The sequence below is a fragment of the Phaeodactylibacter xiamenensis genome (assembly GCF_000759025.1).
In the GTDB taxonomy this organism is placed as follows: domain Bacteria; phylum Bacteroidota; class Bacteroidia; order Chitinophagales; family Saprospiraceae; genus Phaeodactylibacter; species Phaeodactylibacter xiamenensis.
Genome location: NZ_JPOS01000079.1, coordinates 230,686 through 288,356, shown reverse-complemented (window position 1 = coordinate 288,356; position 57,671 = coordinate 230,686). Strand labels below are relative to the sequence as shown.

58 protein-coding genes (1 of these 58 running past the window's edge) are annotated in these 57,671 nt (G+C 46.8%); 43 read left to right on the top strand and 15 right to left on the bottom strand.

What is annotated here, in order from left to right:
- From IX84_RS21155 to IX84_RS21130, 7 genes are all read left to right on the top strand, one after another.
- Positions 1 to 31, top strand: the 3' end of a protein-coding gene (locus IX84_RS21155; protein WP_044225391.1) for a helix-turn-helix transcriptional regulator. Its footprint begins 1,211 nt before the window's first position; 31 of the gene's 1,242 nt are visible here — the last part of the coding sequence; the start codon falls outside the window, past its left edge; the stop codon is at positions 29 to 31.
- A 263-nt stretch (positions 32 to 294) separates the two neighbouring features.
- The gene (locus IX84_RS33070; protein ID WP_152605173.1) at positions 295 to 729 is read left to right on the top strand and encodes a hypothetical protein; all 435 of its coding nucleotides are present in this window, start codon (positions 295 to 297) and stop codon (positions 727 to 729) included.
- Positions 730 to 1,170: 441 nt separating this feature from the next.
- Positions 1,171 to 1,605, top strand: a complete 435-nt coding sequence (locus IX84_RS21150; RefSeq protein ID WP_044225388.1) for a hypothetical protein — start codon at positions 1,171 to 1,173, stop codon at positions 1,603 to 1,605.
- Between the two features lie 18 nt (positions 1,606 to 1,623).
- Positions 1,624 to 4,260, top strand: a complete 2,637-nt coding sequence (locus IX84_RS31300; RefSeq protein WP_081968873.1) for a S8 family serine peptidase — start codon at positions 1,624 to 1,626, stop codon at positions 4,258 to 4,260.
- 247 nt (positions 4,261 to 4,507) lie between these two features.
- Entirely contained in the window at positions 4,508 to 5,365 is an 858-nt protein-coding gene (locus IX84_RS21140; RefSeq protein WP_044225385.1) for a toxin-antitoxin system YwqK family antitoxin, read from the top strand.
- A gap of 492 nt (positions 5,366 to 5,857) precedes the next feature.
- Positions 5,858 to 8,230: a CHAT domain-containing protein gene (locus IX84_RS21135; RefSeq protein ID WP_160213866.1), complete on the top strand. Its 2,373-nt coding sequence runs from the start codon at positions 5,858 to 5,860 to the stop codon at positions 8,228 to 8,230.
- Between the two features lie 30 nt (positions 8,231 to 8,260).
- Positions 8,261 to 11,434, top strand: coding sequence for a CHAT domain-containing protein (locus IX84_RS21130; RefSeq protein ID WP_044225379.1), 3,174 nt, complete (start codon positions 8,261 to 8,263; stop codon positions 11,432 to 11,434).
- A gap of 1 nt (position 11,435) precedes the next feature.
- Here IX84_RS21130 and IX84_RS21125 read toward each other — a convergent pair whose 3' ends face one another.
- Together IX84_RS21125 and IX84_RS21120 are read right to left on the bottom strand one after the other, a co-directional pair.
- Entirely contained in the window at positions 11,436 to 12,404 is a 969-nt protein-coding gene (locus tag IX84_RS21125; RefSeq protein ID WP_044225376.1) for a hypothetical protein, read from the bottom strand.
- 33 nt (positions 12,405 to 12,437) lie between these two features.
- Positions 12,438 to 13,028: an RNA polymerase sigma factor gene (locus tag IX84_RS21120; RefSeq protein WP_044225372.1), complete on the bottom strand. Its 591-nt coding sequence runs from the start codon at positions 13,026 to 13,028 to the stop codon at positions 12,438 to 12,440.
- Positions 13,029 to 14,189: 1,161 nt separating this feature from the next.
- Here IX84_RS21120 and IX84_RS21115 point away from each other — a divergent pair.
- From IX84_RS21115 to IX84_RS34685, 4 genes are all read left to right on the top strand, one after another.
- Complete coding sequence (locus IX84_RS21115; protein ID WP_044225369.1) at positions 14,190 to 15,347, top strand: TIGR03364 family FAD-dependent oxidoreductase; 1,158 nt, start codon at positions 14,190 to 14,192, stop codon at positions 15,345 to 15,347.
- A 306-nt stretch (positions 15,348 to 15,653) separates the two neighbouring features.
- Positions 15,654 to 16,247 (top strand): HD domain-containing protein, encoded by a 594-nt coding sequence (locus IX84_RS21110; RefSeq protein ID WP_052516257.1) that lies wholly within the window; start codon positions 15,654 to 15,656, stop codon positions 16,245 to 16,247.
- 17 nt (positions 16,248 to 16,264) lie between these two features.
- Positions 16,265 to 16,444, top strand: coding sequence for a hypothetical protein (locus tag IX84_RS34020; protein WP_044225366.1), 180 nt, complete (start codon positions 16,265 to 16,267; stop codon positions 16,442 to 16,444).
- A 28-nt stretch (positions 16,445 to 16,472) separates the two neighbouring features.
- A complete protein-coding gene (locus IX84_RS34685) occupies positions 16,473 to 16,709 on the top strand; it encodes an HAD family hydrolase (protein WP_044225362.1) in 237 nt (78 codons plus the stop codon).
- Here IX84_RS34685 and IX84_RS31295 read toward each other — a convergent pair.
- The 3 genes from IX84_RS31295 to IX84_RS31285 are packed head-to-tail and all read right to left on the bottom strand — an operon-like array spanning position 16,700 to position 21,982.
- A complete protein-coding gene (locus IX84_RS31295; RefSeq protein WP_052516256.1) occupies positions 16,700 to 18,367 on the bottom strand; it encodes a PA14 domain-containing protein in 1,668 nt (555 codons plus the stop codon). The two genes, IX84_RS34685 and IX84_RS31295, sit on opposite strands and share 10 nt — an antisense overlap.
- A gap of 3 nt (positions 18,368 to 18,370) precedes the next feature.
- Positions 18,371 to 20,137: a metallophosphoesterase family protein gene (locus tag IX84_RS31290; protein WP_052516255.1), complete on the bottom strand. Its 1,767-nt coding sequence runs from the start codon at positions 20,135 to 20,137 to the stop codon at positions 18,371 to 18,373.
- Between the two features lie 3 nt (positions 20,138 to 20,140).
- Positions 20,141 to 21,982: a PA14 domain-containing protein gene (locus tag IX84_RS31285; RefSeq protein WP_160213865.1), complete on the bottom strand. Its 1,842-nt coding sequence runs from the start codon at positions 21,980 to 21,982 to the stop codon at positions 20,141 to 20,143.
- Between the two features lie 510 nt (positions 21,983 to 22,492).
- Here IX84_RS31285 and IX84_RS21080 point away from each other — a divergent pair.
- Positions 22,493 to 25,663: a VCBS repeat-containing protein gene (locus tag IX84_RS21080; RefSeq protein ID WP_052516253.1), complete on the top strand. Its 3,171-nt coding sequence runs from the start codon at positions 22,493 to 22,495 to the stop codon at positions 25,661 to 25,663.
- Between the two features lie 60 nt (positions 25,664 to 25,723).
- Here the strand turns inward: IX84_RS21080 and IX84_RS21075 are convergent, their stop codons facing one another.
- The 6 genes from IX84_RS21075 to IX84_RS21050 all read right to left on the bottom strand — a co-directional run bounded on the left by IX84_RS21075 (position 25,724) and on the right by IX84_RS21050 (position 34,674).
- Positions 25,724 to 26,857 carry a hypothetical protein gene (locus IX84_RS21075; RefSeq protein ID WP_044225359.1) on the bottom strand — a complete coding sequence of 378 codons (1,134 nt, stop codon included), beginning with the start codon at positions 26,855 to 26,857 and terminating at the stop codon, positions 25,724 to 25,726.
- Between the two features lie 2 nt (positions 26,858 to 26,859).
- Positions 26,860 to 27,309: a hypothetical protein gene (locus IX84_RS21070; protein WP_044225356.1), complete on the bottom strand. Its 450-nt coding sequence runs from the start codon at positions 27,307 to 27,309 to the stop codon at positions 26,860 to 26,862.
- A 130-nt stretch (positions 27,310 to 27,439) separates the two neighbouring features.
- Positions 27,440 to 28,876 (bottom strand): RagB/SusD family nutrient uptake outer membrane protein, encoded by a 1,437-nt coding sequence (locus IX84_RS21065; RefSeq protein ID WP_044225353.1) that lies wholly within the window; start codon positions 28,874 to 28,876, stop codon positions 27,440 to 27,442.
- 30 nt (positions 28,877 to 28,906) lie between these two features.
- Positions 28,907 to 32,002: a SusC/RagA family TonB-linked outer membrane protein gene (locus tag IX84_RS21060; protein WP_044225349.1), complete on the bottom strand. Its 3,096-nt coding sequence runs from the start codon at positions 32,000 to 32,002 to the stop codon at positions 28,907 to 28,909.
- A 236-nt stretch (positions 32,003 to 32,238) separates the two neighbouring features.
- Positions 32,239 to 33,549, bottom strand: coding sequence for a DUF5690 family protein (locus IX84_RS21055; protein WP_044225347.1), 1,311 nt, complete (start codon positions 33,547 to 33,549; stop codon positions 32,239 to 32,241).
- Positions 33,550 to 33,624: 75 nt separating this feature from the next.
- Positions 33,625 to 34,674: a zinc-binding dehydrogenase gene (locus tag IX84_RS21050; protein ID WP_044225345.1), complete on the bottom strand. Its 1,050-nt coding sequence runs from the start codon at positions 34,672 to 34,674 to the stop codon at positions 33,625 to 33,627.
- A gap of 240 nt (positions 34,675 to 34,914) precedes the next feature.
- Here IX84_RS21050 and IX84_RS21040 point away from each other — a divergent pair, with 240 nt between their 5' ends.
- Both IX84_RS21040 and IX84_RS21035 read left to right on the top strand, forming a co-directional pair.
- A complete protein-coding gene (locus IX84_RS21040) occupies positions 34,915 to 35,595 on the top strand; it encodes a helix-turn-helix domain-containing protein (RefSeq protein ID WP_081968871.1) in 681 nt (226 codons plus the stop codon).
- Between the two features lie 252 nt (positions 35,596 to 35,847).
- Positions 35,848 to 37,188 (top strand): transposase, encoded by a 1,341-nt coding sequence (locus tag IX84_RS21035; protein ID WP_044225341.1) that lies wholly within the window; start codon positions 35,848 to 35,850, stop codon positions 37,186 to 37,188.
- 36 nt (positions 37,189 to 37,224) lie between these two features.
- On the opposite strand, the gene IX84_RS21030 is transcribed toward IX84_RS21035, so the two are convergent.
- Together IX84_RS21030 and IX84_RS21025 are read right to left on the bottom strand one after the other, a co-directional pair.
- On the bottom strand, positions 37,225 to 37,686 hold the full coding sequence (locus IX84_RS21030) for a hypothetical protein (RefSeq protein ID WP_044225339.1): 462 nt from the start codon (positions 37,684 to 37,686) through the stop codon (positions 37,225 to 37,227).
- Between the two features lie 32 nt (positions 37,687 to 37,718).
- On the bottom strand, positions 37,719 to 38,192 hold the full coding sequence (locus tag IX84_RS21025) for a hypothetical protein (RefSeq protein WP_044225337.1): 474 nt from the start codon (positions 38,190 to 38,192) through the stop codon (positions 37,719 to 37,721).
- Positions 38,193 to 38,269: 77 nt separating this feature from the next.
- On the opposite strand from IX84_RS21025, the gene IX84_RS21020 reads away from it, so the two are divergent.
- From IX84_RS21020 to IX84_RS20900, 27 genes are all read left to right on the top strand, one after another.
- The gene (locus tag IX84_RS21020; protein WP_044225335.1) at positions 38,270 to 38,866 is read left to right on the top strand and encodes a hypothetical protein; all 597 of its coding nucleotides are present in this window, start codon (positions 38,270 to 38,272) and stop codon (positions 38,864 to 38,866) included.
- Complete coding sequence (locus IX84_RS21015) at positions 38,856 to 39,602, top strand: hypothetical protein (RefSeq protein ID WP_044225333.1); 747 nt, start codon at positions 38,856 to 38,858, stop codon at positions 39,600 to 39,602. The genes IX84_RS21020 and IX84_RS21015 overlap by 11 nt, the downstream gene beginning before the upstream one ends.
- Before the next feature lie 3 nt (positions 39,603 to 39,605).
- Positions 39,606 to 40,313: a hypothetical protein gene (locus IX84_RS21010; protein ID WP_152605172.1), complete on the top strand. Its 708-nt coding sequence runs from the start codon at positions 39,606 to 39,608 to the stop codon at positions 40,311 to 40,313.
- The gene (locus IX84_RS21005; RefSeq protein WP_044225329.1) at positions 40,313 to 40,624 is read left to right on the top strand and encodes a hypothetical protein; all 312 of its coding nucleotides are present in this window, start codon (positions 40,313 to 40,315) and stop codon (positions 40,622 to 40,624) included. Before IX84_RS21010 ends, IX84_RS21005 begins: the two co-directional genes overlap by 1 nt.
- Positions 40,625 to 40,840: 216 nt before the next feature.
- On the top strand, positions 40,841 to 41,560 hold the full coding sequence (locus tag IX84_RS21000; protein WP_044225327.1) for a hypothetical protein: 720 nt from the start codon (positions 40,841 to 40,843) through the stop codon (positions 41,558 to 41,560).
- 62 nt (positions 41,561 to 41,622) lie between these two features.
- Positions 41,623 to 42,045: a hypothetical protein gene (locus IX84_RS20995; RefSeq protein ID WP_044225325.1), complete on the top strand. Its 423-nt coding sequence runs from the start codon at positions 41,623 to 41,625 to the stop codon at positions 42,043 to 42,045.
- Positions 42,046 to 42,047: 2 nt separating this feature from the next.
- On the top strand, positions 42,048 to 42,266 hold the full coding sequence (locus IX84_RS20990) for a hypothetical protein (protein ID WP_044225323.1): 219 nt from the start codon (positions 42,048 to 42,050) through the stop codon (positions 42,264 to 42,266).
- A 12-nt stretch (positions 42,267 to 42,278) separates the two neighbouring features.
- Complete coding sequence (locus IX84_RS20985) at positions 42,279 to 42,686, top strand: hypothetical protein (RefSeq protein WP_044225322.1); 408 nt, start codon at positions 42,279 to 42,281, stop codon at positions 42,684 to 42,686.
- The gene (locus IX84_RS20980; protein ID WP_044225320.1) at positions 42,683 to 43,186 is read left to right on the top strand and encodes a hypothetical protein; all 504 of its coding nucleotides are present in this window, start codon (positions 42,683 to 42,685) and stop codon (positions 43,184 to 43,186) included. Before IX84_RS20985 ends, IX84_RS20980 begins: the two co-directional genes overlap by 4 nt.
- 109 nt (positions 43,187 to 43,295) lie before the next feature.
- A complete protein-coding gene (locus tag IX84_RS33575) occupies positions 43,296 to 43,442 on the top strand; it encodes a hypothetical protein (protein WP_160213863.1) in 147 nt (48 codons plus the stop codon).
- A gap of 10 nt (positions 43,443 to 43,452) precedes the next feature.
- Entirely contained in the window at positions 43,453 to 43,608 is a 156-nt protein-coding gene (locus IX84_RS33570; RefSeq protein WP_160213861.1) for a cell wall metabolism sensor histidine kinase WalK, read from the top strand.
- Positions 43,609 to 43,684: 76 nt separating this feature from the next.
- On the top strand, positions 43,685 to 44,023 hold the full coding sequence (locus tag IX84_RS20975) for a hypothetical protein (RefSeq protein WP_044225318.1): 339 nt from the start codon (positions 43,685 to 43,687) through the stop codon (positions 44,021 to 44,023).
- A 5-nt stretch (positions 44,024 to 44,028) separates the two neighbouring features.
- Positions 44,029 to 44,433 carry a hypothetical protein gene (locus tag IX84_RS20970; protein ID WP_152605171.1) on the top strand — a complete coding sequence of 135 codons (405 nt, stop codon included), beginning with the start codon at positions 44,029 to 44,031 and terminating at the stop codon, positions 44,431 to 44,433.
- A gap of 8 nt (positions 44,434 to 44,441) precedes the next feature.
- Complete coding sequence (locus tag IX84_RS20965; RefSeq protein WP_044225314.1) at positions 44,442 to 44,831, top strand: hypothetical protein; 390 nt, start codon at positions 44,442 to 44,444, stop codon at positions 44,829 to 44,831.
- Between the two features lie 28 nt (positions 44,832 to 44,859).
- Complete coding sequence (locus tag IX84_RS20960) at positions 44,860 to 46,332, top strand: hypothetical protein (RefSeq protein ID WP_044225312.1); 1,473 nt, start codon at positions 44,860 to 44,862, stop codon at positions 46,330 to 46,332.
- 10 nt (positions 46,333 to 46,342) lie between these two features.
- The gene (locus IX84_RS20955; RefSeq protein WP_044225310.1) at positions 46,343 to 46,942 is read left to right on the top strand and encodes a hypothetical protein; all 600 of its coding nucleotides are present in this window, start codon (positions 46,343 to 46,345) and stop codon (positions 46,940 to 46,942) included.
- Positions 46,943 to 46,960: 18 nt separating this feature from the next.
- Positions 46,961 to 48,145 carry a hypothetical protein gene (locus IX84_RS20950; protein WP_044225308.1) on the top strand — a complete coding sequence of 395 codons (1,185 nt, stop codon included), beginning with the start codon at positions 46,961 to 46,963 and terminating at the stop codon, positions 48,143 to 48,145.
- Between the two features lie 17 nt (positions 48,146 to 48,162).
- Complete coding sequence (locus IX84_RS20945) at positions 48,163 to 50,022, top strand: sulfatase-like hydrolase/transferase (RefSeq protein WP_044225306.1); 1,860 nt, start codon at positions 48,163 to 48,165, stop codon at positions 50,020 to 50,022.
- Between the two features lie 3 nt (positions 50,023 to 50,025).
- On the top strand, positions 50,026 to 50,610 hold the full coding sequence (locus tag IX84_RS20940; protein WP_044225304.1) for a hypothetical protein: 585 nt from the start codon (positions 50,026 to 50,028) through the stop codon (positions 50,608 to 50,610).
- A gap of 24 nt (positions 50,611 to 50,634) precedes the next feature.
- Positions 50,635 to 51,042: a hypothetical protein gene (locus IX84_RS20935; RefSeq protein WP_044225302.1), complete on the top strand. Its 408-nt coding sequence runs from the start codon at positions 50,635 to 50,637 to the stop codon at positions 51,040 to 51,042.
- 9 nt (positions 51,043 to 51,051) lie between these two features.
- Positions 51,052 to 52,701 (top strand): S8 family peptidase, encoded by a 1,650-nt coding sequence (locus tag IX84_RS31280; protein ID WP_052516251.1) that lies wholly within the window; start codon positions 51,052 to 51,054, stop codon positions 52,699 to 52,701.
- 121 nt (positions 52,702 to 52,822) lie between these two features.
- Positions 52,823 to 53,335, top strand: coding sequence for a hypothetical protein (locus IX84_RS20925; protein WP_044225300.1), 513 nt, complete (start codon positions 52,823 to 52,825; stop codon positions 53,333 to 53,335).
- A 15-nt stretch (positions 53,336 to 53,350) separates the two neighbouring features.
- The gene (locus tag IX84_RS20920) at positions 53,351 to 53,689 is read left to right on the top strand and encodes a hypothetical protein (protein ID WP_044225298.1); all 339 of its coding nucleotides are present in this window, start codon (positions 53,351 to 53,353) and stop codon (positions 53,687 to 53,689) included.
- 5 nt (positions 53,690 to 53,694) lie between these two features.
- Positions 53,695 to 53,925: a hypothetical protein gene (locus IX84_RS20915; RefSeq protein WP_044225296.1), complete on the top strand. Its 231-nt coding sequence runs from the start codon at positions 53,695 to 53,697 to the stop codon at positions 53,923 to 53,925.
- 5 nt (positions 53,926 to 53,930) lie between these two features.
- A complete protein-coding gene (locus tag IX84_RS20910) occupies positions 53,931 to 54,299 on the top strand; it encodes a hypothetical protein (RefSeq protein WP_044225294.1) in 369 nt (122 codons plus the stop codon).
- On the top strand, positions 54,300 to 54,515 hold the full coding sequence (locus IX84_RS20905; protein ID WP_044225292.1) for a hypothetical protein: 216 nt from the start codon (positions 54,300 to 54,302) through the stop codon (positions 54,513 to 54,515).
- Complete coding sequence (locus tag IX84_RS20900) at positions 54,512 to 54,916, top strand: hypothetical protein (RefSeq protein WP_152605170.1); 405 nt, start codon at positions 54,512 to 54,514, stop codon at positions 54,914 to 54,916. Before IX84_RS20905 ends, IX84_RS20900 begins: the two co-directional genes overlap by 4 nt.
- Before the next feature lie 195 nt (positions 54,917 to 55,111).
- Here IX84_RS20900 and IX84_RS20895 read toward each other — a convergent pair whose 3' ends face one another.
- Complete coding sequence (locus IX84_RS20895) at positions 55,112 to 55,810, bottom strand: IS630 family transposase (RefSeq protein ID WP_044224604.1); 699 nt, start codon at positions 55,808 to 55,810, stop codon at positions 55,112 to 55,114.
- Entirely contained in the window at positions 55,807 to 56,250 is a 444-nt protein-coding gene (locus IX84_RS20890) for a helix-turn-helix domain-containing protein (RefSeq protein WP_044224607.1), read from the bottom strand. Before IX84_RS20890 ends, IX84_RS20895 begins: the two co-directional genes overlap by 4 nt.
- Before the next feature lie 285 nt (positions 56,251 to 56,535).
- Between IX84_RS20890 and IX84_RS20885 the strand changes: the two genes are divergently transcribed.
- A complete protein-coding gene (locus IX84_RS20885; protein ID WP_044225289.1) occupies positions 56,536 to 56,853 on the top strand; it encodes a hypothetical protein in 318 nt (105 codons plus the stop codon).
- A complete protein-coding gene (locus IX84_RS20880) occupies positions 56,846 to 57,589 on the top strand; it encodes a D-Ala-D-Ala carboxypeptidase family metallohydrolase (RefSeq protein ID WP_044225287.1) in 744 nt (247 codons plus the stop codon). The genes IX84_RS20885 and IX84_RS20880 overlap by 8 nt, the downstream gene beginning before the upstream one ends.
- The last annotated feature ends 82 nt before the right edge of the window (positions 57,590 to 57,671 follow it).

Here is a 57,671-nt window from a genome sequence, read left to right as displayed (position 1 = left end):
CTGGAAAAGGGCAGGTAACTGGCCAGGGTAATTAGCCAGGGTGGCCACTTCATATCATCGCATCATTCATTGATTTTTCATCAATAATTAGCCATTCAGAGTTCAGCCTATTTGCTTCTACTTTGAATAGTCAAACGACCCTACACGATTAAGTAGGGATAAAAAAATAAGTTCTCTATTTGAGATTTTAAATATGCCTAAGCCTGGAAGCCTTTAGGGGCTGAAGGTGAGGCATATTTAAAAATTCGCGAACCTGTTTTTTTAGTATTCCTAATTTACTTAAACCATTTAAAAATGAAGACGATTATCATTTTGCTGATTACCGCGATCCTGCCATTTCTGGAAGCTGGAAGTTCTGCTAAAGGAAATGGGTTGACTGATGCTGAATCTTGCATTCCTAGCCTACTCCTCGCTCCTACCGAGACTCTGCCTCCTTATGTTTCTGCCTCTTGGAGGTTTTGCGGTGGTATTTCAGGGTGCCGCCATTGCTGCCTGACTTTGAAAAGCCCCCAAACTGGAGCCCACGAGTGGGAAATGCACCCGGTATTACCCAATGGCCAATATATTTATGGAGGCACCCCCTACATGAAAAAAACAACATCAGGCAATGTATGGATAGTAGGTATGATCGGAGACCCGGATTGCTTTATTATTAGATATAGACAAGCTGGAGGGCAATGGCAAAACAGCCAGAAAATCTGCCCATCCAGCCAATGCTGCTACCCTTAACAAACTCAAAGGCCAAAGCTAATGGGAAATAGTGTTCGGACTGCTATTTCCCATGGCCAACTCAATTCAACAGAGACCATTTTGACTTTACAATTAAAACAGAAAACTACTCAGATTGTGGATGACGGCTAAAAAATGAATCAAGCAGCCTCTAACAATGCGCTAGCTATCATTTGGGCAAACAACCAAAAAAGTAGCACCCTTATGAGAACGCCTGGTTTCTGGTGAATGAGATGAGAACGGGGATATATTCAATGGGTGGACATACGAACGTGTTTAAAAATAATACCCGCCTCAATGAGCCGGGCAAGCTTTAGCTAATAGGAGCGCCTCTAAAGTTTATGCTCAGCAATACTACTGGCTGTAGCTACTAAAGCTCCCTTGCGCTACACAATTTAAATTCAGAATTAGAATAAATCACACTTTACAAAATCACATCAGATGAAAATGATTCGAAAAACGCAAATCTATGCGGCCATGACCATCCTGTCAGTCCTCTTATTAAGCTGTAAAAAAGAGGAACCGTCCTTAACTCATTTGATTACAGGAGACTGGGAAATGGAGAAAATGACCATCAATGGGCAAGCTGTCAATGTCGTTATTGAAATAGAACTTGAAGAGGACGGCGATTTCCAAACAGCCCTTTCTGCCAACGGAGGCATTTTTAACTATTCTGGTGAATGGGAGGTAGATGAAGCTAGTGGAGAACTGGAATTAAAGTACGACGTAGGCACCCAGGGAATGGTTGGTTCTCTACTGGGTGCTCCTTTCCCAGTAGATGAAGAAAAGTATGAGATAGAGCTTCAAGGAGATGAAATGAATTTACAAGGAGTAGTAGTCGGAATTGCTGTTGAATTGGAATTACGAAAAGAATAAAAAAACCTGATACCAGCCATGAGACACACAGTATTATTTTTTATACTTTTTTTTATTCCCCTGAGTAGCGCAATCGCTCAAGAAAGCAGTTTTTCATTCTACACTCCTGTAGGAAAGCTTAACTTTCCATTGTCTACCGACAAAGTAATGATACAATTTGTAGAGGGTGTTTCCTACAACGATAAAGCAGCACTACTGAAGCGCACTTCAGTGCTACAACCACTTGACTCCAGTATGCTGCTGAGTAGCCCGGGACTAGCCGTTGGAATATTAATACCCAATATGGACGCGGATAAGGTCATTAAAGCGACCAAGCAATTATGTAAATCAGAGCAAGTGGCCTTTGCAGTTCCTTTCTTGAGATATCGACAAAGTACGGAAATTGCCCTTAGTGGAGAGATCAACATTCGGTTGCGAACCCAAAAAGGCATAAACCACCTAAGAAAATACTGCGGCCGCTTACAACTTGGTGATTTAAGCCAGAACGAGTATGACCCTATGGTTTATCATCTGGAGTTTAGATGGAAACATTCTCCCCTGGAAGCCATTGAAGCAGCTAATTCGCTCCACCAATCAGGCTTGGTTCAGTTTGCCGAACCAGCATATTATTTAAGTTTAAAGCCATTTACTACCAATGACCCATTACTCAACTACCAATGGGGGTTACATAATACGGGTTCTGCTACCCAATATTATGGCATTCCCGGAGCAGACATAAGCGCCTTTGAAGCGTGGAATATCACGACTGGCTCTCCCAACATAAAAATAGCTATCATTGATGAAGGAGTTGACTTATATCACCCAGACCTTATCCCCAACCTGGTAGGCGGGTTTGATGCTACTGGCCTTGGCAGCAACGGACATGCTAACTCTACAGATGCTCATGGCACGGCCTGCGCAGGCATAGCTGCTGCTGCGGGCAACAATGGCATAGGAATTGCAGGCATAGCTTATAGTTCTAAAATTGTACCAATCAGAATAGCTTATCAAGATGGGCAAGGTGAATGGGTTACCTATACGACCTGGCAGGCCAATGCCCTGAACTGGGCATGGCAGAATGGTGATGCAGATATACTCAGCAATTCATGGGGAGGAAGTGCTCCCAATTTCTTCATCGAATCTGCCATCGACAATGCTCTCAATTATGGTAGAGGAGGGCTGGGATGCCCGGTATTATTTTCTGCCGGCAATGAGAACTCCACCGTTACTTTCCCTGCCTCTTACAATGGAGCTATTGCAGTTGGAGCTACCAGTTACTGTGATGAAAGAAAAAGCCCGTTTTCCTGTGATGGCGAAGACTGGGGGTCCTGCTACGGACTAGGCCTTGATGTATCCGCTCCTGGTGTAAAAATAATGACTACTGATATTTCAAGTTGGGGTGGGTATGATTGGGGAGACTATACGGGAATTTTCAATGGCACATCATCCGCATGCCCAGCTGCAGCAGGTACGATGGCACTTATATTATCGGTCAATCCTTCCCTGACCGCAAATCAAGCCCGGCAAATTCTGGAAAGCACCTGTGACAAAACCGGAGGTTACCTATACCAGGAAAACACACCTTGGCAACCAAACGGGAGTTGGTCATCAGAATTGGGTTACGGCAGGATCAATGCTTACCAGGCTGTACTTGCAGCTTTAAATGGAGGAGGTAGTGGCTGTGAGCCTCCCTCCAATATACAGGTAACCAATTCCGCTTATTCTCATTGCCAACTAAACTGGAGCGCAGCACCATCCGCCACAGCTTACCAAACTCGGATCAGAGCTACAGGAAACTCAGAGTGGGTGGAGAGCCCCAGCTATAATATTGCTGAGATCACCTGGGCTAACCTGACCCCTTGCGCTCAGTACGAGGTCCAGGTTCGGTCTGTATGTAATAATGGCCAAAGCAATTACTCTGAATCTGCCATTGTCAATACGAAAGGATGCAACGACCCTTACTGTTATTCTTATGGACTGGCATGGAATGACTGGATTGAAAAGGTTAATTTAAATAATATTGATATGGTTTCCGGCCAGGACTATGGCTATGCAAACTTCACTCATCTAAATGCACAAATACAAAAAGGTAGTAATACCAGCATACAACTGAAAGCAGGCACCAATGGCTCCTTCAGAAATGTGTACTGGCGTATCTGGATTGATTTCAACCAGGATTATGACTTTGATGATGCCGGAGAAATGGTAGGACAACTGGAAGGAAGTAACTCCTCTACTGTAAATAGCGTGATTTTTATTCCATATCATGCTTTATCAGGAAGCACTCGTATGCGGGTAAGTATGAGCACTGATGGATTTCCCGCCGCCTGCGAAACTGGTGGGAACAGGGAGGTAGAAGATTATCAAGTCATTATTTATGGAAACTCAACCAATGTAGATGAAGCAAAGACTGATGGTAAAATGGATTTGACTATTTACCCCAACCCAGCCTCTGATCATACTACGGTTTCATTTAACCTCAGCAAGAAGGATAACATAAACATAACCATTTTTGATATGCAAGGCAGATTGTTGGAACAAGTACAGCATGAGGTGTTAGGTGCCGCCGGGACACAGACCGTAAAGCTAGACTTAGCTTCTTATCCCAAGGGAGTTTATATGCTTAAAATTGGCATAGGCCAACAGATTATGTCCAAGAAAATGGTAATTCACTAAAGAAAACGGCAACAGGTATTCTGCAATGCAGTACCTCTGAAAAGTAATCGGAAAAACGGTGTTCAACATAATAAGCACTTTGATGGATGCTTGTCTTGCTGTCAAATGCTTATTCCTCAATGCGGATGCTGGATTTGATGGCAAGAGCTTAAGAACGGTTTGTGAACAATTGGATATATTTCCAAATATTGATTTCAATAAGCGAAGGAAAAAGTTTAAATCACCTCAACTCTAAAAACGTTTACTTATGAAGGTTTTATCTAAAATTTCAACACTTATCCTAATTTGTTTAATGTCACAATCAGCAATAGGCCAAGACGTCAGTTATTTAGATAAAGACGGGAAGCCTTGCAGAGAGCAACATGCTGTCTTTCAACGAAATGCGGAGATGATTGATTTCACTCCGACACCAGGAATATATGATGGACTTTCAAATTATGAAATCACGGATTATTATTATCCTTCGAAAACGTTGGCATTCAAAGGTCACGGTCTAAAAAATCTCAACAGTTTCGTTTACGGATTAGGTTATACACTGAACGGTGAGGCAACTTATTATCATCGAAACGGAAAAATTAAGACCCATGGATATTACAAAATCGGAAAAAAACAGGGAATTTTTCGATACTTTGACCAACAAGGCAAACTCATTAAGTCGGAGGAATATAATAACGGAATTTTGATTGGTAACGTAACTGGTAATAGTCTAAACAACCATATTTATATGCCCCTGGTCGGCAAATGGAAAAACAATGTAGTGGATAATTCATTTCAACCAAGTTCTGTTACGGTCATTAAGCGTGAAGCAACTTTTGAAACGACAGGAATGCTCCGAATCTTATATAGTGAAAAAATTAATTTTCAGCGAGAGTACCAATGGATGAACTCAATGACAAGAGAGCATTCCAACACTCAATTCTTTACTTGGAAATACCATCCTCAAAGCAATTCATCTGGTATTCTCGAACAGTATGAAGGGAGCAGAATGGTCTGCAAAAGCGTGGCTAAATGGTACGGTTCGAACAAAGTCGAATTCACAGTAATACAAACTGATTGGCCTGGTGTTCAGGGGAAATCTTTTACTTACACGAAAGTTTCGGGTTAATAAGACGGCGCTGCTTCACATGTAAGGGGGCCTAATTATAGAGTCCCTATATTCTTTGAACTGAGAGCCCCTTACATCCTTACTATTGAAGCACCGCTTATTTTTCAAATGCCTTAATCGTTTTTTAAACGAACTGCCATGTACTTCAGCCTTAAGCCTTTTATTTCACTTTTATTATTGACTTGTATTGCTACTTATAGCACGGGGCAAAGCATCTCTTACAAGATAGCTCAGGCCTATCAACAAAAAGCGGATCAATTCTTAGAACAAGAACAATTTGGCCTTGCCTTACGGCACTACCATAAATCAATCAAGCTACTGCAAAATGAAAGAGATAGCCTTTCGAACTTGCTTCTGTCAGAATCTTACCAAAAAGCAGGAGAAGCTCATGGAAAGAAAATGAACTATGACAGTACCGAGTGGTATTTTTCCAAGTGCCTAAGTACTCTTCAAAGCTTATACGGTTCAAATAGTAGGCAATCTGTCAAATTTATGAACCATTATGCCGGATTTTACGCCGGCAGCGGAGATTGGAAGGCCTCTCTCCAAATGCGGTTAAATGCCCTCGAAATTGCCGAAAGCACAGAAGGAATACAGGACCTCATTGTCATTCTTTGCAACAACATCGCTATTCTATACTTAGGAATTAAAGAGAATACTTTCGCAAGAACATATATCGAAAAAGGCATTGCCAGCCTTCAATCGTGCGGACTGCCCCCTCACAAAAGAGCGATTTTCCTGGCTAATTATTCCAACATTTTATCCAACGACGGGGAGACAGAACTTGCATTTGAAGTCATAAATAAAGCCGAAGAACTGACAAGCAATAACACTTACGCTATTGTTTCACTTCTACAAATAAAAGCCGAAATGTTCCGCCGTATAGGTGATCATGAGTCTTCTTTACGCTCTGAGCAAAAAAGATTAAAGCATTTGTTAGCCGATCCGATTGGGCCAAATGACCTGGCTATTGCCCGGCTCATGTTGGCCAAAGACTTGAGAACATTAGGAAAGGCGGATAAAGCCTTGCTGCAATTGGACACTATAATCGATGAGTTTAGTGGCCAGCAAGTGGAAGATATCCTTTCTGATGTGTACTTTGAAAAGGGAATGTGCAACTTACAAATATCCAAGCCTGATAAAGCCATCGATTTTCTGCAGCAGTCTTTAATATTAAACTCCTACCAAAATAACTCTGTCAAAACCCTCAACAGATATGCCCGGGGCTTTAACTGTTTTTTCTACTTAGCAGAAGCATACAGACAAAAAGAAGCCCCGCTACTTGCTTTTGATGCCTATAACAAAGCCGATTCTTGCTTAATAGAGCAACGCAAACAAATACTCGTACAGTCCTCTAAGGAAAAACTTGGCCCTGATGCACTTGCTCTTGCAGAAAGACTTTTATCACTAAAAGGAATGCCCCATACCATTGAATATACAGAGGCCTGCTTCCGCGTAATCGAACACTCCAAATCGCTTATCCTGTATGAATCTTTTTTGTCATCCAAAGCCACCCAAATCGCAGAATTACCGGCCGAACTTAGAAACCATGAACAGGAAGTACTTAGGGCAATCAACAGTGCACAAATCAACTTATCGAATGCTGTGGAAAAAGGAGTGCCGAGAGCTTCTGCCAAATACCAACGCCTGCGTGCCCGGCTGAATGATGCTTATTTAGATTTCCGGCGATTAACGGCTGAGTATAAAAGAAACCATCCTAATTACTTTAGGCTGAAGTATGATTTTTCCCCAGTTTCCGACTCTTATGTACAAAAAAAGCTAATCAACGATAACCAAGCCTTATTGGAATACCTCGTCGGCGACAGCAGCATATTCATCTTCCTGATCCCAAAAGAAGGAGCGCCAATACTAAAAGAGGTCAAAAAAGACTTTCCGCTGGAAGACTGGGTAGCAAAATTCCGGGAAGGGGTGAGCAACACCAACAAGGTGGAAACCTACCTCAAATATGCCCAACTGCTCTACGACAACCTTATACAGCCCGTAGCCGAACAATTACCGGAACGCGTCATCATCGTACCCGATGGTGTACTTGGCTACCTACCCTTTTCAGCTTTGCTCAGCGGGCAGCCTGGCAGCCTGGGCAACTTGAGTACCTATCCATTTCTGCTCAAAGAACACCAGTTCAGCTACAGCTACTCTGCCACCTTACTGAAAGAGATGCAAGACAAAGAACACCGCCATGAAGCGGAAGGCCAGTTGCTGGCTTTTGCTCCTTTTTTTGAAGAGGAAACCACCACGGTAAATGAGCAACGAAGCGATGTGTGGAAAGGGCTGCCCGCCTCCGGCCCCGAAGTGCAACAAGCCGCCTCTTCTTTTCCGGATAATCACCTGATCATGTTGGGGAAAGAAGCTACAAAAGCAGCTTTCTTAAAATCAGCCGCCAAATACCGCTTCCTTCACATTGCGACTCATGGGCAGGCTGATGGCCGGGTAGGTGATTACTCCTTCCTCGTTTTTGCCAGCCCCACAGATACCTCAACAGCAGCCCGCCTCTTTGTGCGTGAACTATATAATCTGGAACTCAATGCTGATATGGTCGTCCTTTCCGCCTGCCAGGTCGGCGCAGGCCAGTTGCAGCGGGGCGAGGGCATCATCAGCCTGGCGCGCGCCTTTGCTTATGCCGGAGCCAAGAGCCTTGTTTTTCCAATATGGAGTGTCAACGACGGTAAGACGGCGGAATTGATGGGCTATTTTTATAAATACCTGGCGGAAGGAGCACCTAAGGATGAGGCACTGCGCTCGGCTCAGCTCAAATATCTGGACCAACAGCCCAGTAACTTCGCTAAACACCCTGCTTTTTGGGCGGCATTTTCGGCGGTGGGAGATATGGCCCCGATCAAATAAACCTTCTTATAACCTAAGAAATACGTCATTATGCAATATATCAAGTATTTAAGTGTCACAGCTGTAATGCTATTGATTGGGGGGCAGTTCTTGTCTGCTCAGGAACGGGAGTGGGAGGTTGGAGATACTTCCTATGCCCAAAAACTATTGGACGCGGGGAAGAGGCTGACCCAAGAAGGAAAGCTAATCGAAGCATTAAGCACGCTTCAAATGGCTGAAGATATTTATATTCAAACAACTGGCGAAACAACCAAAGAAATTGCCACCATTTACGACCAGATGGGACAAGTGCTCGCTTACATGAACAAGTTTAATGAGTCTATTACCTATTTTGAAAAAGCACTAGATATAAGGCGGGAAATTTTTGGAGAAGGTGATATGCAAGTAGTCATTTCGTTAAACAACCTTGCCCTTACCTTAAAAATTATAGGAGAATATGAAAGAGCTGGAGAATACTACGAAAAGTCATTGAAATTAATTTTGGAAAACTACGGAGAAGACCACAAAAACGCGCCTATTGCTTATAGTAATTTAGCAGCGAACTATAATAAAAGAGGGGAATATAAAAAATCAATTGAATGTGACAGCCAGGCCTTAAGTTTAAGGATTAAATTGTATGGAGAGAATTCACCTGAGGTAGCCGCGTCATACAATAATTTAGGAATCAACTTTCAAGATATAGGAGATTTTGACAAATCAATTGAACTACACAAAAAAGCGCTTTCAATCCGATTAAAAACCTTAAAATTTCTACACAAACATACTGCCTTTTCGTATTCAAACCTCGGTACTGCCTACATGGACAAAGGAGACTATCAAAGGCAGTTAGAATATCAACAGAAGGCTTTTGAAATTTATAAGAACTTATATGGTGATGAAAGTTTAGAAATCATTTCAGTTTATAATAACATAGGACTTGGTTACTATTATTTGGGAGATTACGAACGCGCCATATCATACTTATCCAAAGCACTTTTCCTGGTGAAAAAGTACTATGGAGAAAAACACATTGATATAGCTACCACATTAAACAACATTGGCTCTTGTTATTCATCATTAAAGGATTATCAAAAGGCCACCGAATACCAAATGGATGCTCTGGAAATACGATTAGAGGTATTCGGGGACAAGCACCCTACCGTGGCAGACTCTTATAATAACCTTGGCACCATTGCCTATGACAGGAAAGATTTTAAAGAGTCAGTCAAATTTCACCAAAAGGCACTTGAGTTAAGGAAATCACTACTTGGAAAAGAGCACCCTAACGTAGCTTCTTCCAATTTTAATTTAGGATTAGTGTACGAAGAAAAAGGAGAACTAAACATAGCCCAAACCTACTATCAAAGCGCGCTAAATGAAAACATAATAGTCTTTGGTGGAAGGCATCCAGAAGTTGCGAAAGTTTATCGAGCCCTTGCCTCAATTGCGATTCAGAGGCAATCCTTTACAGAAGCAGAGAATTTACTAAAAAAATCCTTTGGGGCCTTGAGTTTTCAAAGTGGGCATTCGCTATCATCAATTTCCTCGATTCCTGGCTTATTATTGACTCAAAACACTCAGATCAATCTGTTCAATAAAAAATATGACGTCTTAAAACATAGTAGTTATCTACATGCGTCCCGTCGGGCCTATCAGGAAGCCTTTGAGACTATACAGTATCAATCCGAACTAAGCTCATCAAAAGCTATCCTCCGAGAGAACATACAATCTACATTTGAAGGAGCTATGATTGCAAATCACTCGCTTTATTCTCTGACAGATTCAGCAATCTATTTAAAAGATGCATTTTTTATTGCAGAAAATGCTAAGGCACAATTACTGTATGCATCTATCAAAGAATCAAATGCTCTTAAATTCTCCGGCATCCCCGATTCTCTGCTCCAACAAGAATATGACCTCCGGGTAGATATAACTTACTTTGACAAAAAACGCCGGGAGTTACTTCAAAAAGGCTATGAGGCCATTGATACTACTGTGCTTTCCCTTAGCAATCAAATCTTCGACCTGGAGCAAGAGCTGGAAGCCCTCAAAAAACAGTTCGAAGAGGCCTACCCCGCCTACCACCGCCTAAAATATGACCGCTCCACCATCTCTATCTCCGAGGTACAGCAAGAGTTACTCAAACCCGATCAGGCACTGCTCGAATACTTTGTAGGCGACAGCAGCATTTTCATTTTCCTGATCCCAAAAGAAGGAGCGCCAATACTAAAAGAGGTCAAAAAAGACTTTCCGTTGGAAGACTGGGTGGCAAAATTCCGGGAAGGGGTGAGCAACACCAACAAGGTGAAAACCTACCTCAAATATGCCCAACTGCTCTACGATACCCTTATACAGCCCGTAGCCGAACAATTACCGGAACGCGTAATTATTGTACCCGATGGCGTACTCGGCTATCTGCCCTTTTCTGCATTACTCAGCGGGCAGCCGGGCAATATAGGCAACCCTAAAACCTATCCGTTTTTGCTCAAAGAGCATCAGTTCAGCTACAGTTATTCTGCCACCTTACTGAAAGAGATGCGAGACAAAGAGCACCGGCATCAAGCGGAAGGCCAGTTGCTGGCTTTTGCTCCGTTCTTTGAAAGTGAAATAGCCGGCAGAACAGAACAAAGAAGTGATGCCTGGAAAAAACTACCCTTTACAGGCCCTGAAGTAAAAAGAGTAGCCTCCTTTTTCCCAAAAAAGCACCTAATCTTTTCCGGCAAAAAGGCGACCAAGGAAGCTTTCCTTCAAGACGCCGCTCACTATCGCTTCCTCCACATTGCTACTCATGGACAAGCCGATGACCGGGTAGGCGATTATTCCTTCCTCGTTTTTGCCAGCCCCACAGATACCTCAACAGCAGCCCGCCTCTTTGTGCGTGAACTATATAATCTGGAACTCAATGCTGATATGGTCGTCCTTTCCGCCTGCCAGGTCGGCGCAGGCCAGTTGCAGCGGGGCGAGGGCATCATCAGCCTGGCGCGCGCCTTTGCTTATGCCGGAGCCAAGAGCCTTGTTTTTCCAATATGGAGTGTCAACGACGGTAAGACGGCGGAATTGATGGGCTATTTTTATAAATACCTGGCGGAAGGAGCACCTAAGGATGAGGCACTGCGCTCGGCTCAGCTCAAATATCTGGACCAACAGCCCAGTAACTTCGCTAAACACCCTGCTTTTTGGGCGGCATTTTCGGCGGTGGGGGATATGCGAGCTATTAACCAATAAACTAATCTTGGCAAAGCCTGTTTGCTTTTACTTTTGCGGCCAGTTCCTCAACCCTATCCATATAGCTATGTCCCTCTTCCTCCAGAATCTCTTTTAACAGCTCCATATAAGCATCGCAATTATTCGGAAGTTGGGCAACGTAAGACAATAGGGCTAAATATTGAGCATCGTGTTTTCTAAAAACGTCATCTACCGCTAAATAGGATTGTGCCGCTTCCTCATAGGTCCCGGTTTTGAAAAGCACTATACCTTTTAGAAAATGCATAGAATCAGGCACAATAGACGACAAGGTTTCAAAATCTCCTTTATTGTATAATTCTTGTATGCTGGTTTCAATAGAATCTGCTTCCTCAGAACTAGCTCGATAAACGTTAAAGACCGATGCCATAAATTGATTATGCTGGCCCTTAACTTCCAATTGCAGTGTATTGTCTTTTTCTTCTATTTCAGCAATTGGCACATTTCTCTCTTTGGCTTGCACTTTAGCATCAGGTGGCAGAGTTTTCTCAGGCTGAGCCTCATTTATCTCCACCGTATCTGCTAATACCTCCAGGGGGAACTGCCTTTTCTTTGTTACGGTGTCCTTGCTAGGCTGTGCCTCTTCTGCCTTTTCATTCGTTAGGGTCGCGGCAGATGACATTTCACAAACAATTACTCCCAATATTGCCAAAAGAAGGAAGACTACCCCTGTCCATATCCATGGACGGTATTTAGTGCTGGTATCAGAAACAGGATCCGCCTTGGATGGCAGAGGGGTTATCGTCCCATCTGCCCGCCAAATTTCAAATTTCTGCCGGAGGGCCTGCTTGCGTAAATACCTATAAACCTCCACCTGTTTTTTCACCTGCTCGAATTGTATTTGTAGCATTTCATCCTTTTCAAGCGCTGCCTCAAATACAGCACGTTTCCCCGGTGGCATTACCCCCATCAGGTAAGCTTCTATGTCTTCTATTGAATATTTCTGATCCATCACATTTTAATTAAAAAACCATTCACAGCATTTTCAAAACAACTCCCGTAACTTCCTTTTGCATTCTTTGACTGCATCTTTAGCTGTAGACTCTGTCCATCTCATCTCCATCGCAATTTCTGCACTGGAAAAACTCAACATCCAAAGTCCTAATACTTTTTGGCAGCGTTTGCCCAGCTTTGCAAGTATCTTATGAATCCATTCTCTTTCTTCTTTAGATTCCAATAGCTCTTCCGGGTCAATACCCTGATCTGTCAACAAAGGGTTATCGGGGTTGCTTAGCTGTTCCTGCTCTAATAGGTTGTCTCGCCGGTTATTTTTCCTTGCATCTCTCATGATAAGGAAATTCGCTATACTTAGAATATATGTCCTCACTTTACTTTTTGACGGGTCATACACTCCAGACCAGACTTTCTCACAAAAGGTGATAATTGACTCCTGCAGGATATCATCGCTATTAATATCAGAACTGTTCCCTACCCATTTCATAATGGTATGTCTGATTATATCGTCTTGATACAGCTGCTGTAACGCCTTATCCTGTAACTTACGGTTTTTACCTCTTAATGCGGCGACGATCTCTTCATCAGACATGTCGTCAGAAGGACTGGGGTGCTTCTTCATAGATTATTGTCAGTAGGAGGTTAAAAGAGGGTGGTTGTCTTAAAATATTAATCATTTAAAGCAATAGTCCGTGGCGAATCATGCGGCAACTTTGCCGATAGCCCTGAAGTGCTTGGGGATGGAATTAATTTTTGAAAGCTGTGCGCCAATGCCAAACATCGAGTGTATCCGTACAGCTCCAAAAGAAAATAACTAGAGAAAGAAAAGTTGAAATTTTCATAACTGTTTATTTAGTGTGCACTCCCAGTCTTTTGAGAAGTCACATTACTCTTCACTGCCAACCATGCTCTTACTTACTCAAAGGATAAGCCCTTCAGCACGTAAGCGTAACCTGACAAGGATAACGTCATCTGTTCTTCAAGAAATAGGCTAAGCGGTAGGATTAATCTTCAACAATGAAGATAGAGAAATAACTCAAACCCTAAAATCTTTAATACCAAATTAAGTATAGTTTTTTAGCCCTTGATCACCGCTCCCGCAAACGCAAGCGTTATAACGCTCTACTCCACACAGACGAAAGCGCCTACTCCTGAATCAGGAGTGCTTCAGCAGAGTTGGGCCGCACCTCAAAATACTACCTGGCTTCCTGCAGTGCAATCCGCTCTTTTAGTTGCAGAAGGCTAGTGGTCTGTCAAGTGTTAATTTATGGGTTGAGTGGGAGCGAATTTTGAGGCTAATCAAGGCGGATGTTCCCGCGCATAGCAGCGCTACGTAAGGGGTTATCCAACGAAGAGTGCCTCAAAAGTCGCCGCAGGCAACCCCTAGTTTTAGCCTTGACAGACCACTAGTCTGACCTTGAGTGCGTACTTGCATTATTCACGAAATGAGGAACGTTCTTTGATTTCATTTCCATCAAAATTATTCAGATGCGAAAAACTGGACTTACCCTAAACACAGACAAATGTCATAGCAGTAGTAATCTTTCTCCTTGATGGATAACACTCAATTGAAATAATCCATAACTTCAACCTTCAGAAAAGCCAAGCCCTCAACCGTACAACTACAAAGGCAGTCTTTATCGGGTAGAACCAACATGCATTCTATATTTGATCCACCTTACTTGATATTATTTTTAGAGTAGCTTAAATTTTTACCTGTTCAGTTATGGCTTTTAATCATCAACGGACTATTAATTCCGAGCTCCAAGTAAAATGAAACATTATGGCGAATCCTCTTAAATTTGATGTTCTAGTCATCGGATCCGGTATTCTGGGAACATTTCATGCCTATCATGCTCTCCGAGCTGGATATTCCGTCGGGCTGATAGAAAAAAATAAAAAGCCTCAGGGGGCGACCACACGAAACTTTGGTCAGGTTGTTCCATCCGGCCTAGATACTAAATGGCAAAAAATTGGACGCAGGAGCCTTGAAATTTACAAAGAGCTGCAGCAGGAAACAGATATATCTTTACAATCAAATGGATCGGTTTACATTGCTTCTGATAATGATGAAGTAAGACTTATTGAAGAATTAGCTTTACAAAATCAAAAAGTTGGGTACCCGTCTAAATTACTGACTAAGACGGAATGCCTTCAGAAATGGCCTGTTCTTCAGCCTTCATACTGTCAGGCCGGACTTTTTTTTCCTCAGGAAATTTCCCTAGACCCAAGAATTGCTGTGCATAAAATCATTAATTATATGATAGAACAGATGGGGCTAAAATATTTTCCATCTTGCCAGATAACCCAGTCTTTGGTGCTAAATAGGGGGGTAGAATTCCGTAGCAGTGATCAGCGAACCTTTGTTGGAGAAAAAGGAATCATTTGCAATGGGAGCGAATTCCAGACCTTGTATCCTGAATTATTCGGACAAAGCGATCTGGAGGTAAGCAAGCTCCATATGCTTAGAACAACGCCTAATCCAAAGTTACGAATAAAAGGGAATATATTAACCGGAAGAACGATCCGCAGGTATGAAAGCTTCAGGGAATGTAATTCCTATAAGGATGTCAGGGAAAGCGAACCTAAGGATACTTTTGCTAAGAAATATGGAATACATATTCTACTTACCCAAGCACCGGATGGTACTATTGTGCTGGGAGATTCTCATGAATATGCGGATGCAAAGAATAAAGATGCCCTCGGCTACGAAATCGATCAATCCATTAACGTCTTCATGCTCCGGGAAGCCAAAAAAATCTTTCGCATTCCAAACCTGGAAATTCAAAATACCTGGTTTGGCCTTTACAGCCAATGCAAGACTAAAGATATTTTTCAACACAATATTGGAGGCTGCCTTCACATAGTTACAGGTATTGGTGGTAAAGGTATGACAGCCGGACCCGGATTTGCGGAGAAAAACCTTAAGCTGATTTTATAAAAAACACAACAGAACGGAAGAAACGCAGACAAACCTGGACTTTCCCAAACAAACCCCCAAAAGGGACGGATATTTTTGTAATCATTATGAGCGTACAGCATTTGATGCATCGGCTGTGCAAACAAAAAGGGTAAGAGCATAAAAACAATCTTAAGTGCATGTGGAAAATTTTTTCTTTAAAGTTAAATATTTCATTCCTTTTCATTAAACCTTTGTAATTACTTAATCTATATTTTTTCACAAAAAGAAAACGGCTTATATTTACGGCATAATACAGACTCAACAAGAAACCTCAATTCCACCATTATGTATGAACAAAACCTCAAGAATCGGCTTTCCGCTGCCTTGCACAAAAACACTAAAGCTCACTTGCTTTTTGATTATATGAAAACTCATGGTGATGAGCAATATGAAGAGGAAGTCACCCAATTGGAGCATGCATTACAGGCTGCCTACCTCGCCAAGAAAGCTGGCAAAAGCCCTGAACTAATCACCGCTGCTTTATTTCACGACATTGGACACATTCTTGCGGACGATCCGGAAGAAGCCAATAACCCTACCCTGAAAAACGACTTACACGAGGACATTGCCGCCGATTACTTCCGAGGTCTATTCCCAGCCGCCGTACTCGACCCTATCCGACTACATGTGGAAGCAAAACGGTACCTTTGTACCGTAAAAGCAGGCTACTACGAAAAATTATCTGTGGCTTCACAAAAAAGCTACCATTTGCAAGGTGGCAAAATGACCGATAAAGAAATTGCTGTCTTTGAAGGGCACGAGCATTACAAAGATGCGGTTCTGCTCCGAGCTTGGGACGACTTGGCGAAAGATCTGACTAAAGAGGTTCCAGCCATCGAAACGTACGAGGAAGAAGTAGTAGCCGCTTTGATTAAATAACCAACCAATGCTACCCAATGATTAAATTGATCGTATTTGACATGGCAGGCACTACCATTGACGAGAATAACGTAGTGTACAAAACTCTGCAGGCTACCCTGCAAGCAGCAGGATATACTTTCTCCCTGGAAGAAGTATTGGCAGTAGGGGCTGGCAAAGAAAAAAGAGACGCTATAGACAGTTTAATGAAACTATGAGGTTGCTAATGCACGCCCGGCACCAGATATGATAAAGCTGGCACAGAAGAAACTCGGAATAAAAGATGCCTCGCAAGTCATCAAAGTCGGGGATTCCCAAATCGATATAGAGGAGGGGAAAAACGCGGGATGCAAACTGGCAATAGGAATCACCACGGGAGCGCATACCTCTGCCCAACTTTACGCCTCCCAACCTGACCATGTGATTGAGAACCTAGAGGAATTGATACCTATCTTAGGTTTTAAAAAAGCAGTCTACTCATGAAAGAAATCTCCTTCCCCGAGCACCTTCACCTTTCCCCCTTGCTCCTTCCACTTTAAAGTGAGCCGCTCTCCGCTGTAGTCTTCAAAATATTCGATTTTCACAGGGTGATAGCCTTTTTCTAATACGGCTAACCCAGAACGCTGCCTCGTATTATGGGATCCATCATTGTCTACTACCAGTTGGTCGCCAATGTATAGTCGGGATCCATCATCAGAAATGGTATAGAAAGTATAAACTCCGGAGGAAGGGACATTAATCAAACCTTCGAAAACCAAGCCAAAATGGTCTTCCTGTCTTGAGAGCTTCTCGAGATCGAGGCTGGTTGCCACCCCGCTCTCAACAACCTCGGTTTTCATCAAGTCATCCAGGCAGTCAAATTTACCTTCGTAATATTTATAGCGAAGCCCCTCATTTATCCGGTCTAAATTTAAAGCAGCTTTTGGGCTCAGGCGTTCATATTTTTGCTCAAATACCTTGCTTCGGGGCTGACCTTCAGAAGTAAAAAACTGAGCCTTAACCGTAGTGGTCCTATCCATTACAATTGGCTGTTGATATATCGGGGCACTTAAACTTGGCTCTTCACCATTGGTGGTATAGCGTAAACTAAGATTTGGGTAAGGGTTTCCTAATTTAGCTTCCCCCTGACCTACAAAGGCAAACGCCCCATCAAAATCGGGCGTTAGCTGTAATTCTCGCAGGTTGACCCGATAGGAGATCTCCCTGTCGTCTGTCATCGCGTTAAAAACCTGAAAGTGTATATGAGGCACCTCACTTTTGCTTTCCGAAAAATAGAGGTCAAGCAAGGCGTAACTGTGCTTAGATGTAATTGCATTTGCAACTCGTAAAGGGTTCCATTCGGGGTCTTCTATCTGATTGATCCCTGCAAATTGAAGCTCTACTGCATCAAAATCCAAGGCGCCAGACAAACGGTTAACTTCGCCATAGTGTTGATCACCAGTGTAGAAAACAACATTTTCAGCCTTGGAGGTTCGAATAAGATTGAACAAACGCTCCCGGGCGGAAGGGAATTTGGCCCAAGTTTCAGAACCTGCCCGCTCGTCGAGCAAAATTTGAAAACCTGAAGAGATCAGTCGCAAGTCTGCTGGTTGCTTCAATTCATTTTCCAACCATGCCCACTGAGGCTCGCCCAAGACATCACCATCAGTCTGCGGTTCATCCCGGTTATAGCGTACATCCAGCATGATAAGCTGCAATACCTTTTCTCCTACAGGAATATACTCTGCATAATATATGCCGTCTCTTTCAGCCGGGATTTTCTCCTCCAGCCCCCAGAACTCCCGAAAAAGGGCTTTGGTTTGTTCTTTTAAAGCATACTCTTTGCCTGCGTTATTTAATCCAAAGTCATGGTCATCCCATGTGGCGGCTAGAGGATATCTTTCGTACAGCTGCTGAAATGCTGGTTTGGCAGCTAAGGCAGCATAGCATCTTTCAACAAAAGTTATATCGGTCTCCGTATCTGCATAAATATTGTCTCCTATCCACAGGCATAGGTCTGGTTCTGCCTCCAGGTACTTTGACAAAGCTGGAGCAGGTTCAAACTGTTTATGGCAACCAAGAAGGGCAATTCGGTAGTCAGGTTGGGCATAAATACCAGGTACTGTAACCCACATGATGACAAAGCAAAAGAAGAGTCTCATAAATTAATGTTTAGTTTTTTGCAGAAAAAAAGTTCCGCTTCCGGGAAAAGGATTTTGCCATAACGCTTTCGTCCCTTTGTATTGGTCTTCTAAATGGTCATGGTCATAAACGGTCCATTGCAATTGAAACTGGTCTAGCGGAGCAGCATTCAACTGCTCGAGGTGAGAAATAGGCAAGCTTAATTCTGCTGCAAAGCCATTTTTGCTTCTAGTTGCTTTTAGTTCTCCCTCTCTTGGCCAATTATCATTTACATCAATGAGCAGGGAATCCATTGGACTAAAACCTAGACGGATACTAAGCTGATTTGGCAATTTTATTTCTAACAAAGCCCCTTCCTGTTCCCAGCTATGACGGTATGGTGTATAAAAGACATTATCATCCTGTACTTTCAGTGCTAAAAACAAGTTATTTTCATTAGCTGCCACCCTTACAGACAAGCCGCAGTCTTCGATACCCTGCCATGCTGATCGGTAGTATTCCAGCTTTGCGGGTGCTTGATAAACGGCTCTCCCCCACTCTTCCCAGCGCCCATCTATAACCAGATCTGAAGGAGGTTTTTCGCAATAATTAGCATTAGCTATTGTTATGGACTCCACAAAACTTTGCCTGAAGGCCCCTTCTAAAGTCTCTACTGACCAATCCAGCTCAATGGGTTCCAGCTTGCTTCCCCAAAGGATTTGATCTGTAGACAAATGCAAAGCTTTTTCCAAAAATCCATAAGCTTCAATTATAGTATCTATTCTTACCCAGTCTGGTTCTAGTTGTGAATGGCCGAATAGGCGTCCTTTTATCCTCAAGGGTTGACCACAGTAGTTTCGGAATCGCAAATTGGTAACCCATTCCTGACTTGCCTGAGTTTCAACTATTGCATCATAGTTAATGGTACTGCTCTTTAGCACACAATCGACTAGTGGAGCTGTTTCGTCGGTCACTAAACTATCATGTAGGATACCTTCAAGTGTTAAATTGGCAACCTGCGGGCCCTCTTTCCGCATAGTTACCCAAGCGAAGTGATCCAATTGTCCAAATTCCGCTCCTTTAAGCTCGCTTCCCCCTCCTGTGGTACCCAGGATATAGTAGTCTCTTCCTTTGCGCTGCTGCTTGAGATACCTGTGAGTGTGTCCTGCAAAGACCGTGTAGGATCGGTCCTTAAGCGCAGTCTCGATCCTCGAAAAACCAGGTTCTCCTTCCTGCCATAATGGTTTATGGAAAAACAATAAGGTCCAATCTACATCAGAGTGCTGACTCAATACACTCTCAAAATAATCTGCTTGTTCTGCACTAATACGTGAAGGCGCACCGTCTTCAGTGTTTAGTACCAAAAACAGGATGTTTCGGTAAATGAAATGATAGTAAGTCCTGCCATAGCGCTCTTCCCACAGCCTGGTCATTAATGCATTTGACAAATCATGATTCCCCGGAACATAAAAAAAAGGCATTGCTAATTTCCCCACCCATTTGTCAAACTGATTCCACCAACGTTGAATCTGTGCAGTATCCTTTGTATACCCCTCAATCAAGTCCCCTACACTAATTACAAAGTCAGGAGAAACGGCATTTGCTTTATCCACTGCGACGGGAAAAACACCACTTCGATACCCACCTGTTAAATCACCAATTACGGCAAACTGAAATGAATCATCGGGTTGTGCAAATTCCTGATCTGTCCAGGGGTTCAACGCAGATAGTGTATCAGGCTCAAAGGCAACTCGCTGAGCTAAAGCCCAAGAGGAAAAACCCAGCAAAATGGTCAGTATTAGATGGCGCATAGGCTATTTTTCGTGGAATAGCGTAGCAAATGGTACCCGACGGCGATCCAATCCTGCTCCTTCGAATCCAATTTCAAGAGTTTCTCCCAGGAAATCCTCGAAGTATGCCACCCGTATTGGGTGAAGCCCCTTTTGCAAGGCAATATTCCCCCGGCGCACCTGTGCGCTGTGGGAACCATTATTATCCACAACCAGCTTGTCGTGAACAAACAACTGACTTCCGTCGTCAGAGCGGGTATAAAAGGTGTAAATGCCATCCTGAGGCACCTCAATGTAACCTTCAAAGGAGAGCGCAAAATGGTCCATCCTGCGTTCTAGCGAGTCAGGGTGGCTGTATAGCGCAATTCCGGTACGCTTGGGCTGCAAGGTGTTGAAATCTGGTAATTTTGCAGTGAAGTCCCCCTCGTAGTAGGCATACCGTAAGCCAGCTGCTAACGCCCGCTTTTTAATTTTTACAGCAGGCTCAGGAACCACCTTCCGATATTCGCGCGCGGCTACCCCGCTCCTGGCTACCCCCTCTGCATCGAAGTAGCAGGCTTTGATTGTTGTGGTCTCCTGCATTCTAATTGGGGCAGAGTAAAGAGGCGAGTCTGCGTCAGGCTTGCTTCCGTCTAAAGTGTACCGGATTTGTAATTTTTCAAATGGGCTGGAAAGCTCCACCTCGTGCGTCTCCAGGAAGACATCCATAGGTGTAAAGCTGAGTTGCGCCGGCTCGTTTTCCGGACGAATATCCAAAATCCCTGAAAGCTCAAAAGCTGGGGTAAAAGGTTCATCACTTTCGAAGCCCAGAGTCCAGTCCAGTTCCAACGGATCTATATCCTTTAGCGATACTGCTCCTTCAATTCTTACAGGGATAGCAATCTGCACTGTGGAATCCGGCGGTATTTGTAAACTTAAACCATCTTGTTCGGGTGAAAGGTGGTGGTTATGATAAAAGCGCCCTTCAAAACGCAGTGTTTTGTTCTGAACCGCTCCTGAACTACTGTCTTCTCCCCCATAAAACAACCCACTCGATTCTTTGGTAGCCTCCCCATCCAATGTATTAGCGATGCGGAGGTAGACAATACCCTCTGCAGGTGATTTTCGCAACATCATTTGTTCAATTTGAGTCGCATTGTGAAGGGCTAAAGCAATAGGCGCAGTCTGCTCGTTCAGTACATCTTCATCAATGATCCCGCTTAACTGCAAATGCACCAACTCCGGACCCTGCGGAGTCATCGTCACCCATGTCACATGATCAAACTCGCCAACTCTTGGACTACGCAATTTGCTGCCCCCTCCAGTGGTAGAAAGCACGTAGTAATTGCGCCCATGCCGCTGACTCTTGAAATAGCGGTGAGTGTGCCCGGCAAAAACAGTGTATGGCCGGTCTTTGAGCGCTGCTTCTATTTCATCAAAACCATTAAACTCCCTGTAATTCCAAATGGGGTGATGCATAAAGATCAAAGTCCAACGTACATCCTCTTCCTCAGCAATGACATGCTTGAAGTAGTCGAGTTGGTCCCGGCTAAACATAACCCCATCTCCATCATTAGAGTCAAAAGCGAGAAACAATACGTCCTTATATCGGAAATGATAATAGGAAGCGCCATAACGGCTCAGCCAGCGATCCCGCATGACATCATTTGAAATATCGTGATTACCAGGCAGCGCAAAGAACCGCATATTTAACCTTGACAGAATACTGTCGAATTCCGACCATTGACTATTCAGGATGGTTGTATCTTTGGTGTAGCCCTCTACAAGATCGCCTACACTCATTACAAACTCAGGGTGCAATAAATTCAGCTTTTGCATCGCATCACCAAAAACACCGGCTCGGTGACCTCCGGTTCGATCACTCACCACTGCAAACTGAAATTGCTCCGGGGCATTATCGAATGGTCTACCTGTCCAAGGTAAGGAATCGGTAGATAGTTTATATTGAAAATCCTCTTGCGCTGCCATGAAGTTGCAGCAAAACAAGAATAAAGGGATGAAAAAGCGTTTCATGGCTATTTTTTCATAAAAGTAAAATTTTTACTTTTTACTTTCCAAGGTTGATAGTAAAGAACGAAAAACCTTAAACTTGATTTTACAAGACCGTTCAACAGCTGAAGCAAAAAGATCTACAAAAATCTGTCTTACAAACTTTTATAAAAAGAAATCCCTTCCAGTCTATTTTTCTGTCTAATTAACACCCACTTAACACCTTGGATTTATCTTTGATGAAAATTCGCATTTTTTCAATTCTGAAACATGCCAATATCAAGAATTTTCACTCTAGCTGCCTGGCTATGGCTTTTGTTCTCCAGTTGCTCATCAGAAGATCCTCCCCGTTTATTTCGGGCGCGCACTCCCGGACAAACCGGGATAATGTTTGAAAATAACCTAACAGAATCGGAAGAACTCAACATCATTACCTTTGAGTACTTCTACAACGGGGCGGGCGTGGGCGCAGGCGACATCGACAATGACGGGCTACCTGATCTTTTATTTACTGCTAATATGAGCCAGGCGAAGCTTTACCTCAACCTTGGCAATTTACAATTCGAGGACATTACCGAAGACGCAGGAATAAATACCCAGGGCCGTTGGACAACGGGCATCGCTATGGCAGACATTAACTCGGATGGCTGGATAGACCTTTATATCAGCTGTGCCGGGCCATACGAGCCAGAACGCAGGGCTAACCTTTGTTACCTTAATAATAGAGACGGCACCTTCACAGAAAGTGCAGCGAAACTTGGTATAGCTGATACAGGGCATACTACGCAAGCTGCCTTCTTCGATTACGACAGAGATGGTGATTTGGACCTCTACCTGCTCACCAATATAACCGAAGAGGTTGGCCCGAATGTGATTCGTAAAAAGAAAACCAAAGGGGAATCTCCTAATACGGACCGGCTCTACCGCAACGATAATGGGATCTTTACAGATATCTCAGCTGAAGCAGGCATTCTTAAAGAAGGCTATGGCCTGGGCGTCAGTATCACCGACATCAATCAAGATGGCTGGCTGGATGTTTATGTATCCAATGACTACCTTTCCAATGACCTCCTCTATATCAATCAACAGGATGGCACCTTCAAAGACCAGGCCGCAGATTATTTCCGTCATACGAGTTATTCTGCTATGGGCAATGATGTAGCCGATTACAATAATGACGCCCGTCCTGATATCATCGCACTTGATATGCTCCCCCCGGATAATTTACGCCGGAAACTCATGATTGGCTCCATAAATTACGATCGTTTTCGCTCCGAACTGATTACAGGCTACACACCACAATATATGCGAAACACACTTCAGCTGAATCAAGGGATGACCAGTAATGGCGATTTGGCATTTAGTGAAATTGGCCAGCTGGCAGGTATCCATAGTACGGATTGGAGCTGGAGCCCCCTGCTAGCCGACATCGATAATGATGGCTGGAAGGACTTACTAATCACCAACGGCTACCCGCGGGACATTACCAACATGGATTTCTCAGCCTACAAAATGAACCAACTCACCAAAGGGCAGTACGGCTCAGATATGCGAGCAACCTTCCTCGAGGCGCTACAGTCACTAGATGGAGCTCACTTGGCAAATTTCGCATTCCGAAACCGGGCCGACCTAACCTTCGAGGAAGTATCCACTAAGTGGGGCTTTACAGATGCCAGTTATTCCCACGGTGCAGCTTTGGCTGATCTTGATGCCGATGGGGACCTGGACTACATCGTTAACAATACCCAGGCTCCGGCGATGGTGTACGAAAACACCACTACCAATCAAAACTATTTACAACTTACGCTACAGCCAATGTCACTCTCCATTGGTGCGAAAGTATGGATATACACCAATGGGCAGCAACAGTTTCAGGAACTTGTTCCTTATCGGGGTTATCAGTCTTCTATTGAGCCCCTATTACACTTCGGACTTGGCAGCCACAAAGAGGTAGATTCTTTACATATCGTCTGGCCAGATGGCCGTGTACAACAGATTGGAAAAACAACTGCAAATCAGCGGTTAAAAATCACCAAGTCAGAGGCTGCTCAACCACGCCTACCTAAAAAAGGCACCAAATTAACAAAGCCCCTTTTAGAGAAAGTAACAGCACCTATTGGTCTGGACTACCAGCACATAGAGGCGCATTATGCAGACTTTAAAGTACAGCCATTACTACCCCATAAGCATTCTCAACAAGGGCCAAAAATGAGTATGGGGGATCTGAACGGGGACGGTCTGGAAGATTTTTTCGTGGGCGGTGCATTCAAACAAGCCGGGCAGGTTTTTTTCCAACAGTCGGACGGGCGTTTTCATCACCAACCCCTCAGCACTCAGGGGCCTCACTATGAAGAAGACATTGGCAGTGTTTTTTTTGATGCTGACCAGGATGGAGACCTTGACATTTACGTTTGCAGCGGAGGGAGTGAATTTAACGTTGGTTCACCTTACTATCAAGACCGTTTGTACTTCAATGATGGCAAGGGCCAATTCACACATGCAGAATCAGCACTCCCAAACCTGCGCACCAGTACCAGTGCGGTAGCGGCCGCTGATTATGACGGAGATGGAGACCTCGATCTTTTTGTAGGCGGACGAATTGACCCGGGCAATTACGCAAACATTCCAACCAGCTACCTTTTAGAAAACCAAAATGGGTACTTCAAGGATGTCACAGCGGTTAATGCAGCTGTCCTTCAAAACATAGGACGTGTGACCGATGTACACTGGGCAGATTTCAATCAGGACAATCGACCTGACTTGCTCTTAGCAGGAGAATGGATGCCTCTAACCATAGCATGGAATAAAGCGAGTGGCTTTGAACTGCAAGCCCTTCCTCATTCAATTGGTTGGTGGAATACGCTATGCGTTGCCGACCTTGATTCAGATGGAGATTTGGATTTTGCAGGTGGAAACCTAGGCTTGAATAATCCATACCACTCCACTCCTGAGAAACCGCTCAGTTTACAAATTGCTGATTTTGATGGTAATAGCCGAGACGATGCCATAATGACTTTTTTCTTGAAGGAACGTGAAGTACCCGTTCATTTCCGTGATGATTTGAGGGCCTGGCTACTTCCCCTTCGCAAGCAATACCCCGATTACAAAAGTTATGCAGAGGCAGATTGGGAAGACGTATTTCCTAACCACAAGGCAAAAACTACTTCCATTGAGACTTTTGCCAGCGTGTGGGTGGAAAATACGGAATCCGGATTTTTGCTGCACGAGCTACCAATAGAAGCGCAATTTGCACCTATTCACGCTATTGCTACCAGCGATGCAAATCATGATGGCAACTTGGACTTAATACTTGCAGGGAACGATTTTGCCACAGAAACCAATACAGGTCGATACGATTCCCTAAACGGCCTTTTGCTGGTAAAAACAGAAACAGGTTACCAAGCATGTGAAATTGCGGAAAGCGGGCTCTATCTGCCAGGTGACCAAAAGTCATTGATTATCCTAAACTATGCTAAGGGAGGATTACTGATGGTCAGCGGTGAGAATAATGGACAAATTAGCGCATATCATTTTAATGATTCTCTTTCTGAAGATTAAAAACTCCATTTTCATACACTACTTTTCGAGCCGCCTATTCAATTGAATAAGCGGCTCTTTTTATTTTACCAGAACTACTTTTCCGACTCGATGACGAACCTCCATCCCACAATCAAGGCGAGCTTTCCAAAAATAAATACCTGAAGTATACCAATCCCTCAATTGTACCCAACTCGACTCATCATATCGACCAACTAACCGACCAGCTGCATCATATAAATTAAGCTCAAGGCTCAGCAATCGAAGTGGTAAGTTCAATTGTCCATCAGGCCCAAAAGGATTTGACCAACTTAGGTCACAACCGCAATCAATTCCCTGTACATTAAACCGGGTAGTCGTTTGATAACACCCCCAATCAGTAATCAGGCTATATTCGCCAGGCTGTTCTACCCAACGTTCGCGAACAGTTCTGCTATCTGACCACAGGTAGGAAAGTGCACCATGTTGCCCAGCAACCAAGATTGCTTCGTCTTGGCAGACAAAGGTATCAACGTATGACTCCAATCTTTCCGGTAATCGACAAGGGGTTATGCTGACATCATCGATGTAATAGTAAACGGTTGGCGATTGCTCGTTATCTTTAAGCAATAAACGTTCAGTATCTATTTGGAAGTTGCCAATAGTTAAATATCGTTCCCCACCCTTCGATTTGTAAACAGCGGAAAAAGATACCCAATCTTGCTGTTCTTCCAGTGGTACGCCAGGTATAAATCGTAATTGTGGCTCCTGAGTATAAATCGCCTGATTTTGCAAGGGGGCTTCTGTGAGCAGAAAGCCAACACCATCAGAAAAGTGGCTAGAAGCCTCAGCCACGCTGATCCAACAGCGGAATAGATAATCCCGACCTGCCTGCAGGGGGCGGACCAGAGCAACAGAAAGATACTCCCGGTAAGGTGGGTTACCGTCAATTACGGGGACCCAGGTACGCAAGCCCGCATATCCATCTCCGCTATGAGGCACTTGTTCTCCCACCAGGTTAGCAGGTACGCCAGCACCAGTTGAGAGAGGCGCACATCCATGGAAAAAATCGGTGGTTTGGTGGTTGGGAGCATCCCATGCTTCTGCCAAATGGATCTGCCCGGGATAAGGTGGGCACTGGAGGTAAGCCTCAAAGCTTGGATTGGGCACTAAGTTTTGGGCGACAATGGCTAAATACCCAAAAAGAAGTAGAAGTATATTCCAAACTACCTTCATGGTTAGTTATTTTGATCTTTCGAGAGTGTATTTACTTTCCCTTCGGCATCTATTCGTGAAAAAAAACGAATTTCATACCGCTCCTGCGATTTCCCCTCAAACAGTGGCGCTTTATCTCTTTTCAACACCAGGTAATCTGGGCGTAAGTCTATGATTTCAAACCAACCTGCCTTAGACTCGCTTTCAGATATCCAAAACAAACTATCCCCTGATAAACGATAGCGATAAGCCCGAAAGGTTCCAAATTTAATTTCTTTCATTTTGCCATCTGGCGTATATTCATAATCCGCCCAATCCATCCCCTTCTCGTACTCCCAAATATCAAATCCATTGTAATAAGAATAAACCGAGTCTACTTGCCAGGTACCCAATAATAATTCTTCCGGATCAGAGGCGCAGCTATAACAAATCAAGACCATAGCAAAGACAACAAAAAACCTTGCACAACTCATCTTGCATTCAATTGAATAAGATCAAAAAGTAAATATAAAAAAGTCAGGACCCAGACGGAAAGCCTGAGCCCTGAGTAATAGACGTAAACTTTATAAGCGCCCAGCACCTAGAAAAAAGCGCCGGAAAATTCTAATAATTCGGGTTCTGCTCCAGTACGCCGTTGCTAAGATCAATCTCCCGTTGTGGAATGGCAAAGTAGTAGTGCTTTGGCCGCTGGAAATCACGGGATGGCTTAAATGCACCACGGTCCTCCCTGTAATGCTCTACGATATCGATAAAGCCTGCCTTATCCCAACGCATCAAATCCTGGTGGCGCTGGTTTTCACCAGACAGCTCTACACGACGTTCATGAATCAGTTCGCTCATACCAGCGCCACTTACAGGCTCCAAGCCTGCACGCTCCCGGACAGCATTAATTTCTGCATCTCCTGCACCGTTGCCATCACGACGGATTTTTGCTTCTGCAACCATTAAGTAAACATCAGCAGATCGAAGAACAGGAACGTTTTGGCTACCATCCAGTCCACCAGATTCACGCCAGCTGGCAAACTTCCGAAAATGATAACCCGTGCTGGAAAGGTCAGCGGTATACTCTGTCGGTCCACGATCGCCACCTAAATCAATGATATCGCCGGGTTTCATGATAGAATAATCGAGGCGGGGATCGCCTTCCTCAAACTCATCTACCAAGTCTTGAATTGGCTCGTGGAAGTCCCACCCTCCCCAGGGGCGTGGGGTTGAGTAAATCCGGTAGGCACAAGTAGTCCACCCATCCTGCGCCTGCACAGAGAAAAGCATTTCAGGATTGTTCTCGGTTTCTATTTGGAAGTTATCGCCGAAGTCAGCTGCTAATGGATAAGGGCCGTTGATAACGCGCTCACCATGCTCAATCACTTTATCCATATTGTCCATGTACAAATATAGCTTTGCCAGGAAACCATTAGCGGTACCGCTAGTTGGCCGTCCAATATCTGCACCTGAATAACTGGCAGGAAGCAAAGCAGCCGCTTCCAGCCAATCTGACTCAATGGCTGCCCGCATCTCGTCGGTAGTTGCTTTTGGCTTGTTGAAGGTACCGTCAATAACATCTTGCTCGAAAATGAGTGGAAGCTCCCCGTAAATCACATGCAAACGCCAGTTGGCGAAACCACGCATGAAATATGCTTCCCCCAGAACACGATCCTTCAATGCAGGATCCATATCGATATCAGGTACGTTGATCAGGATGGCATTCGCGCGGTTCACAATTTCATATTTCCGGCTGTATCCATGGCGTAGCTGTGCGTTATCCGGATCGAAAACAAACTCTTCGATAGCTTGGTCTTCTCCGTGGTCACCCGCACGCCAGAAATCATCACTGCAAATTTCAAAAGTCTGTTCGCCGTGTCCATATAACTGCTCATCGTTAAGCGGATCGTACAGAGCATTGGCAGCAGCCACTGCATCATCAGCGTTACGCCAGAAAGTTGCAGAAGTAGATTGGGCATAGGGAGTAGAGTCCAGAAACTCTTCACTACAGCCAAAAAGCAATGTAATAAGGGGTAAAAGGAGGATGATATTTTTCATGATCCTATTTAGTTGTTGTAAGATTAGTAATTAAAATCCAGCGGTCAGGCCAAAAACCCATGTACGGGCCTGTGGGTACTGCGCATAATCAACATTGCTCTGAAGGTTTCCATCAATTAAACCGAGCTCAGGGTCCAGACCAGAATAATCCGTGATGGTAAATACGTTTTGCCCCGTTACATAAAACCTAAGATTCGTCATGCCGATGTTGCTCGTGACGCTTCTGGGCAAAGTATAGCCAAGGGATAGGTTCTTCAACCGAAGGAAGCTTCCATCCTCGATGAATAGATCAGAAGTCCGGAAGTTAAGGTTGTCTCTATTTACGGATGCGCGAGGAATGGAATTGCTGCTACCCTCACCTGTCCAACGGTTTTCAGCTTCTGCATAAAGGTTAAACGGATAGGAGGCATCCAGCCCCTGCATACGGTCGGCATTATAAATGTCTACCCCTGCTACTCCAAGGAAGAAAATATTCAAGTCGAAACCTTTATAACCAAATCCAGCATTGAGGCCATACGTTACATCCGGAGTGGGGTCGCCAATTATCGTGCGGTCTTCATCATCAATTAAGCCGTCACCATTCAAATCAACAAACCTGACATCGCCTGGCTGAATCAGCCCTGCTTCCCGACGAGGATCATTGGCGATATTCGCATCATTCGAGATTTCACCAGCGTTTTGATACAGCCCGTCGGTTGTCCATCCAAAGAAGGTTCCGATAGGCTCACCCTCAAAAGTCCTGGCAATCTCCTGGTTAGGCCGGCCGTAAAATTGAGACGCTAAGAAGTTCCCATCAAAAAGAGTGGTAACTTCATTCCGGATGAATGCCGCATTACCACTGATATTGTAGGTAAAATCACCTTTACCGCCACGGTAGCTTAGTTCCATCTCCAAGCCTTGGTTGCGCAATTCACCAACATTCTGATCAGGCACATCTGTCCGGCCAATCGTTCCTACGGTAGGTGGTGCCAGCAACATATCCTTTGTATCCTTGATGAAGTAATTGAAAGTACCAAAGAGTCGGTTTTCAAGCAGTCCAATTTCAAGACCAAAGTTTAACATTTCTGCAGTTTCCCAGGAAATGCTTTCATTGGGAATACGGCTTAGGCTTGCTCCCACTACCTGAGTGCTGCCATCCGGGCCGAAAGCATATCGGCGCCCGGATGCCACCAATGCAAGGTATTGCAAGTTAGCGACTTCCTGATTTCCTAATTGTCCCCATCCACCGGTAAGTTTCAGGAAGCTAATTCCCTCGACATTCTCAAAGAATTTCTCACGAGAGATTCGCCATCCCGCAGAAAAGGCTGGAAAAGTACCCCAGCGGTTATCAGGTGCGAAACGAGAGGAACCATCACGACGAACCGTAGCGGTAAGCAGGTAGCGTCCATCATAAGAATAGTTCAGACGCCCAAATCCGGAAAGGAGAGAAAAGTCTTGCCGAGTCCCGCTTGCGCCGGAAATCGTGTTACCTGCATTCAGAAATCGCTGATCAAATTCCTCATTTGGAAAATCTAAGCGTTGTGCAAAGAAGTTTTCTGAAACAAACTGCTGAGCCGTATAACCGCCGACCAGGTTTACCTGATGAACACCCGCGAAGACTTTATCGTAAGTTAGAAAATACTCTCCTAACAGGGAGTATGACTCGCCGTAGGAACGTTCAAGTGCATTCCGGTCCCGGGCACGTATCTGCTGATCAATGATCGGAAAGAACTCTGTTCTGTCAAACAGTGAGGCATCTGCAGCAAAATTACCGCGCAGTTTCAATCCATCAAGAATTTGAATTTCTGCGAAGAGGTTTCCAAGAAAACGGTTATTCGTAGCGATGTCATCTTCGATATCCTGAGTAAAAATAGGGTTATTGATGTCTCCGAATTCACCACTGACCTGGGAAGAACCATACTGTCCAATCTCGTGGCCTGGAAGGGCTTCGTTTACAATAACGGGCAAGCCTGGGTGAAACCTGATAGCGCTCCAAACCAAGCCTGTTTGAGCAGAATTGGTATTCAGAAAATTACCCTCCTGACGAGTAAGCTGCATGTTTTCACCAATTGTCAGCCAATCCGTTACCTTAAATGTAGAATTAATACGTGCATAGTAACGGTCGAAGAAAGAGTTGTCTATTGTCCCTTCTTCGCTAAAATATCCACCTGTAAATGCAAAGCTGGTTCGTTCACTACCACCACTAATGGTGAAATCGTAATTCTGAGTGTAGCCAGTTTGAAAAAGTTCGTCCTGCCAGTTAGTACGTTGGCGCTGAAATGCCGGTTCGTTCCAAATATCAGGAACATCCAAACCGTCATTTTGATAAGCCTCTTTTTTAATATTCGTCAGAGATGGAGCGTCCAGTACATCAATACGGTTTGAAATATTGGAAATACCGGCGTATGTATTCAGCGTAACGGTTGTTCTTTCATTAAATCCACCCTTCTTGGTTGTGATGAGCACCACACCATTTGCAGCTCGTGTACCATAGATTGCAGAAGAGGAAGCATCCTTTAATATTTCCATGGATTCGATATCATTCGGGTTAATATCGTTAATACTGCCATAAGCCAATGGGACGCCATCTACAACGATAAGAGGATTTGCATTGTTAACGGTACCGGTTCCACGAATCCGGATGGAACCACCATCTCCGGGCGCTCCACCGTTACGAACGACCTGTACTCCAGCGGCTCTTCCTTGTAAAGCCTGAGATGCACCAATAACGGGCAGGTTTTGAAGGTCTTCTCCTTTCACAGAAGATATGGAGCCTGTTACATCCTCCTTTTCTTGAGTACCATAACCAACCACAACCACTTCGTCAAGTAACCTAGAAGAGGTATTCAGGATAATATCAATCTGAGATTGCCCATTAATAGAAACTTCACTGGGCTGATAACCTACGTAGGATATCAGGAGTATCCCATTTTTGTCATTAACAAGCAGCTCGTAGTTGCCTTCCACATCGGTTACAGTTCCGGTACTCGTTCCTTTAAGCTGAACTGATGCGCCAATGAGGGGCTCGCCTGCCGTATCAGCAACTTTACCAGAAACTTTAAAATCTTGGGCAAAGCCGCTAAGCGTAATGCCAAGAAACAAAAGCATAGTTGGCAATACACGCCAGAGTGTATAGCTTTTTTTCATGATAGATAAATTAATGTGAAAAATTAGTTTTTCGGTTGTTTTAAAAGGGTTTCGGCTCTCTGTAAAGAGCAAAGGCTCTTAAATTAACCTCGAAGAAAACACAAGTATATGAACTACATATGAACAACAAATTAATTCTGCATGAACTTTCACAAGAATTAAGCTAATCCTATATTTATTAAGCTTTTACGAAGCTCATATAATTACGGCTAACAAAATTTTCACCTAGAGAAAAACTACACTTTTCCCAACCCTTCCGGTACAATAATTTTGACACTTTGCTCTTTTTGGCGGAAATACAGGATTGATAATGCAATCAACACAATTGTCGCCCCTCCCATCCAATAACCGCATCTAATAAAGAAGGAAAGCCAGCTTAAGTTACTCCCTCCAAAATTCTTTAAAAACAGTATACCTACACTGCCCAAATACCCGAAAGCATCAGCCACATACATTAAATAGCCGATATTACTACGATACCGGAACATAGCAATCCAACGCTCAAACAGCATGGTGTGGTAAGATATATAGGCCAGGTACATACCGAAACCGCTGATAATCATCCAAACCGCCGGAGCAAGCCATCCCGTATCAAATCCCCAAGTCGTCAATAGCACTAGCAGTCCTCCGGCAAAAATAATTAGCTGATTGGCATAGAATGCCGCCCTGTTGCTCCGTATGAACATCATCGCTGCAATGATCAAAAGCACAGTCACCGCAATAGGTAATTCTGCAGTAACCAAAATAGATGGCATTTCACCATACCCCAGTGCACCCCAAAGCTCTACTGCGAAATTGTCGCGAATATCACGGAAAATAGTAAGTGCCATATAGATAGCGACCATCAGTACAATCCCGGGTGCGAAAGTGTAAAAAAATTGGCGCCGTTCCTGACGGCCCATTGGTACTCGCTCAGTCCGTTCTGCCTCATCTTCTGGTGTTGGCGGCGGAATCTTACTCAACATCCATACCCCAGCGAATAACGTTGGTACAAAAAGCGCCCCAACCAAAAAAGGCATCCAGAATTCTGAATAGCCGTAGCTATCCGTTACCGCTTTCCCTACTGCTTTCACAAAGCCAGAAGACACAATGAAGCTCGTGGCCATTCCTGCCCCTAACAATTCCGTATTTCGACGGCCTTCTAAAAAAGAGAACACAATGCCCCAGATCATGCCTAAAGGCAAACCATTAAAAAACAAAGCCATAAAATTATAGGGGTAGGGAATAAAACCAAACGCCAACAGGGCTAGCCAACTTGAACCGATTAATATCAATATGCTTTTGACCCGGGTGTTATGACCCATTTCAGAGACCACTTTAATACCAATAAATTTTGATAGCATGTATCCAATTACCTGAGTGGTAATAAGTACAATTTTGTAGTCTATTCCCAGGACAGACAGGTCATCGTAGGTCCCTGCCGAAAAAGGTTTCCGGAAAGCGTACATGCTACAGTAGGTGATGAAAGCAGCAGCAATGCAGTAAAGAGAAAAGAATAGTCCGTTGGTATTTGCAAGCCATCGGGTAATAGAGGATTGCTTTGGCATAGGAATAAGGGTTTGGACAACAGCATACTGAACTGTTGCTATGTCAAATAAATATTTATTCCTATACTGTTTCCCCTATAAAAAAATACCGACCCTCAACGGCTTTTCAATAATAGCGTATTTAAAAGCCTCCTTTGCCTCTGACAGCGGAAATTCCTTTTCCACGATAAGGTTAAATGGGAACCGGCTATGATAGTTTTCTAAAAAATCAACTGCACGTATAAAATCCAGCCTGTTGTAGTTATGCAATCCTTTAATCGTGTGCAGTCCACGGATCAATTGCTCTGCACCAATCTCAACCTTTCGCTGCGGAAATACAGCCCCAACCCATATTGCTCGACCACCTATTGAAAGCAATTCTAAAGTACGTTCCATTGATGCTGGGATGCCACTCGTTTCCAATACTATATCGAAAGAGCCCGCTACTGATTCCGTTGTATAGGTATGCGTTGCCCCAAAGGCAGAAGCTTTTGCCCGGCGATGCTCAACAGGTTCTACCACCACGATTTTAGAGGCCCCTGCAACCTTGCTCATAGCGCACCCTACGAGACCTAAGGTGCCAGCTCCAGCTATTAAAACGCTCATCCCGTTCATTGGCCCGGCAAGCCGAATAGCTCCAGCCATAGTCGCCACCGCACAATTTGCCATGGCGAGGACAGGTATAGGCATAGAATCTTTCACCTTAATTATTATACTGTTAGGTCTAAGCAAGGTGTAATCAGCCAGACCTCCATGCCAGCTGCAATCAGACGTATGCTTTTCATGCCCATACTTAAAAAGACCTTCCGCTTTCTGAGGCCGGCCAGCCTGGGATTGAGGATCTTCCTTTGGGCTGGCAAATACCGCCCACGTAAGGCGATCACCAATATGTAGCGGCTGACCCTTTTCATCAACTACTGCTGCATCTGGACCCAAAGCTTCTAAATGACCGCATGCCTCATGTCCAAGTATGGTCGGATTTGCTTCTTTCCGCTCTCCTGAATAGGTTTTCAAATCACTACTACAAAGCGTAACATAAGAGTTGCGTACTAAAAGCTCCTGCCCACGGGGCTGAGGTTTTGGAAAAGAAGAAAATTCAAATGACTGCTTATCAGCATTAAATATGGCTGCTGTTCCTTTTTTCATATCGCCAAATATATTTCATAATACGAAAAAAATGCAGTTTTAATCTTATATTTTCTGCAATAAGCAAATTGACTGAAAAGCTGACCAGAAAGTTTTTGCTCTGGCTTAGGAACGTTAAAAAAATAGATTCGACATTTTGAGTCGGTTATTTTTGTGCTGGGCAAGGCGCTAAGAAAGAAGATAGCCAAAGCTACCTGACTGATGAGCAACACAGACCAGCGCAAAAAGAAGCAGTCATAAATGGTGAAGTTATTATTTAAACGTTCCTTAACTATCTTTACCACTATGTGTTTTAGTACCTTTCTGAAAAAAGAAAAAAAAATGAAATTAGGATCTGGCTACGCAATACACCGCATTGGCCCCAAACTCCGGGCTTACCGAAAAGAAAAGGAACTCCGCCTCGTCGACTTGTCCAAAGCCGCTGGAATCAGCTCTGCAATGCTTTCTAAAATTGAAAACGGGCGCATTATTCCGACCATTCCCACACTGTTCCAGCTTATCAGTGTTCTTGGCGTGGAACCCCAGGATTTTTTTGCTGAAATCAACGAACAGGGGAAATTTAGCGGATATCTGCTTGTCCGAAAAGAAAATTATGTGCCGTACGTGAAAGAAGAAAGTGCGGAAGGGTTCCAGTATCAGTCCATTTTTGAGCACACCCTGGATAACAACGATTTTCAGATTTCTATCGTTGCATTGGAGCCAGGCAATAAACGCCCACTCGTATCTACTGCTGCCTATGAGTTTTTGTATATAATAGATGGAGAAATCAAGTTTCACCTTGAGAACACCGTGCTTGATCTCCGGAAAGGAGACTCCCTGTTCTTCGACGGCAGAATCAAACATGCTCCTTTTAACCACCAGAAAACGCAAGTGCAGTATTTGGTAATTTATTTCTTTGTCAGCGAGGAGGGGGAAGTGTAGTACATCTCAACTGCTGTTCTTCCTCCCTGATTTCATTGTCGGTTCTACTAAATATCCAGGTCCGGTACTTTAGAAAATGGAGAGAAAGCAAATACCTTTTTCTCCCGAATTCTTCGCCAAAACACATCATCCTTCTCAGTCTGTGATCAAGCTAAAACATGAGTCATCCCGAATTTTAGGATGCTCAACAAAATAGGCTCTTTTGTGTAAATTCGAGGAATAACGACAAACTTCGAAAAACACAAAGAGCCTATGTTTTTAAAGATACTACAAGAAAATCAAAAGGAGGGAGTAAACACTGCAAATGCTTTACAGCTGTTAGAAAAGCTAAACGATTACAGCCAGGACATACGCCAACAACTAAATATCTTGCTAGACGTCCGTTTGGTACGTACCTTTTTTAATTTACTCGCTATCATTTTATTGTTCCGCGAACGCCGCATGGGGTTACTGCTCAGCGAGTTGGGGGGTTACCTGTGTGGCCATGCCCATGCCCCGGCGGGGACCAAGCGGATCAGCAATTTGTTACGTTCCGACAAATGGGGTTCATCTTTTATTGACGATTATCTTTTCAACCGGTCTTGCCAACGTATCAGCGGGTTGCTGGCCAAAGGTAGACGCCCATTGCTGTTATGGGGCGATAGCCAGGTGGAGAGGCACGAGAGCTGGATGTCAGAGGGCTTATGCAGTGTGTGGAGTAGCAAGGCCAAGCGCTTAACCCAGATGCAGCCTGGCTATTACCGGCCTCCCAAAGAACGCATTTGTGTGCCGGGCTTTAACTGGACGGGGGTGTTTTTGTCCTGTTTGGGGTCTAGCCCGAGTGTTTGCCAAATGAGCTGGTGGACGAGCCGGGGTAAATACAAAGAAGCCCCAGACAACATCACCTGGCGGCTATTAGACAAAGTCCATAAGAGCAAGCTCAAAGGGGTCTTACACGTGTTTGACCGGGGGTATGCCAATGAAAAAATGCTCCGTTACTTGCTGCATTTCGAGCAAGAGTTTCTTATCCGATGGAAAAAGAATGTCTATCTCAACTACCAGGGGGAGCCACTCAAAATTGATAAGATATCCAGGAAGGCTAAACCCAAAGCCAGCCGGGTAGTACGGGATAAACAGCGCAAAAAGACGAAGCGGATAAATATTGCGTGGGCTGGAGTAAGCCACCCGGAACATCCAGACAAAGCACTGACACTCATCATTGTACGTGATTCCAAGTACAAGGGTAAGGGGCCCATGTACCTGCTCACTTCACTGTCAATCAATACTGTCCCGGAAGCTTTTGAGATGCTCTTTACCTACATGCACCGGTGGGAATCAGAACAAGGGTTCCGTTTTTTTAAAACAGAGCTGGCTATCGAGTCCCCTAGACTTTGGTTCTGGGAAAACCGGCTTAAACTTATGGCTATCGTAAGCTTAGTATATGACTTCTTGCTCCAAACTTTAAGGCGTAATAAAGAATGGGTCCAGCTTCTCTTGAAAACCTACTGCCACAGAACAGGAGAGCGGTACCGATCTGCATCGATACCGCTCTATAGGCTTAGAATGGCCATCTCTATTTGCCTCACTTTTTTATTGGCTCAAAGTTCGGGATAACTCATGTTTCTCATTTTATCAATAAGCGCTACTCCCCTACCCCTCAGCCATCTGTTTAGCCCGAGCACGGACACGGGCCTTCTCAGCCTTCCGCTTTTCCTCATTGTACTGCGCTTGCAGGACCTCGTTGCCGCTGGTATGGAGCATGCGGAAGCCGTTGCCCAGTTGGCGCTGGTACATAGCCAGATCACGGACCACCTTCTCAGCGATGTTGCTCAGGTCGGCTACCTTTTGGGTGGTGGCTCTGCTCATGTCGATCTCGACTTTCTTTTTGCCAAACTCGACAGTCAGCTTCAAGGTGTTGTTACCGACCGCTTCGTTTTCCAGCGTCTTGGCTTCTTCTGCCAGCGTCTCGGTGTAGCCCATCTTGATCTTAAATTCCTCATAGGCCAGGTCTCGCTCTTCCTGGGTGATTTTGGTCAGCTGCTCGCGCTCGCTTGCAAGTTCGTTGCGGCGGGCGGCGATTTTGGCCAGCTTGTCCTTAGATTGCTTGTCCATTACAAATACGTATTTGGTGAAAAAATGAATGCCTAAACGGATCGTTGGAGGTTCAGCCAGAACCGACCGAAGCCTTTGAGCTTTTTGAAGGGGTAGCCGTTCCGATTCTCTACCCACAACTCAATGTCGTTGAGGGCCTGCACAAAGGTGCCTTTGATTTCGTCCATCAGGTCTGGATCAAATAGGCTTTCATCGGTGAGCTTATTGTAGCTCTGTGATGCCTTGGCAGCTTTCAGCGCGTCCTTAATAGCCTGGGCGCGGTCGCCTTCTTCGGTCTGAAAAAGGTTGTGCAGATAGTACCGGCTGTCGTCTGGCTGAAAATTGATGATGGCTTCATAACCTCGTATCTCCCCTTCTTCATCGGAGTATTTGAGCACGGTTTCAAAAACAAAAGTCCCCCGGCGGTGGCGCTGGGCGTGATACTTAGTCGTGACTTCCTTGAAGTTGATATCGCGGACTCTTTTCCGGATAATGCCGCGATTTTGCAGCGTTTTCAGTACCCCCATAAATTTTTTGTCCTTAGTAAGGAAGTTGTGACTTGTTGCGAAAATAGCAATTTTTACACTTAGTAACAACAAAAGGCATGGCAACAACCAAACAAACAGGAAAAACTGATAAGACCTTTCACCAGCACAACCCTACAAAATCGGAACACGTAGAGGCATTTTTGCGGGATTTCGATACAGGCAAACGGGGCTCTGCGCTCAAACTCCTGAATGAAGATAAGGTCTACATCGTTGATGCTGATTTTTTGGAAAGGCAGGCAGAACACATCAAGCAGCTGGAATCGAACTATGAAACGCTGGAAAAAGCCCTGACCGAAGTCCGGGAAGAGCGCGACATCCTCCTCAATGGCTTGTACGGCATCTACAGCCGCTTTGGCTTTGTGGTGGATGCAGTGAAGAAGGGCATGGCTCAGAAATCCCCAATAAAAGGCTCCCGTCTTATTTCAGGCGTGATGAAAGCTTTCAATTTCAAACAATCGGAATCGATAGAGGAAGATATAGCCACCGGCAATATTATCGTGAGCGTGATTGCCTCCATCCGGAAGAACCTCCACAAAATCACCGACAACTTCGGCGAACTCGGCGAACAGCTTACCCCTGGCCTGAAGGTGCTCGAAAAGCACGAGATCGTACCGCCACTCAATAGCATGGAAATCCAGGAAGATGAAAAATAACTTTTTCGGCACACCTAAAGAGTTGCCCAAACCTGTAAGCGAGGACGAAATCACTAAGCCTTCTTTTGAGCGCCCGCCAATTGGTGAGGCGACCGACTACGAAGAGGTGACGGATGAGGCGGATGTGAATGAAAACATCATTGACGATATGTTCGGTGATGTTAAGGACATTCTCAATGATGCGGAAGAGAAAATAGAAGAGCAGGAAAAGGAAGCAGCCGAAGCAAAGGGAGATACCGCTCCCGGCACAGTCCCCGCAGCAGACATGCTGGAGGAGGACGAACTCAACGCCGAACTGGTTATCGTTGCTTTTGAGGGGGCCCGCCACCTGATCTACTCTTTCGTCTATAACCGCACGGTGAGCCGCAGCGATTTAAAGGTCATCAAGCGGATCACCCGTCAGCTTTCCATGAAAAACAGCCGGAGCACGGAAGAGCAGGCACTGCTGGAACAGCTTTGGGGCTACATCGAAAAGCATGAACAAATGCGCGATGACTTCCTGGACCGGCTGGCCTGGAAGGACAAGCAGCGGGAAACTCTGGCAAAGCTGATCGAGCTGGAAATCCGGAAACGCCGTCTGCGTGGGCAGTCCAATATCACCAAGTGGGCGGTCATTGGCTCACTGGTCATGAATGAGGCAAACGCTGTGGGCAGCTTGGTGGAAGCCCGGATGAATAAGCCCGACCTTGATACAATCGACTGGTCAGTGGTGCGTAAGGCAGGAATCGAAGTGTAACAGATGGGGAAAAGAGCGACACGCAAAAAGACAGGTGCGAGAGATTACCAATCCTATTTGCTGATCGGGGGCAAAGGGCAGGGCAAGTCGACCCTGCTGATTGACCTCGTAGAAGAATACCTGAAGTCCTTCCAGAATACCTACTGCAAAGGCATCTACCCCAGGGCATTCATCCATGATATGAGCTCTAGCCGGGCGTTCCGCCACCTGCCTACCGTGGAGCAAGCCTGTCAGCAACTTGGGCTTGACCTGGAAGACCCGCTTGAACTGCTTACCCTCAAAGACTCGTCAGGCAACCCGGTATGGAAAAAAGGCGCACTACGATACGTATGCCGAAAAAGCCGCGAGATCCAGCACATGCACGAAATGCTGGCGGCACACTTCCGGAACGGCATGGTAGTCTTTGACGAATGGACGACCTATGTGCGGGCCAACCCGCCGGACTGGCAGATCGACATCGTAAACAACCACCGGAACTACGGGCTGGAAGTCTTCTACGTATGCCACCAGATCATGCGGGTGCCGCTCTTTTTCATCCGGGGAGATATGATTGCCAAGATCATCCTGTTCAAAACCGGAGAGCGTGAGCTGGAATACCGGCAGTTCCGCCGCTACAGCTGCGCCGAGCAGCTTTGGGAAGCCTACCAGCGTGTCCTGAAGGCCCCTGCAACGGACAACTGGGTTCAATATCATGAAATAATCGACGTGTGATGGAACCGCAAAATCCAATACAAGCACCTTCGGGAGCACACGACAAACCGCGCATCATCAAAGTGCGCTGCAATGGCAGTTTTGTCTACAAAGAAGAAATACGGGATGTCCTTAATCTGGGCAGGCGCAGTCATTGGATGAGCGAAATCCGATTGCTCAAAGAAAGTGTGGAAGGTTTTTGGGACGACTATGAGCCCTACCTGCATCGCACACAGGTCACTACTGAGATAGCCCGAATCATCATAGAAACGGTATTGGAGAGAGCCGGTGAAAACGTCCGACTGGTCTTTTGCTGGCAGGACTCTAAGTAAGATGTAATTTTCGTACTCGTAACATCCCCAGCCGGTAAAGCGTCTGCTTTGCCGGTTTTTTTATGCCCGCTGTGTAACGAAAACGGCACAACACGTTGCGAATCGTGCGCTTACGTACCAACACCGCTCAACATGATTTTGCCCACTTCCTCTTCCGATAGATTTGAGACTCATTCACGCTATCAAAAGCTATCGAAAACTAAAACTTCATCCAAGATGAATAACATGCTGAAGCGGGCACTGGAGCAGGATATGCGCAAAAAGCAAGCCTCTGGCTATGTTGCGCGTAGCGTTGCGCCAGGTGTCGCATCTCGTCTCGGTGCGCAGGGCGCATCCCAATCCAAGGTGGTCACTCCTGAACGTGGCGCAAACGTAAACATGCAGGTGCCTACCGGACAGCCTGTTGTTCCGACTTCCATTCCTAACGGTCTGGCAGTTGAAGAATCCGTAACGGTCCATATCGACCTCACTGGCCAGGGCCTGACGCCGGCAAAGGAGCGCATCGTTCTTTTTGACGAAGGCAACTTCTTCTCTGCTGCGAATGGCATTGCTTCCAAGTACCCGGCTGGTTCGGTGTACATTGGCTCTTCTGCTAACAACCTCTACCCTTCCTGGGTGGGCGGCCTGTGTGGCTGGACTTACCTCTTCGCAGGTATCAAGATGGACGTAGCTGCTGCCGCTGGCGCTGCTGCTTCTGCACAGCTCCAGTTTCAGGAGAAGATGACCTACCACAGCCTCAACACCCGTGACCGCATCACGAGCGAACTGGAGGTGTCCAACTTCAACGATCCAGGCAACTATGACCGGGACGTGCGTGTGATCCCCCTGACCGACCGCAAGGCGCGTTTCGACCGGGAGACGGCGCTGGAGTTCTATGCCTACCACGGGCTGCACATCATCCTGACCTTCTGGATGATCGGCCGGGCGCGTGACTAAGGGTTTGGGCTCTTGCCCAACCCTTCAACAAGACACTCTATTTTTTCAACCGAGCGAGAATAATGGACGCAGGAATCATTGATGCTATCCTTTTGAATAATCCCTTAGCTGGCAGCGAAAAGCTGGCAGCATTGGGGCTTATTCGTGAGGATGGGGAGTATTCGCCCGAAGACCTAAAAATGGTCATCCACCAAAGGGTGGCAGAACTGCCGGAACAGGATGGTACAGACTTCGCGTTGCAAACGCTGGATGTACCTATCGACCTGGCAGGAGATCAGGCAGACTACCTCCTGGAGTATCATGTTCAGAATGGCAACCGCATGGCGCTGGAAAATGAGCTACAACTGGCTTGTTCTACTGCCAATGCCCCAGCTGGTTCACTTGCGAAAATGACCATCCTGGGCTGGCCGCTGCCTAATGTCGCGGTGGCTGTAGCCTTTGTCTTCATGCTCGTTCTCATTATCGCTCTGATCAAAAAAATCTGATCATGCTGAAGAAGTATAAAACGCACATCATCGTAGGCGCGGTCATCATTGCCGGTATCGCGGCTTACTACTTCTACAAGAAGGAGAAAGTAAACGGAAGCAAGAATGGCACTGGCAGCATCCCCGCAGCGACAGAGGATGATCCTACCAGCAAGCTGACGGACGTGAAGACAGAAACCGATAAGGTGAACGTCGAACGTGCGATGTCCTACTTGAACTAACCCCACTACACCATGAGCAAGACTGCAAAAGCAATCATCCTGATCGTAGCTATTTTGGTGCTCCTGGGCGTGACGGGCTACGTAATGCAAAACCAGCAACCCAAAGTAGAACCGGACCAACCGGGCGCAATGGGCAATATGCCGTGCGTTCGTGTTAACCGCGACCGCTTTGGGCCCTGGAATCCGGATGCTATTCCAAGCGGCGACCTTAACCGCATGGCAAAACAATACCTGAGGGGAGACAGCCAGACTAATGGCAGTATTGTCGGGGGCTTTTTCAAAGCGATCGACGTCTACCCTAACGAGAGCCGGGCTAAGTTTTACGAGCAGGAGATCAAAGCCTATGCAACATCGGTAGGGCTTCCTCACTGGGATGTGCTGATAGGAGAACTTGCTTGCGACAATAACGCGATTGCATGACACAGCTAATGCCATATGATTACAACCAGCTATTCCGGGGCCGCCCCGTGTGGGTAAAGCCTGTCGTGATTGGCGTTGTGGTCATCCTGGTATTGCTCGTCATTTACTTCCTGGTGAAGGCAATCAGCAAATCACTCGGGTTTAGCTCCAAAAAGGAGCCGCCGATCCGGTTTGATGTGGAAGATATCAACTTCAATCCGGGCGATGGCCCGGTAACGAACTTCGATTTAGAGCCCTGGGTGTCTGAGCTGCACGATGTGCTGACTTCCACCTACCTGTTGGGCTTTGGCATCAGCAAGCGGTGTGATACCTACCGGCGGGTGAGCGCACTGAACCTGAACCAGCTTCGGGCGCTCAATTTCGCTTATGAAGCGGCATACGGACTGACGATACGCGAAGCCATGCGTAAAACCTGGGACTCCGGGTGCATGGTATTCGGAAGCGTAGGAACGGACTACGGCGACCTGCTGGAAACTCAATTGGAACGAATCGAATCCTGATGCTGCTACTGACCGAACAAGAGAAGAATTTTTTGGTGATAAGCCTGGTTGCCTCATTGGTTGCCGCACTCATCAAGCATTATATCATCGTAATATTTGACCCACGATCATGAACAACTGGAAACATTACGCTGCGCTGGCAACCGTCACCGTTATCGCTACGGTGATAGCAGGCCTTATCGTAGACCACTATCAGGAATTGAAGCTAAAGAAGCTCATTGCTGATGGCGTGCTGCCAGCCAACACAGAAGTATAAACGCAACGCTATGAACGATCTCATTCCAACTCAATACGACGTTGAAATCAGCCTGGACAAGCAATCCGCGAATTATTTCGGGCTTGCGGTGGGCACACTGATTGCCGCTGGCATTATCCTGGGCATTGTCTCAGGCGTATTGATCAGCCGAACGATCAGTAGCTAGTCACGCCACATTATAGAAATTCTCGAAGCCTTGTCCGCCAAAGATGCAGGGTAGGGCTTTGATTAATTAAGCCTATATGTCATCTCTATCATGCAGTCATTTCAGCCGAATCTGGCCTCCCGGAAACAAGGATCCGCTCGATGCGGTAATTGCCGGGCTGGATAACGATGCCGGTACTGTCGATGCAACAGGCAGCGTGGGCGATGAGGTCCGGGTGGTCATCAAGCGCAATGGCGTGGTCATAGAAACTACACCGGCGGAAAGCAACAACGGCAACAACCAAATTTCAATCACTGGCCCGCTCGAAAATGGCGATACGGTTTGTGTGCAGACATCCAATGACGGCTTCATTCTTCTCGATGAGGACTCCCACACCATCCCTACACCGCTCTTTGGGTTCGTGCCTGTATCCTGATAGCTATGATCTTGATCAGCTTACAAGACTGCAAGCCTGTATTCCCGCACTGCTCTGGCATGGATAATGCCCAGGCAGTCTTCACATTTACAGACGTGGAAGGGAATACCGGAACCGTCACCGTATCGGGCAAGATCGCAGCTTTCAATGCTATCTCCCACTTCGACTACCTCGCGGTGGATGGCAGCAACGGCACCACCAGCGAAGTGAATGTTGGCGGCACCCTGACCGTCGTTTCTGCCTTTGACCCCGCCTTCAATATCGACAACAACAAGACGGTGAGCATGAAAGTCACCGATTGTGCCGGGTACGAAAGCGTGGAAGAAGTGGTGGGCTATACCGATGCCGTAATGACCCACAACAACGAGTTCATCAAAGTCGACGACGACCATTATCTGATCTACATATAACGAATGCTATGTCTTGCATAATCACAGGTAAGAAACCCTCCCTGCTCGATGACCCGGCAGTAACCGTGGACAACACCGCGTGGCTGGTCATCGAAACCAGCGACGGGAATGTCGTAAGGATTCACCCTTCCGAACTGACCTACCTGGTCGATCCGGAATGGGAAGCTTTCATCGACCCGAACTTCACTGGCACCACCCTGACCATCCCGCTGACCGAAAACAACGGCAAGCTGCCCGATGATGACGATCAGATTTTTGTGGATGTCAATGGCTTGGCGAGCCACATCGGCGCACATTGGAACCCGGTACGCAACGCAGAGGCAACTGCGGACGCTATCGAGTTCGTGGGTGCCAAAACCAACGACCGTATCGGTGTCCGTTTCCCTCGATCCGCATAATTATCCATCAGAAAACACCATCTACGCGATGAAAAAGCTACTCTTTATTCTTGCTGCCCTTTGTCTGACTGCTTCCTGGAGCTTTGCCCAGGAGCAGCGTATCGATCCGCCCCGAAACATCAAGCAGGCACCAGGCGCAAACTACGTCCTGCTTTCTGACGGGCCGGGCAACTTCCAGATTGTACCGGCTGCAAGCCTCCCCGGCGGTGGCGGCGGCGATGTCATTACCAACTTCACCTACAACGGTAGCGACCTGACCATCACTACCGATCAGGATGTTTTTGCTGTAAATGTGGATGCAGGGACCGTAGAAACGACCGTACCGATCAGCATCAATGGTACAGCCTACCCGAGCGGGACGGATATCCAAGTCATTCTGGGCGCTATCGGCACCGCTATAGACAACATAGGGCTGGTGGATAACGGCGACGGTACCTACACCTTTACCGATACAGACGGCAGCACCGTGACCATCAATACAGGCGGCGGTGGGGCAACGGTTACCGCCTCAAATGGCCTTAATGATCAGGACGCTACTTCAGATGTCGATGTGGAGCTGGGCGGCACGATGGAACGTAACACAGAGGTACTTGGTGCTAATTTCAATCTGGACTGGCAAACTTTCACGAATTATCGGGTAAGGGATTTGCAAGGGCAGTTTTTAGCAGAGACGGACACACTTGGCGGTACGAAAGGCAGCTTGCTTATTCAGCCTTCCGGTCAGACGATGCGGATGAACAACTACACATTAGGCGTAAAAGCAGACGTCTACACAAATATAGCAGGAGCCGCCACAATGAGGTATTCACAGCTTGATAACTCTTACCCTTCTATCGTGAATGTCTCTGCCGGTGGTATTGAAATCAGCCGAAAAGCAACGGCAGATACATCAGGCTTGTTTTTCACCGGCGATAGCGCAAGAATATTTACCACCCTACCTCTAGACTTCAGGAGCAATTCAGGTATTTCTTTTTTTGGAGGGAAATACGCTATGCCGGATGCTACACCCGGATCCGGGCAAAAGGTCGTGGTCTGGAATAGCGGTACGCCGAGCTTTCAGGATTATTCGGCAGGCAGCAGCGGTAGTGCCCCTACGATCAGCTCAATCACTGGAGGCGGCGCGACTATCATGGTCAAATACACCGGTACAGCCCCTACCCTATCCGGCAGCTCAGGCAACTGGACGATTACCGTTCCATCCGGAACTATTCTGGATTGGTTTCGATGGAATGGCAATAACTCATTTTTGACTGCCGGGGGCGACATGAATATCACCGTTCAGTGGGTAGGTGTGTCTTTCAATACCTCCCAAGCTGATGCCGTAATCCCTGATATTACCCTTGTGGAGCGCACTACAACTTTGAACCAACAACTTGATGTGCAAGGTGCAGGATGGAATGTTACTTGCCCTAATGCAGGCATAGGCGGGGGAGCTACTACATCCGTTATCAGCGGCCTTAATGGATTTGGAGGGGACTGGACGGTTATTGGAGAATTTTAAACCTGACAGGATGCAAAAGTACGCACTAATATTCATTGCTGTTTCAATTGCGCAATCACTATTTGCCCAGGTAGATACGCTCTACTCTGAAATGACAGGTACGTGTACTTTTGGTAATGTGACTGCGGTCGATTCGGACACCTATACTTTTGACATATTCGTTACGGATCAAGGGAGTGAATACTCGGCAAGTGATGTTGCAGTCGGCCATGTCATTATTGATGGCAATAAGAATAAATATATCGTAACTGCAATTAACGTGCAGAGCGTTTTTCTTACAAACATTACTGTCGATTGTATAGGCGGCAATTGTCCTGCGCCGTTCGGAAAAGGCCAGATTACGCAAGCTACCCCTAATTTCGGTTTTGATTTATTTACTCCGGATAATCAGAATGGCCTTTCGCAAATCATCAAAGCATCTTTAGAAACCTCTAACTGGTTAAAGCTCGATCAAATACTCAACGAACTGACGGCTGCAACAATCTATGGTTATTTCCTTAATCATGTCGATGCTGGAGCCGATGGAGTACCTGTGGGTTCTCCATACAAAGCTGCTTTAGGCAATACTATGGGTATGCCTTGGGGAGCCCTAATTATTCGTACACATTAAAAACAAACTTAGCGAATCATGAGAAATCTAATCATTATTGTTGCACTATTGCTCGCTGGGCAAGGTGTATTTGCCCAGGCAATCACTGGCGGCTCTGGTGTATGTGTTGTCAGCAGCGATCCTGATAACATTACGGCCATGCAAGACCAAGATGCTCGTTACGAGTGTGTTGTTGCCTGGGACAATACCAACCAGGTTCTTTACCTGTACGACTCAACACAGTCGGCCGGGAACCGGTGGACTGATGTCCCTCTATCAAGTGTGATTGACACCGATACCCGGCTGGACAATCCTAGAGTTGTAGGGGCAAACCTTGTTTTTGACCTTTACGACGAGATTACTGACACTGATCTTGGTGATTTGACTGTGCCGATCCTGGACATTGCTCCTGTGCAAGGTATTTCGGCAGGTACGGGTATAAACGTTACTGATGACGGCAACGGAAACTTTACCATAACCAACACCGCGCCTGCTAATGCTACGGATGAGCTTCAAACGCTGAGCAACTCCTTCCCTAACGCTTCAACAGGGCGTGTGACCCTTAGCGATGGCGGAGGAAATGTTGATATCGTTGAAGGTACTGCAATCGACATTGCGGATGACGGATCCGGAAATATAGAAATTACAAACACAGCCCCTGACCAAACGGTAGGGATCACAGGGGGTACAGGGATTAATGTGTCGGGCACATACCCCAACTTTACCATTACGAACTCAAGCCCGACCAATGGCACTGACGAGCTTCAAGACCTAACGCTTACCGGCAATGATCTCAGTTTGACGAACTCAGCAGTAGATATTGATTTGAGCCCTTATCTGGATAATACAGATACTCAGGATTTATCTCTGGTTGGCAATGACCTAAGCCTTACCGACGGTGGTACGGTAACTATTGATGGAGATGCCACGAACGAGGCACAGGAGCTTTCTATTGGGGTTGCGACTGGAACAGCTGCAGTAAGCTTGTCTGATGTTGGCGTACTTGATGGGGGAACCGTAAGTTTCATTGAAGGCGACGGTATTAGCATTACTTCAAACGGAAGTAATGGCGCGAATATCATCAACACTGAGTTTGCCTCCGTAGAAGCGGACGATCATGCTGATGCCGGGATTCAGGGTGTAAGCATTGGAGAGTATTTCTACACTTCGGCAACGAACACCATGGGATTGCCGGCCGGCACTAAGGTTATGCGCCGTTTCTAAACAATAAACCAGAAGCAATGCTTCGAGTTCCGTATAAGTACATCACATCATTCGTATTCCTTTTGATTGCGGCGAATTTGCAAGCGCAGAGCATCGTTGGGGGAGCTGCTGTCTGCAAAACAACAGGTGACCCTGATCTTATCTTAGATATGCAAACGATAGATCAAAGGTATCAATGTTCAACCGCTTGGGATACGGTAAATAATGTGATGTATTTGTACAACTCAGCAGCAACCGTGGGGCAAAGGTGGGAACCAGCACCAGGCAATGACAACTTGGGCAATCATCTCGCAGAACAAAACCTAGACATGGCAGACTTTGCGATTACAGATGCCGATCGAATCAGCGGGGGATTAGGCCCAAACTCTGCGACAAATGTTGCTGAAATTGACTTTAACGAACCTGTAGGCAGTGGAGTGGTTGGCAATGCGATGACGATGGAGCATAACGCTTCCATAATGATTACAAGTGATCGCAATGGAAATGCAACTACAGCTAGCGATGAACCTATAATTCTGTCGCAAGGCAGCATTGATACTGATGACCCAAATTATGTTGAGCTACTGAGAACTTACAATGGGACATTTAGGATTATGGATTCGTACAACATGGCAGTTACCGCTCCACCGGTTGATGGTGACTCGTATGTTCAATCCTGGACGAACGGCATCAACAACTGGACTAATACTAGCACATTTGGAGGTGGTGGAGGCGGGATATTCCAAATAGAAAACACATCAACCATCGCCAGCAGTAGCTCGACGAACAACTACCATCGAGGCAGCCTTGGCATTGGCGACTTTAGCAGCACTACCATTGGTGCAAGCTTTCATTTGTATGACCCTAACATGACTACGAAAGGCTTTGACTATTACTACGGTACATCTTATGGCCTAATCAATTACTACACCTGGGACTTTGAAGGTGCTGACGATGTGCGAGAGAATGGCATTTACCAACCGTCTGACGGCACTTACTTTACTGATAAGATTGCCGAGAAATGCGAAGACTACCTTGATAACTGGGCAAACTGTAACAGTTCACCGTTCTTTCTTTTTGTGCCAATGCTCGCACCGCACGTTGCTCCAAATGGTACAGGCTGTAATCGTCTTGAAATACCAGTAGATAGTCTGCCCAACGCACCTGGTAATTTAACTACATGCCAAAAAAGATACTGGGTAATGATGCGCCAAATGGACTATGCGATTAGCAGGATTGTAAATAAAGTCCGAAGCCTTGGCATCGAGGACAATACGATCATCATCTTTACCAGCGATAACGGGGGCGACGTGGACTATGCAGCCAGCAACGCCCCGTATAAAGGAGAAAAAGGACAACTCACAGAAGGAGGCATTAATGTCCCTGCAATCTGGTATCACAAAAACACAATTAGCCCGCAAGTAGTAAATATACCAGTTCAGGTAGAAGACTTCCACCCGACCTTATTGAAAATTGCAGGCAGGAACATTAGTGACATTGACCAAGACCTGGACGGGATTGACATTTATCCGCTCATAACAGGCGGATCTATTCCCAGTCGAATGTTTCTGAAGCAATATCAACCGACCAATAATGCTACGACCAGAACTTATGCCGTAATCGACGGTGATTATAAATTCTGCAATCTTTGCTTCTCCGGAGAATCTCTATACAACATCGCAAACGACCCGGATGAAAGCAGCAATATCATAGGTAGTAATTCGACCAGAGCAACAGCCATGCGGAATTTCGCAAACAGCTTTAGCAGTGCAACTACAAACAGATCGAATAATAATGCAACATCTCCACCCTCTGGCTGGCAGTCTATAGACGCATGGGCTATTCCGGAAACGTTCTACGATCCAAATTACTTCTACTACAGAAACCCTAAGAACTAAAACATGGAGCCTAAAATCTATCATATAAAGAAAGGAAAGACCGACTTCCGCCCTCGGGAGCCCTTCTGGCCGCATTGGGCGGTAGGCTTCGAGTTTGAAGCTGTCTTCCACCCCTCCTGCTGGTTCTCCAGTGAAGATGTAGGCGGTGACGACGACCGTGACGACTGGCTGAAGCTGACGGGCATGACGGCATTCTTTAGCTGGAATGACCACAACGCTGGCATGTTTGCCTTTCGCCCTACAGATGCAGAAGGCGTGATGGCAGTGACCGGCTACACCAACGATCGAAAAGGCAACCGGACGGTAGGCAGGAAATCAATCCTGTTCAAAGAGGTAGAGGTCGGGCAGCGATTCTATGGGAAGGGGATGCTCAATGCGACCTGGCCTATTACGGCAGATAGCATTGACTACTTTCTGGACACACCGGCTGGCACCTGGTCGGCCTCCCATCGCTTCGATATCCCCTTTTTGCCCCTTTACCGGCAGATCGGCACCTATTGGGGCGGGAAGAACAACTCGCCCGGGCCCTACGGCGGCGCGGCTCCATGGGATGCCTCCCTCGAATTAGCCTTTAACTGGATCAACTAACACGCCCCCTGTAAATGAGCACCTATGCCACACTCCGACTACAATTTCTGGACCGCCATAGTTATTCCAATCGCAACACTGGTTGTGGGATGGCTGGGCAAAGCTTTTCACTTCCGTACCCGAGAGAAACAGAACAAGGAAGAGAATGAAGCCCTGGCCATCGCCAATACCCTGCGCAACGACCTGATGGCAAGCCTTGCGGAATACCAGGCCAAGCTCATACAGTCGAACGACCATATACAGAAGCTGGAAGAGCGCATGGACGAAAAAGAACAGCAGTACCGGCGTGAAATGGCACAAAAGCAAGAGGAAATCGCCCTGCTCAAAACAGAAATACAAATCTACCGCAACGAAGTATCAGAGCGCGACCGGCAGATCAGCGACCTGCGCAGCCGGTTAGCCAAACTCGAAAAGCAAATCAATCCACAATAATATCAAGCTATGAAAAATCTATTTTCATTACTGCTCCTGCTGCTGATTACGGTCAGTGGCTTCGGGCAGATTTTCAGCCCCAACCGCCCGGACAATATTCCCCGGCAGGTGTGGCGGCAGCTCCCCCGCGATGTCCGCCAGGATGTAAAGGAGGATTACAAATTTGAGCGCAAGCTCGCCAAAGAGCGCGAAAACACGTCAGATACCATCTTCATCCCGCCCGGAGAGTCTGTAGCCCTGCCCCTTACGCCGGCCGTAGCCGATGTGCTGAGCTACGAAGCCAACTGGGGGCGCGTGTACCTGGAATGGGACCGCTATGAAGACCAGCTATTGTCGCAAGTCCCCGCCGGGCAGAAGTACGCTATTGTGCTGACCGCAGATACCGGCTTTCCGGACAACATCAACCTGGAGCCCTACATCTACGACCAATTTGTACGCAGCTATACCGGGGAGCCGGTGCTCGACAACCACGGCCACGCCACCCACGTCATTGGCAGCATCGTAGGGCATACCACCCAACGCGCTTACGGCATAGCCGCGAAGTTTGCGGAAGCCGGTCTGGTGAAGATTGCGATTGCCAAAGTCTGCACCGGTAGCGGCAGTTGCCCAAGTTCAGGCATTGCCCAATCTATCCGCGAGTTTACAGACGCTACCCAGGCAAAAGCCGATCAGGGACACCCCAGCTACATCAACCTGAGCCTCGGCGGAGGCGAAAATGCAGCCATGCGGCAAGCTATCGAATACGCCACCAGCAAAGGCGTGATTGTGGTAGCCGCCAACGGCAACCGTGGTGTAAGCCCGCCGTCCTTCCCCGGCATTATGAACGAAACCGTAGGCGTAGGCGCAATCGACCGCAACGGCAATAAAGCCAACTTTAGCCAGTTTGGCCCCACCACACAGTACGCCGCGCCCGGAGTCCTCATTCCCAGCCTTTGCATAGGCAACCGGGAATGCGTAATGTCCGGAACCTCGATGGCAACGCCCCACATCGTTGGAGTATTAGTCTGCCTCGATCTGGCGAACGCCGGGCTTACGAACCCGGAGCTGCTCAACTATGCCGCCGTGTACGCCACCGACTTGGGTGAACCGGGCCACGACCACTACTACGGGCATGGATCGCCCAAACTAAAGCAGTACCTGGACAACCCGGCAGACGGCAACGAAGAGCCCGACGAACCGGATGATCCGGGCGACGGAGGCGACAACCCCGGCATCATCCGTGAAAACCGTACCCTTACCTACGAACTGAAAGGGGAATGGACCATGCCGTGGATGACCGTGCAGGCTTCCTCAGCTACAGACGAGCCCGCCTTCATCATCGACCTCGATAAGAATACCGTAGCCAATTTTGACGGCGTAGCTACCATCACCTACATACAGGTCGCCGTGGAAACCAATACCGATGCAGGCACCACCTTTGAGCTGACGATGGACAATACGAACACCTACCACTATGGCCGCGGGTTAGGGCTGCGAAGCCCCGCCGATGTATCAGACGCAGTAGGATGTAGCAGCTACTTCTACGACATGCTCCTGGACAAAGGCAGCGGCAACCTGGAAGAGCAGGAAGTCCACGTCCTAAAAGTACGCGGTCACGATCAGGACGGCACCCCCATCACCCTCAACGAAGACGATCTGAGGCACTGGCCCCGCCGGTAGCCACACTTTTTGATACCCAACGATTCCCGCTGTGCTCGAAACGGCGGGAAACGTTGCCAAACGGCCGTACACGGAACGGCTTTTTTGTAATCCCCCTATTATTGGGCAATAATCTATAGCTATGAAAACGACAACGTTCACGAAACTGCAGGCTACCCTCGACAGCCGCAACTTTTTTGTCAGCCTGATCAGCCTCGTGCTGCTCACGCTGGAAGCCAATGACCTCAGCATCGGCACAGACGCTGATAGCATTTACGATGCCTTTGCCTCAGGCGAGCTCGGGCGCATCCTGTCCCTGGTCCTCATCAACTTCCTCAACCCCCTGATGAAGATCATCCGGGGCGAAGCAGGCTGGAGCTGGGGCTTTCTGAAAAGCTGGAACTTCCGCACCCAGGCACTGACCGCCGTGCTGATTTTCTTTACCGGTATTGGGGTCGTTTTCCCGGAAGGTGCAGCATCCAACCTCATTGACGCGCTGGCTGGCGGAGAGCTCAATCTGATTATCCTTGCGCTGGCCGCCAACATCATCAATCCATTCCTTCATTTTTTCCGCGATAAGGCTGAAGACCGCCGCCGGGAAGTACCGGGAGAATCCGAAACCCCGGACAGCCCACTCGGCAAGGCTATCGCGTAACCAAAAAACTATCCAATGGACTATTCCAACGTTGGAGCCGGGGCGATCAATGCCTGGCAAAACGGCTCCGTCGGCAACCAAAACGGTGTGCCGGTCAATCAGAATGAGACGACATCAGGCAACAGCTGGTTCTCCGGTGAGAATGTCAGCGGCTGGCTGGGCGGCGTTTCCAGCGTGATCGACTCCCTAAAAGGCAATCAGGGCCCGGATACCGTAATCTATCAGACCGTACCGCCGCCGGACACCGATCAGAATAAGGGGCTCAGTACCGGTGCCCTGATCGGGATCGTAGTAGGCGTGATCCTCCTTTTCGTCATGCTGCTGGCCCTGATGGCCCGGCGCAAAAAATCATAAAAATTATGGCAACAACGAACGACAACGTCCCGGTCAAGGACGAAGAGCAGCCCTTCCCACCGCCCGTCACCACCGAGCCCGGCGTAGAAGTAGCCGGAGGCCCAAAAAAGGGCTGCAGCTGTGGAAGCGAAGGGGAAGGCGATTGTAAGGCAAAGCGCCGCAAGATGATGCTAATCCTGCTGGCAGCAGGCGCCGCTATCGGGCTGGCGCTCTATTTTGCATTCCGGAAAAAATAGCAGGCATGGGGTTTTGCGTAGGCGGGAAATGGTGCAGGGCTCAGGAGTGCCGCAACCGGTGTGAAAGCTGGTTTGGGACGATGGTTGATGTGGCAGATGCATGTAAGAAAGCCTGCAACAACAGCGTATCATTCACGAAAGATGAGTTCCTATGTTCGGGGCAATACCTGGACATAGGCCCGGTGATGCTGCGCTATAAGTTTGACCCCTGCCCGGACGACCTGCTTACTATGGAATCCATTCTTGACCCCGCCAACAAGCGCACCGAAGAAGAAGACCGGCTTAGGCTCTATGCCCCCTACCTGATCGGTGCATCCGTTTTATTTCTGGGCGCACTGGCTCTAATTTTGTTTGCCCCCACCAAAAAAAGATAAATGGGCCCGATTTCAGCCATAGCGAATGCCTTGAGCAGCATCACGAGCACCGTGGTGGATGCCTTTACCTTCAAAGACCGGGCCATGTACAACAACATGCCCGGTTATAGCGACCCAAAGGACTATCTGAGCCCTAAGTTTGGGATAGAGCTATTTATTGGGGGGATGTTCCTGCTGTTCATCGTTATTGGTGTTGTCGTAGCCTTACGCCGATGAAAAAACAAGACTACATATTCGCTGCTATGCTTACCCTTATCGCTGTAGTCCTCATGGCTGTCCTGCGCCGCCCCCGCCGCCGGGAGCAGTCCACCTCCCCTACCGAGCCTAACCCGGTTGACCTCCTACTGGTTGACGAAAGCGCTGAGCGCGTGCTGGAGTGCGAATATCAGCCCCACCACAATATGGATACGGACCTCGATGTCATTGACGTAGTCAACAACCGTATGCGCCTCCTGCAGCGCAACCGCACCACCGCCCTCCAGGTGCGCGAAAAATCCAAAGCCAACAACTGGAGCTATTACAAAACCCTGTACAACGAAGCCCTCCGGCAGCTGCTCATCGAGGGCATGCTCGTACACAACAATCCGGATGCTTGCGGTGTCCCGGAAAAATCTTAAATTGCGATAAAAGCAACTTTTATGAAAAAGAATGAAGATCAGCTAAGCATGAAAAACCTGGGGATGATCAAAATGCACCCCGGCACCATCAGAGAGCTGCGCAAGATGTATGAAGAATACGAAAAGAGCCTACCCGAAGGCGAGCACAAGCTAGTGGTCTGTCAACATAAAAGATGGGGGTTGGCTATGGAAGGCTCATGTCTTGACTTTAGGATAGACCGCCTTGAGTTTGATGCGAGCATCACCGACTTTCATTTGCCAGTCAACTTCCCGTTGAGTTAGATTGACATCCGTCGCCCATGCTGCTATTTCTTCTTGTAGCGTTTCCAATGTCCCTATTCGCCGGTTTTTGAGGCACTGCCTTGTCATTGCGCTAAGCTCATTCTCTGCAATATTAAGCCAGCTGCCATGTTTTGGTGTGTACACAAAATGGATGCGCTTGACATAGGCTCTTGCTTTTTCAGGCGTGAACACCTCATAGAATGCCCCTTTAGTGTGGGTGTTCAGATTGTCACAAACTAGTGTGACCTGTTTGCAGTCAACGTATCGGGTATCAAGCAGCTGTGCAACTTCTAAGGCCCAGTCGGCTTTGGTCCGCTGATCGCGTGCTGTGGCTTGGCGCCAGCCTGCCAAGGGTTCGCAAAACATAAAGATACTGGCTGTCCCAGCCCGCTCGTATTCATAGTCGACCCGTTTAGGGCGTGCTTTAGTAGCCTCAATGGGCTTGCGTGTCTCCTTTACGAGCTGGACTGGCTGTTCATCCATGCACACCATCGGGCGCAGAGGGTCGTAGGGCAATTCGTAGGTATCTAGCACCTCTTCCATACACGCCACAAACTCTGCGTCTGTTTCTGGTGGGATAACCCAATACTCAAGGCTCTGCTGCGAATTCATACCGTTTTTTTTAGCGTATTGCGTACCGTCTCGTGGCTGATCTGCTCAACCACTCCCAATTCCACCACCTTGCGGGCAAGCAGCCGCAAAGACCAGTTGGCATAGCCTTTGGGAGCAGCCCCAAGCCGCATGGCAATGATGGACGCCTCCTGTTTTCCATCAAGCAGCTTGGGGTTTGGTGGGGTGTCCCGCTTTTTACGGTTCAAACATTCCGAAAAACCATGCTCAACGAAGCGCCTGCGTGTATTTTCTACAGTGCTGACGCGGCAGCGGTAAGCCTCCGAGATTTGCTTATCGGGCCAGTTCGCGCCGTTAACGTCGGCCTGTAGAAGAATTTGAGCCCGACGTACTTTTTGATTGCTCCCTTTTAGCTGTGTAGTGACCCGCAGAGCTTCTTCGCGCTCTGATTCGCTTAGCCTGATAATGTATTTTTTATTCATCGCAACTGAGGTTCGTTGCAGGTAAGTTCAACCTTTTAGATGTCTTTTCCAACCCCTATCTTTAACTTTGACAGACCACTAGTGGTCTGTCAAGTGTTAATTTATGGGTTGAGTGGGAGCGAATTTTGAGGCTAATCAAGGCGGATGTTCCCGCGCATAGCAGCGCTACGTAAGGGGTTATCCAACGAAGAGTAGCCTCAAAAGTCGCCGCAGGCAACCCCTAGTTTTAGCCTTGACAGACCACTAGACAAAGGCGAGTTTTTTGGCCAGCACTACGAAAAAGTAATGTCGGCATACTCTGACCTGTACGCCAAGCACAAGCTACAGCAAGCCCAGTTGGAGAATGCCCAGTCCGCTTATCAGAATGCCGCTGAAGATGTAGGGGGGGGCGAAGAGGAACCCATACAAACAGATCCAGAAACCGAAGAAATCAACCTCCTGCACCGGCAAATCCGGAAGCTGGAAAAACGCCTGGACAAAGCTCAGAATGGCGGCGAAATCAACTGGTACGCCATCGGAGCAGCAGGTGTCGCAATTCTATTTGCCATAGGCGCGGTCTATATCGCCCTGCAAATCCGAAAAAAGGTAAAGAACGATGAGTAACCTCCAAACTTACATACCGCAGGCACCCAACGAGACAACCGGCTACGTGATGGTGTCCAACTCCAGCCAAAAGTTGCGGGAGAACTTCACCGTGGGCGAGTTCTACAACCCGAAGACCGGGCTTCCGTCCCATCCACTGGCGGTCAGCGTCATCGACGCGGTGCAATACCTGCGTACTAAGTTTGGAATGCCGATCCGCATCACCAGCACCTACCGCAACTACATCCCAACGGGCCCGGGCGTAGTGGGAGCCGCCACGCACTCCCCCCACATGCTTGCCCAGGCTATCGATTTCCAGTTCATCGGCAGCAAGCGCGAAGTTAACCCGATCTACATTGAGCTGCGGGACGACTTCGACAACAAGGGCCCTATCTTTCAGGAATTGTGGGATATGGGCATACGCGGGTTTGGCAGCTACGACACCTTTCTGCACCTCGACTGCGTACAAAGCGAGCTCTACCCCGTATTCGCCGCCAAGCGCACCCGCCGCCACCAGGGCCAGCTCTACAGCCGCTGGAATAGCATGAAAACCCTTCGCAACCTCTACGTTGGGCCTACAAACGTAGTGCTCGATACCATACTGGTCACTGCCGGAGAAATCCGTGGCGTATTCGCTGAACTGGGCAACGCAGAAGACCGTGGTAAGGACATTCGGGCAAAGCACGTTATGACCATCGCCCTGGTGCTTGCCGTTGCCGGAGCGCTCGTCTATTTTGGCTACCGGTACTTTATGTAACAATAAGATGAATATAGAAACCGCATAAAAAAAGCGCTGCCCAAAGGAAGGACAACGCTAACCCATAATTTACCTATTATTA

Coding starts and splice junctions, on each gene's coding strand:
- IX84_RS33070 (WP_152605173.1), top strand. CDS start 295: ATGAAGACGATTATCATTTTGCTGATTACCGCGATCCTGCCATTTCTG.
- IX84_RS21150 (WP_044225388.1), top strand. CDS start 1,171: ATGAAAATGATTCGAAAAACGCAAATCTATGCGGCCATGACCATCCTG.
- IX84_RS31300 (WP_081968873.1), top strand. CDS start 1,624: ATGAGACACACAGTATTATTTTTTATACTTTTTTTTATTCCCCTGAGT.
- IX84_RS21140 (WP_044225385.1), top strand. CDS start 4,508: ATGAAGGTTTTATCTAAAATTTCAACACTTATCCTAATTTGTTTAATG.
- IX84_RS21135 (WP_160213866.1), top strand. CDS start 5,858: ATGAACCATTATGCCGGATTTTACGCCGGCAGCGGAGATTGGAAGGCC.
- IX84_RS21130 (WP_044225379.1), top strand. CDS start 8,261: ATGCAATATATCAAGTATTTAAGTGTCACAGCTGTAATGCTATTGATT.
- IX84_RS21125 (WP_044225376.1), bottom strand. CDS start 12,404: ATGGATCAGAAATATTCAATAGAAGACATAGAAGCTTACCTGATGGGG.
- IX84_RS21120 (WP_044225372.1), bottom strand. CDS start 13,028: ATGAAGAAGCACCCCAGTCCTTCTGACGACATGTCTGATGAAGAGATC.
- IX84_RS21115 (WP_044225369.1), top strand. CDS start 14,190: ATGGCGAATCCTCTTAAATTTGATGTTCTAGTCATCGGATCCGGTATT.
- IX84_RS21110 (WP_052516257.1), top strand. CDS start 15,654: ATGTATGAACAAAACCTCAAGAATCGGCTTTCCGCTGCCTTGCACAAA.
- IX84_RS34020 (WP_044225366.1), top strand. CDS start 16,265: ATGATTAAATTGATCGTATTTGACATGGCAGGCACTACCATTGACGAG.
- IX84_RS34685 (WP_044225362.1), top strand. CDS start 16,473: ATGATAAAGCTGGCACAGAAGAAACTCGGAATAAAAGATGCCTCGCAA.
- IX84_RS31295 (WP_052516256.1), bottom strand. CDS start 18,367: ATGAGACTCTTCTTTTGCTTTGTCATCATGTGGGTTACAGTACCTGGT.
- IX84_RS31290 (WP_052516255.1), bottom strand. CDS start 20,137: ATGCGCCATCTAATACTGACCATTTTGCTGGGTTTTTCCTCTTGGGCT.
- IX84_RS21080 (WP_052516253.1), top strand. CDS start 22,493: ATGTTTGAAAATAACCTAACAGAATCGGAAGAACTCAACATCATTACC.
- IX84_RS21075 (WP_044225359.1), bottom strand. CDS start 26,857: ATGAAGGTAGTTTGGAATATACTTCTACTTCTTTTTGGGTATTTAGCC.
- IX84_RS21070 (WP_044225356.1), bottom strand. CDS start 27,309: ATGAGTTGTGCAAGGTTTTTTGTTGTCTTTGCTATGGTCTTGATTTGT.
- IX84_RS21065 (WP_044225353.1), bottom strand. CDS start 28,876: ATGAAAAATATCATCCTCCTTTTACCCCTTATTACATTGCTTTTTGGC.
- IX84_RS21060 (WP_044225349.1), bottom strand. CDS start 32,002: ATGAAAAAAAGCTATACACTCTGGCGTGTATTGCCAACTATGCTTTTG.
- IX84_RS21055 (WP_044225347.1), bottom strand. CDS start 33,549: ATGCCAAAGCAATCCTCTATTACCCGATGGCTTGCAAATACCAACGGA.
- IX84_RS21050 (WP_044225345.1), bottom strand. CDS start 34,674: ATGAAAAAAGGAACAGCAGCCATATTTAATGCTGATAAGCAGTCATTT.
- IX84_RS21040 (WP_081968871.1), top strand. CDS start 34,915: ATGGTGAAGTTATTATTTAAACGTTCCTTAACTATCTTTACCACTATG.
- IX84_RS21035 (WP_044225341.1), top strand. CDS start 35,848: ATGTTTTTAAAGATACTACAAGAAAATCAAAAGGAGGGAGTAAACACT.
- IX84_RS21030 (WP_044225339.1), bottom strand. CDS start 37,686: ATGGACAAGCAATCTAAGGACAAGCTGGCCAAAATCGCCGCCCGCCGC.
- IX84_RS21025 (WP_044225337.1), bottom strand. CDS start 38,192: ATGGGGGTACTGAAAACGCTGCAAAATCGCGGCATTATCCGGAAAAGA.
- IX84_RS21020 (WP_044225335.1), top strand. CDS start 38,270: ATGGCAACAACCAAACAAACAGGAAAAACTGATAAGACCTTTCACCAG.
- IX84_RS21015 (WP_044225333.1), top strand. CDS start 38,856: ATGAAAAATAACTTTTTCGGCACACCTAAAGAGTTGCCCAAACCTGTA.
- IX84_RS21010 (WP_152605172.1), top strand. CDS start 39,606: ATGGGGAAAAGAGCGACACGCAAAAAGACAGGTGCGAGAGATTACCAA.
- IX84_RS21005 (WP_044225329.1), top strand. CDS start 40,313: ATGGAACCGCAAAATCCAATACAAGCACCTTCGGGAGCACACGACAAA.
- IX84_RS21000 (WP_044225327.1), top strand. CDS start 40,841: ATGAATAACATGCTGAAGCGGGCACTGGAGCAGGATATGCGCAAAAAG.
- IX84_RS20995 (WP_044225325.1), top strand. CDS start 41,623: ATGGACGCAGGAATCATTGATGCTATCCTTTTGAATAATCCCTTAGCT.
- IX84_RS20990 (WP_044225323.1), top strand. CDS start 42,048: ATGCTGAAGAAGTATAAAACGCACATCATCGTAGGCGCGGTCATCATT.
- IX84_RS20985 (WP_044225322.1), top strand. CDS start 42,279: ATGAGCAAGACTGCAAAAGCAATCATCCTGATCGTAGCTATTTTGGTG.
- IX84_RS20980 (WP_044225320.1), top strand. CDS start 42,683: ATGACACAGCTAATGCCATATGATTACAACCAGCTATTCCGGGGCCGC.
- IX84_RS33575 (WP_160213863.1), top strand. CDS start 43,296: ATGAACAACTGGAAACATTACGCTGCGCTGGCAACCGTCACCGTTATC.
- IX84_RS33570 (WP_160213861.1), top strand. CDS start 43,453: ATGAACGATCTCATTCCAACTCAATACGACGTTGAAATCAGCCTGGAC.
- IX84_RS20975 (WP_044225318.1), top strand. CDS start 43,685: ATGTCATCTCTATCATGCAGTCATTTCAGCCGAATCTGGCCTCCCGGA.
- IX84_RS20970 (WP_152605171.1), top strand. CDS start 44,029: ATGATCTTGATCAGCTTACAAGACTGCAAGCCTGTATTCCCGCACTGC.
- IX84_RS20965 (WP_044225314.1), top strand. CDS start 44,442: ATGTCTTGCATAATCACAGGTAAGAAACCCTCCCTGCTCGATGACCCG.
- IX84_RS20960 (WP_044225312.1), top strand. CDS start 44,860: ATGAAAAAGCTACTCTTTATTCTTGCTGCCCTTTGTCTGACTGCTTCC.
- IX84_RS20955 (WP_044225310.1), top strand. CDS start 46,343: ATGCAAAAGTACGCACTAATATTCATTGCTGTTTCAATTGCGCAATCA.
- IX84_RS20950 (WP_044225308.1), top strand. CDS start 46,961: ATGAGAAATCTAATCATTATTGTTGCACTATTGCTCGCTGGGCAAGGT.
- IX84_RS20945 (WP_044225306.1), top strand. CDS start 48,163: ATGCTTCGAGTTCCGTATAAGTACATCACATCATTCGTATTCCTTTTG.
- IX84_RS20940 (WP_044225304.1), top strand. CDS start 50,026: ATGGAGCCTAAAATCTATCATATAAAGAAAGGAAAGACCGACTTCCGC.
- IX84_RS20935 (WP_044225302.1), top strand. CDS start 50,635: ATGCCACACTCCGACTACAATTTCTGGACCGCCATAGTTATTCCAATC.
- IX84_RS31280 (WP_052516251.1), top strand. CDS start 51,052: ATGAAAAATCTATTTTCATTACTGCTCCTGCTGCTGATTACGGTCAGT.
- IX84_RS20925 (WP_044225300.1), top strand. CDS start 52,823: ATGAAAACGACAACGTTCACGAAACTGCAGGCTACCCTCGACAGCCGC.
- IX84_RS20920 (WP_044225298.1), top strand. CDS start 53,351: ATGGACTATTCCAACGTTGGAGCCGGGGCGATCAATGCCTGGCAAAAC.
- IX84_RS20915 (WP_044225296.1), top strand. CDS start 53,695: ATGGCAACAACGAACGACAACGTCCCGGTCAAGGACGAAGAGCAGCCC.
- IX84_RS20910 (WP_044225294.1), top strand. CDS start 53,931: ATGGGGTTTTGCGTAGGCGGGAAATGGTGCAGGGCTCAGGAGTGCCGC.
- IX84_RS20905 (WP_044225292.1), top strand. CDS start 54,300: ATGGGCCCGATTTCAGCCATAGCGAATGCCTTGAGCAGCATCACGAGC.
- IX84_RS20900 (WP_152605170.1), top strand. CDS start 54,512: ATGAAAAAACAAGACTACATATTCGCTGCTATGCTTACCCTTATCGCT.
- IX84_RS20895 (WP_044224604.1), bottom strand. CDS start 55,810: ATGAATTCGCAGCAGAGCCTTGAGTATTGGGTTATCCCACCAGAAACA.
- IX84_RS20890 (WP_044224607.1), bottom strand. CDS start 56,250: ATGAATAAAAAATACATTATCAGGCTAAGCGAATCAGAGCGCGAAGAA.
- IX84_RS20885 (WP_044225289.1), top strand. CDS start 56,536: ATGTCGGCATACTCTGACCTGTACGCCAAGCACAAGCTACAGCAAGCC.
- IX84_RS20880 (WP_044225287.1), top strand. CDS start 56,846: ATGAGTAACCTCCAAACTTACATACCGCAGGCACCCAACGAGACAACC.